This window comes from Methylobacterium nodulans ORS 2060 (genome assembly GCF_000022085.1).
In the GTDB taxonomy this organism is placed as follows: domain Bacteria; phylum Pseudomonadota; class Alphaproteobacteria; order Rhizobiales; family Beijerinckiaceae; genus Methylobacterium; species Methylobacterium nodulans.
In genome coordinates this window covers 2976505-3031351 of the sequence record NC_011894.1, presented here as the reverse complement: position 1 = coordinate 3031351, position 54847 = coordinate 2976505, and the positions used below count along the sequence as shown (strand labels likewise).

Sequence of the window (54847 nt, the reverse complement as noted above, 5' to 3'; positions counted from 1 at the left end):
TGGGCCGCCTGCCGCTGCCGGGCGACCTTTCGGTCGGCCCGATGCACCGGGTCCCGAGCCTCCAATGGAAGACGTGGGTTCGCCTCGCCTTCGTGGAGGCCGGTTCGGACTGGCGCTCGCTCAACAAGCTGCACGTCGAGGGCGGCCATCTCGCCGACTTCGGCATCGCGCCGGAGGCGGGCTGGCATGCCGGGGTGCTGGGCGTGCAGCGGTGGGACGAGACCGCCGGCACCGTGACCGGACGCGGCAGCCCGACGACCGGCACGTTCGCTGTGGCTGATCCCCGGGTGGACGGCTATGAGCGGTCTGTCCAGATGGGCGTGCGCGCCTGGGACGCCGTTGCCGGGACTGTGACCGGCAACATGGCGGTGGGAGCCGGTCCGAATGCGGTGGCCGATCCGCGACTTCAGGGGCCGCCGCGCTTCAACAACGTCTACCGGATCGTGCCGTGGGCCGGCACCTCGCCAGCGGTTGCCGGCCCAGGCGGGCCCGGTGGCGGCCTCGCTGTCGCGGATCCCCGGGCGGATGCCGGGTTCGGCGGCGCGGGGAAATATCGCGTCACGGCCTACGACGAGGCCGCCGGCACGGTGATCGGCGCCTCGACCACGGGGCAGGGCGCGTTCGCACTCGCCGACCCACGTCCGGCCCGCGCGTGGCAGGACCAGATCCTGGGCGTCCTGCCGTTCGACGAGCCGGCTGGTGCGATCACCGCGAAGGCCGAGGCGACGACGGGCCGGTTTTCGGTGGCCGACCCGCGCATGACGTGGGCCGATTCCGCCCACCGCAACAAGCTCAAGGTCGTCGGCTACGACGAGCCGGCCGGTTGCGTCACAGGTGCCGATCGCGTCGGCTCAGGCGCGCTGTGCGTCGCCGATCCCCGGCCCGACTTCGCCCGCGGCGGTCGCGCCGCCTACCAGACCGGCGGCCACTACGGCGTCACGCCATGGGACGCGCCCTCGGGCGCGGTGACCGGCTCGGGCCAGCACGACAACGGCCGCTGGTCGGTGGCGGACCCGCGCCCGGCGGAGGGCGAGACAGCCGCGGCGCTGCCGGCCGCCGATGACCGCCTCGTGGCGGTGATCCGGGCGCTGGACGGGACCTGGCACCGGCCCTTCACCACCTACGAACTCGCCGCGCTCCAGAGCTACGTCGACCCGGAGGACCCGGCGCCGCTGGTGATGGAGGGCATCTCCGACAGCGCATGGCGTGAGCGGATCGGCAACATGGTCCCGCCGGCCTCGGCCGAGGCGATCATGGGGGTGATCGCCAGGACGCTGCTCCTCGCCTGGGCGGGGGAGACCTTCCTGCTCTCGAACGAGCCGATTTGGGTGCGCCCGGTGGCGATCGCGGCGGCGATGGAGCTGCCGCTGCTGGGAGGTGACCCATGACCCGCCCCTTCGTGATCGGCGCGCTGATCAAACACAAGGCACCCCTCAATACATGTGAAGTGTATTCGACAATCAATATTCTACCTAAACATCGCATCAATAGCTTGCGATCTCCTACGAAAAAACTGCTCTTTGTTCATCATAATGATGGTTTTGATGCTTTTTGTATCTATAGTGACATTATGCCGGCTTTGAACAACTCTTCGCCTTGCTGTTATGTAGAACTCTTCGCCGGGATTCTCGGTGATTACTCCAAGGTAATTCTCCAACGCGGTGCGCATATTGTGCAAATGTGCACGGGTTCGGATGCAATCTCCAGACAGATCGTCCAGGAGCCTATCAATTTCGATCTGGTGCAGGCGCGATCTTTCGGCGGCAAGCATCTCAATCGCTTTGCCTATTCTGTCATGAGCAACGCCAAGATCTGCGATAGACTTTCTCATGCTATCAGCTGTACGATGGGTAATTGCACCCGATCCAATGTCAGCCATCGCTTGGTTTGGATCTGCGGACATGTGCGCACTGTGCGCTGCCCTAACCATAGCTTGTCTGGAAAATTCTTCTATATGTTCGATTTCATCGATGACGGCGCTAATCCTATTCATGGACTCGACAATCTCTGTCATTATAGACGCCTGATTGGCAGACATCTGCACTGTAGCGGCGCGGGTCTGAGCCTTAAGCTCAACAATTTGGCTGGAAACACCGTGCCAAGCGATAAATGCTGCGATAAGTGCGACGACCGCACCGATGAGGGTCTGGTATCGATTAAGCCAATACTCGATACATGGCGGGCTGATCTTATCTTTGATCTGATCGGCGTTCAAAAACAATGCGGGGACAGGACAGACCGCAGGCTCAATCGCAGACCAAGTGAAGACGATCAGAATGGAAAACAGGAAAAGCACAAACCACGGTTCCCAGCTGCGCTCCATGACATCCCTCCCGCGCTTTATGTGCAGCGGCCCAACCGATGCGCCAACAACGAACTGATGCCTTCATACAGACTGCGTGCGGAGGCGGCGGCATGACCTCCGCCCGCTTCACGGACCTGTTCGCAGAGGGCGCAAGCCGACCGGCGACGTGCCGCTCGATGCCGTCTTTCCGGACGGCTCAATCCAATCGCTGCTGGTGTGAGGTGGCGATGTCGGCCCCATTTCTCACCCACATCAAGGTCAGTGACCACGCTTTTCTCAAGCGGCTGCCGAAAGATGCTCGGCGTTTCATCAGTCGCAGCGTGTTTGCTTCGGTTGATGTGCTGCGCGTAATCTGTTCTTCATCTACAGCCAACCACAGATCTGCAGGCGCGCAGGCTCCATCAAAGCTGATAAAGAAATGTTCGAATTTTCTCTGCGGCTCTCCTTCTGAGTGTATGAGTGGAATATTCTTCTCAGAGGCAGTAACCCGACCGAAGAACGTAACACCGTTCATGATCAGAATTGCGCATGAGGCTTCGTCGTCGCGACCCATCATGGTCATCCCCCCGGGATGTAGCCACACCGACAACGTTTCCGGTTGCAGGCCGTGCCACGCAATCAGGGGTTTTGATTAACGTAGCCTTACCCGGAGAAGAAACGTCGGCGGAAGCACTTAGCGGCCTCTCCCGCCTCACCCCGCCCTCAGGGCGTCCCGATCCCTCATCCGCAGAAGGACACCGCCCATGACTGAGACTGACAACCGCCTGTGGTGGCCGTCCGACCCATGGACGAGATCAATCCGGATGGCCGGCGTTCGCCCGACGAGTGGCTGTGCCGGCTTGATGACGGCGTGTGGGCGGTCGGCATCAAGGATCCGGGCGAGGATCTGGAGATGTGGCGCGCGAAGGTCATCAAGCCCGGCGACGTGGTGCTCTTCGAAGCCTGCCTGACCACGCCGAGCTTTGATCTGACCGTCGATGAGGATGGCGGCTACAGACCGAGCGAAGCGCCGGGTGGCGCCACCCACTTCTGGATGAATGGCGACAGCGACACCGTCTGCGACAGCCTCGCGATGATGGCCGAGTACATCCGAGAGTGCGAGGACGCTGGCACCTACACCGTCGACGGCATGGCGTGGAGCGACCACCGGTTCCGGTTCGAGATCGGGCCGGACGGTCAGGGTCGGTTTGTGGAGATCGGGGAGGCGGAGCATGCCTGACCACCTCTCCCTCCTTGACCTCATCAGCATCGCTGCCGCGGCCGTCGAGCTGCTGATCGCAACTGTCTGGCGGATGCCGGCGGCGGTGATGGCCGATTGGCTCGACCTCGCTGCCTGGCGCGGCGGGGCAACGGTGGGGGTGTGATCGTGGCTGACGGCTCCACCATCGAATGGCTCGCCATGCCCGGCACCAAGCCGGAGGGCGCCGAGCCAACAACGCTCGCTTACCTCGCCGGTATGATCGACGGGGACGGCTACATCACCATCACCCGATCGTGCCGCGCTGGTCGGCTCTACCACTCGCCGCAGGTTGGCATCGCCGGGACTCGTCCAGAGCCACATCGGCTCGCCGCATCGATCTGGGGCGGCGCGATCAACCGGTATGTGCCGAAGGATCCGAGCCATCGCCCGCAATTCCAGTGGTGCAGAACGGGTGCGGGCGCGGCGACGGTCATTCAGGCGATCTTCCCGTATCTGCTTTTGAAGATCGATCAGGCGATGCTCGCCCTCGAACTCTGGGAGCATCTGGAGTTCGGGCGGTGTGAGGACCCGTTCCCGTGGTTCAGTCCAGATTACGACCCAGTTGCATACCGCGAGGTGCTACGCGCGGAGGCGATCGAACTGAATCAGTCGCGGAACCGCGTCGGCAAGAAGGCCGCCGGCCGCCTCCTCGACGGCCGCACCTGGGATCAGATGCCGGAGGTGCGCCATGTCGGTTGATCCCGCCCGCGCCGCCTACGAGGCGCGCTTTGCCGACATGACGCTCGGGCCGCGCGGTGCCGCGCCCGCGTGGGAGGACCTCGGGCCAGAGGGCCGGGCGGTGTGGCAGCGGGTGGCGGAGGCCGCCCGGCCAGGCCAACTGGCCGTCGCCGAGCACAAGAAGCTCGTCGCGGCGACGGAGGCGGCTTTCGCCGCGCTCAGAACGGAGCACCAGGAGGTGCTGTGCGATCTGGGCGATCGCGTGGACGAGATCGTCCGACTGCGTGAGGCGCTAAAGCCCTTCGTGGAGTACGGCCGCTACGCGCTGGTCGACGGCTTCGAAGGCGAGATCGGCGAAGTCATCGTGGACGGCCTGCGCCGCAGCATCACCATGCAGGATCTGCGCCGAGCAGCCGAGGTCTATGGCGCTGCATCTGTTCAGGAGGGCGGCCGGTGAGCACCTTCGACACCATCCTGCTCGGCCTAATCGCGCTCGCAGTCCTGTTCGCCTTCACGCGCTACGGCTGGCGGGCCGTGCACTGGCTGGGCTGTGGCATCGGCCTGATCGGGCTCGCGCTGGCGAGTCTTGGGCATGACACAGGGGAGGGAGGAAGCGCGTGAGCCGGGCTCAAGTCATCCCTCGGCTGATGTCGAAGGCGGAGGCTGCCGCCTACTGCGGCTTCTCCGTCGCCGTCTTCGAGCGGGAGGTGTCGGTGCGCCCGATGGCCTTCGGCAACAAGCGCCTGGAGCGCTACGACCGGGTCGACCTCGACAATTGGATTGAGACCCGGAAGCGCCCGGCGAAGGCTGGACCCAAGACCATGGCCGAGGCGATCGCGGAGTTCTGATCAGTGATCACGAAAACTCCGATCTCGGGCGTGAAGCGCTACAGGGATCGGCACGGCAAGTGGCGGAACTACCATCGCGCCACCGGCAAGCCGATCAAGGCGCCCTATGGGACGGCCGAGTTCGCGGCCGAGGTAGCCGAGCTCAATGGCCTCGTCTCGAAAAAGGAGCCGCCGCGCAACGGCACGCTCAGAGGCGTGATGGACGAGTACAAGACAACGCCGGCCTTCGCCGACCTCGCGATGGCGACGCGCGCGGGCTACGAACGCTACTTCGAGATCGCCAAGCCGCTCCACGACGTGCCGATCCAGAGCATCGATTCGGCCGGGCTGTCCGTGATCCGCGACAAGGTCGCGATGAAGCGCGGCTGGCGCACGGCGAACTACATGCTCTCCGTTCTGTCGGTGCTCTTCGGCTTTGCGATCGAGCGGAAATACGTGACGCAGAACCCCGCCTTCGTGGTGAAGCGGGCCAAGCGCGACAAAACCAAGCCGAAGGCGAATCGGCCCTGGTCGCTGGAGGAGCGCAAGGCAGTGCTCGCGGAAGCACCGTCTCACCTCAAGGTGCCGCTCGCGCTTGCCATGTTCACCGGCGTGCGCAAGCGCGACGCGCTCACCCTGCGCAAGGATGCGATCCGCGGCGGCGCCATCGCGACCTCGAAGACCGGGGAGGAGATCTTCATCCGCATCCACCCGGAACTCGCCGAGATCCTGGCGGGCGCGCCGCCGCACGCCGCGCCGACGATCGCAGCCACGTCGCGCGGCACGCCCTGGACCGAGACCGGCTTCAATTCGGTCTGGGACAAGTTCAAGGACAAGCTGGAGGCAGAGGGGAGGGTGCGGCCCGGCCTGACCATCCACGGACTGCGCCATACGCTCGGCGGCCATCTCGCGGACGCCGGCTGCGACCTCGACACGATCCGGCGCGTGCTCGGTCAGAAGACCCTCACGATGGCCCAGCTCTACAGCGAGCGGGTCAAGAAGGAGGCCGCGACGAAGGAGGCCATGGAGCGGATGGACCTGCTCGGCCGGAAGGGCATAGACGGGGACGGAAGTGTCTAACCTGCTGTCTAACCGGCCGCTAAGTGCCATCACGCAGCAGGTGAGGCACCAGCTCTAACTTGCTCGGGATGTTCGGTAATAAGAGTGGTGCCCAGGGGCGGAATCGAACCACCGACACTGCGATTTTCAGTCGCATGCTCTACCAACTGAGCTACCTGGGCTCGCCGGGCTGCGCTGCAGCGGCGATGGCGGGGGTATAGTCAGCGAGCGGCCGGCTGTCCAGCCGTCTCGTGCAGGTTCTTCGACGGTTTTGGAGCCGTCGAAGCAAGGGGCCTCAGCCCCGGCGCCGGCTGGGGCGGCGGGGAAGGTCGGGGACGGCGTCGAGCATCTCGATCTGCAGGTCGGCGGAGCCGGTGCGTCCGAAGCTGTCCGCGAAACGCTCCGCGGCGCCACCGCGGATCTCGAACTTCGTCTCCCGCTCGAAGATGCGGATCGCCCCCACCTCGTCGCGCGTGACGCCGCCACGCCGGCACAGCATCGGCAGCAGGCGCCGCGGGTCGGCATTGTCGCGCCGGCCGACATTGAGACGGAACCAGACGCTCGGGCCGAGCGGCGCACGCGGCTTATCGCGGCGCGCCGGGGCGGGACGGCCGGTCGGAAAACCCGGATCGGTCACCTCCTCGGGCGCGGGCAGGCGGGCCCGATAGGCGCGCACCAGAGCGGCCGCGAGATCCTCGGCCGAGCAGCGCGCGAGGAGCGCCTGCGCCATCGCCCGATCCTCCTCGCTCGTTTCGTCCGTGAGGAGCGGATCGGCGAGCAGCCGCTCCTGGTCGAGAGCGCGGATCTCGTCGGCCGGCGGCGGACCGGACCACACCGGCACCACGCCCGCCCGGGCCATCAGCTCCTCGGCCTTGCGACGCCGGGAGGGCGGGACCAGGAGGACGCTGATGCCCTTCTGGCCCGCGCGGCCGGTGCGGCCCGAGCGGTGCTGGAGCACCTCGGCATCGTGCGGCAGCTCGGCATGGATGACGAGGCCGAGCCCCGGGAGGTCGATGCCGCGCGCCGCCACGTCGGTGGCCACGCAGACCCGGGCACGGCCGTCCCGCAGCGCCTGCAGCGCCGCGTTGCGCTCGCCCTGGCCGAGCTCTCCCGAGAGCGCCACCGCCGTGAAGCCGCGCTCGGTGAGCACCGCCTGCAGGTGGCGCACTGCGTTCCGGGTGTTGCAGAACACGATGGCGGTGCGCGCCTCGACCAGCCGCAGGGTGTTGACCACCACGAGCTCGGTCTCGCGTGGCAGGATGCGCAGCGCCCGGTACTCGATATCGGCATGCCCGCGGGTCTCGCCCGCGACCGCGATGCGCAGCGCCTCGCGCTGGTAATGCTCGGCGAGCGCCACGATGCCCTTCGGCAGCGTCGCGGAGAACAGCAGGGTGCGCCGCTCGGCCGGCGTCGCGCCCAGGATGAATTCCAGGTCCTCGCGGAAGCCGAGATCCAGCATCTCGTCGGCCTCGTCGAGAACGGTCGCCCTCATCCGCGACGGATCGAGATTGCGCCGCTCCAGGTGGTCGCGCAGGCGGCCCGGCGTCCCGACGACGATGTGCACGCCCTCACCGAGCAGGCGGCTCTCCCGGCGCGGATCCATGCCGCCGACGCAGGCCGCCACCCGCGCCCCGGCCGCTCCGTAGAGCCAGGACAGCTCGCGATGGACCTGAAGCGCTAGCTCGCGCGTCGGCGCGATCACGAGGGCGAGCGGAGCCCCGGGCGGGGGCAGCGTCTCGCCGCCATCGAGCAGCGTATCCGCCATGGCGAGGCCATATGCCACGGTCTTGCCGGAGCCGGTCTGGGCCGAGACCAGGAGGTCGCGCCCTGCGACGGCGGGTTCGAGCACGGCGGCCTGGACCGGCGTCGGATCGGCATAGCCCCGCGCGTCGAGGGCACGGGCGAGCGGGGCGGGAACGGGAGGAAAAGCCACGAAGAGGATCCCAGGAGGCGACGCGCGGGCAGGAGGCTTCGAAGTTCGGGCGCATGCCCGTTACGGGCCCGACCGCCGAAGGCGGTCCCGACCATCGCGCGCAATCCCACGGGTCATGAGGTGATGGCGGGCTCGTAGCGCGTCCCGGGCCACGGGTCCAGCCCCGGCGGCGGTTGGTTTACTTCCCGTTAACCTTGATCGGCTCTGATCGATCCGAGCCATCGTTCAGGAGACCCGGCGTGTCCGAACCCGCCTTCAAGACCCCGACCAGCACGGCGCGCCAAGCCGGATCGTTGCGGGACTGGCTCGCGACCCTGTCGCGGATCGACGGGGCGGAGGCTGCGGGCGGGGCGGCGCGCCCCCGGGCGGAGCCCCGGCATGCGCCGGAGGCGGCACCGGCCTGGGAGCCCCGGATCGTGCAGACGCCGCCAACCCCGGAACCCGCCCGCGAGCCCGAGGACGACATCGCCGCCCTCATGGCCGAGAACATGGTGCTCAAGGCACGCCTCAAGACCGAAGCCGACCGCTACGACGCGCTGCAGGCGATCGTGGCCGACGAGTTGCGGGCCCTGCGCAGCCATGTCGAGGCGGAGATCCAGCGGGCCGACGAGCTGCAGGCCGAGCGTGATTTGTGGATGGCCCGCGCCGAAGCCCTGGCCCAGCCCCTGTTCCAGAAGCGCTGAGGACGAGGGGCAGGCCCGCCGCATCCCTCGCCGCGACCGTGACCTCCTCAGGCCGCGCCCGAGGACGCCTGTCTCAGCACGGCCCGGATCTTCTCGGCCTGGGCGGCGAGCACCGCACCGTCCGCCATGCTGCGCGCGTGCTGGCGCAGCGGCACGCCTTCGTAGCGGGGCAGGATGTGGACATGCAGGTGGAACACCGTCTGGCCGCCGGCCGGCTCGTTGAACTGCGTGATTACCAGCCCGTCCGCCGAGAAGGCCGTCTTCACGGCCGCGGCGACCTTCTGCACTGCCGTGAAGAGCGGGCCGAGCACGGCCGGGTCCGCATCGAGCAGGCCCCGGCTCGGGACCTTGGGCAGCACGAGCGTATGCCCGTCCGTCTGGGGCATCACGTCCATGAAGGCGATCGTGTGCTCGTCCTCGTAGACCTGGTGCGACGGAATCTCCCCGCGCAGGATCTTGGCGAAGATGTTGTTCGGGTCGTAGGCGGGCGTGGTCATGGGGCCTCCGGGATCGAAGGTCACAGGCCGGCGGCCGAGCGGCGCTCGACGAGACGGGCCAGATAGGCGCTTCCGAGCGGGATGATGCTGTCGTCGAAGTCGTAGGCCGCGTTGTGCAGCGCGGCCCCGGCCTTTCCCCCGAGCCACGCATAGGCGCCCGGCACAGCCAACAGCATGTCGGCGAAATCCTCGCTGCCCATCTTCGGCTCGGGATCCGCATCGACCTTCTCGGGGCCGAACAGCTCCGTCGCGACCTCGAGCGCGGCCGCGGTCTGGACGTCGCTGTTGCGCAGGACCGAGAAGACGTCCTGGATCTCGACCGTGATCTCGGCCCCGAAGGCGGCGGCGATCCCGGCGCAGGTCTCGCGCAGGCGCTGGCTCACCATCGCCCGCACGCCGTCGTCGAAGGTCCGGATGGTGCCGGCAAGCTGCGCCTCCTCCGGGATCACGTTGTAGGCCGCACCGGCCTGAACCCGCGTGATCGACAGTACGGCGGAGTGGATCGGATCGGTGTTGCGGCTCACCACCGCCTGCAGGGCCTGAACGAGCGCGGCCTGGATCACCACCGGGTCGATGCCGCGGTTCGGCTGCGCCGCATGCGCCCCGCGGCCGGTGATGCGGATATCGAAGAAGTCCGCGGCCGCCATGGCGGGGCCGCGCCGAATCGACAGCCGCCCGTGCTGCCCGTTCGGCTGGTTGTGCAGGCCGTAGACCTCGTCGCAGGGAAAACGTTCGAACAGCCGGTCGGCCAGCATGGCGCGGGCGCCGCCGAGGCCCTCCTCGGCGGGCTGGAAGATGAACACCGCCGTGCCGTCGAAGTCCCGCGTCTGGCTCAGGTACCTGGCCGCGCCGAGCAGCATGGTGGTGTGCCCGTCATGTCCGCAGGCATGCATGGTGCCGGGCTTGGTCGAGCGATAGGGGAGGTTCGTCGCCTCCTCGATCGGCAGCGCATCCATGTCCGCCCGCAGGCCGATGCGCCGGGCGCTGGTGCCGCGGCCGGTCAGGATGCCGACGATTCCGGTGCGGCCGATGCCGCGATGCACCTCGATGCCCCAGGCTTCGAGCCGCTGCGCCACGATGGCGCTCGTGCGCGTCTCCTCGAAGCCGATCTCCGGATGGGCATGCAGGTCGCGGCGGATCGCCACGAGTTCGTCGACGTCGGCGGCAATGCGGTCGAGGAGGGACATGCGGCGGGGACCTCGCTGGAACGCCCGGACGGGCGAAGGCGCGCATCCTTTCGCCGCGGATCCCGGCTGTCCAGAGGGACTTGCGCTGCCGACCCCTGCGGCCTCGTCGGCGCTCCATCAGCGCTCCCGCGGCTGCGCGGCGGCTTCGCCGGGCCGGGCCGGCCGGGATTTCTAAATGGAAAAACTGAGGTGCGTGGAAGCCGCCCCGCTCCTCATGCTGAGGTGCTGGCGATCAAAGATCGCACTGGCGATCGCAGATCGCGCAGGCTGCCTCGAAGCATCCCTGACCGGTAATCCCGGCCACCCGGAGCTTGGGACGAGCGGTCCGGGGTGCTTCGAGGGCCGGCTCCGCCGGCCACCTCAGCATGAGGGCTGGGTTGGCTGCCCCCGAAGGGAGCGCTCGGTCAGCCGGTTTCATCCGTCAGGGTCGCCCCAGCCGGAAGCCGTATAAGACGGACCGGGATCCACTGCGTCGGAAGGCTCCGATCATGTGGGAGGAGCCGTCGGCGCGATGTCTCCTCGGCGTGATCCGGCCCGCCCGCGTCAACCGATGATCTTGTCGATCGTGATCGGGATCTCCCGCACCCGCCTGCCGGTGGCGTGGAAGACCGCGTTCGCGACGGCCGCAGCAGTCCCCACGATGCCGATCTCGCCGAGGCCCTTCGCGCCGATCGGGCTCACCTTGTCGTCGTGCTCGTCGACGAAAATGACCTCGATATCGTGGATGTCGGCATTCACCGGCACGTGGTACTCGCCGAAATTGTGGTTCATGAAGCGGCCGAGGTTGTGGTCGAGCATCGACTCCTCCTCGAGAGCGGCGCCGATCCCCATCACCACGCCGCCCATGATCTGGCTGCGCGCGGTCTTGAGGTTGAGGATCTTGCCGGCCGCGACCGCGCTCACCACGCGGGTCACGCGCACCACGCCGAGATCCTCGTCGACCCGCACCTCGGCGAACACCGCCGAATGGGTGTAGGCCGCAAAGCGCAGCTGGGTGAGGAGGCTGGGCTTCGCCGTCTCGGTCGCCTCCACGGTCTCGACGCCGCCCGCCCGCATCGCATCCGCGATCGACACCTTGCGGGAGGGATCGTCGGCGAGGCGGATCTCGCCGTTCACGAAGGTCACGTGGGCGAGGTCGGCATTGGCCAGCGGCGAATCGTCGATGCGGCGCGCCATCCCGAGGAGTTGCTCGGCCACGGCCCGGCAGGCCATCTCGACGGCGGAGCCCGACGAGGCCGCGGTCCAGGATCCGCCCGCGATCGGGGCCTCGGGCAGCGCCGTGTCGCTCAGGCGCGTCTGCACGCGCTCGATCGGGATGCCCAGCGCGTCCGCCCCGATCTGGCTGAGGATCGTGTAGGTACCGGTGCCGAGATCGGCCGTGGAGCAGGCGACTTCGAGGCTGCCATCGATGGAGAGCCGGGCCCGGGCGCTCGACTTCATCATGTAGGCTTCCCAGACGCCGGTCGCCAAACCCCAGCCGATCAGCTCGCGCCCCTCGCGCATGGAGCGGGGCTCCGTGGAGCGCCGGGCCCAGCCGAAGCGGGCGGCGCCCTCCTCGTAGCAGGCGCGCAGCGCCTTCGAGGTGAATTCCTTGTTCTCGCCCTCGTCGCGCTCCGCATAGTTGCGAAGCCGCAGTTCCAGCGGATCGACCCCGGCCGCATAGGCGAGTTCGTCCATCGCCACTTCCAGGGCGAAGACGCCGGTGGCCGCCCCCGGCGCCCGCATGTCGGCCGGCGTGTAGGTGTCGATCTTGGCGAGCTTGTAGTCGAGCTTGACGTTGGGACAGCGATAGAGGAAGCCGGACCAGTTGACGACAGATTCCTGATAATCCTCGAAGGTCGACGTGCCGGCGATCGCTTCGTGCATCAGGGACTGGAGACGGCCATCCTGGTCGGCGCCGAGGGAGACGGTCTGGATCGCCTCGGGCCGGTAGCCATGGGTGAACATCTGGTCGCGGGTCAGGACCACGCGCACCGACCGCTTCAGCTCCAGGGCGGCCACCACCGCCAGGAAGAGCTGGTATTGCGGGCGCAGCCCCGAGCCGAAGGCGCCGCCGATATAGGGCGAGATCACCCGCACGTCCTCGGGCTTCAGGTTGAACACGCTGCAGACGTAGCCCTGCGTGTTGTTCACGCCCTGGATCTTGTCGTGGATGGTGAGCTTGCCGTCGCCCTCCCAGATCACCGTGGAGGCGTGCGGCTCCATCGGGTTGTGGTGCTCGACGGCCTGCTTGTATTCGTGCCGCACCTGGATCGGAGCGCTCGCGAAGGCTCCCTCGGGATCGCCCCGCGGGTCCGGCGGCGGCTTGATGCCGGAGCGCTTCTTCGGCGGCACGTAGGCGGCGGCACGATTGCGGTCGAGGTCGGTATTGGGAACGTCCTCCTCGTAGGTCACCTTCACCAGCGAGGCGCCGTGGCGGGCGAGGTCGAAGCTCTCGGCGACGACGAGCGCCACCGGCTGCCCGCCGAAGGTGATCTCCGGCCCGTGCAGCGCGCGGAAGGGCGAGCCGGGCGGGGCGACCTGGTCGCGGTAATTGTAGTCGAGCCAAGCGGTGCGCGGCCGGTTCTCGTGCGTGAAGACCTGGATCACGCCGGGCACGGCGAGCGCCGCCGCGGTGTCGATCGCGGTGACGCGCCCCCTCGTGATGGCGCTCGATACGACGACGCCGTAGGCGAGGTCGGGCGCCGTGAACTCGGCGGCATATTTCGCCGCGCCCGTCACCTTGGCGGGACCGTCGACCCGATTCCGGGCGGTGCCGACATAGAGGTTGGTGGTGGCCATGCGGCGGGATCCTACTGGATGCGCTTGTCGGTCTGCGATTGCGGCGTGCCGGCAGCGGCCTGGGACAGGCCCCGCACGATGGCGCGCCGCGCGAGCTCGATCTTGAAGGCGTTATGCGCGTAGGGCCTGGCCTCGGCGAGGATCAGGTCCGCCGCCGCCCGGAAGTTTTCGGGGGTCGCGGGCTGGCCCTGCAGGCGCGCCTCCGCCTCGCGGTTGCGCCAGGGCTTGTGCGCGACGCCGCCGAGCGCCAGCCGCGCGGTGCGGATCACCTCGCCGTCCATCTCCAGGGCGGCCGCCACCGAGACGAGCGCGAAGGCGTAGGAGAGCCGGTCGCGCAGCTTCAGGTAGGAGTAGTGGCGGGGGAAGGATTCCGCCGGCAGGTCGACCGACAGCACGATCTCGGCCGGCTCGAGGGTGGTGTCGCGCTCGGGCGCGTCGCCGGGGAGCCGGTGGAACTCGCCGATCGGGATCGCCCGCGCGCCGGCGGGGCCCTCGACCTGCACGATGGCGTCGAGAGCGGCGAGCGCCACGCACATGTCGGAGGGATGCGTGGCGATGCAGTGGTCCGAGGTGCCCAGGATGGCGTGGATGCGGTTGACGCCGGTGATCGCCGGGCAGCCGCTGCCGGGCACCCGTTTGTTGCAGGGCGTGCCCTCGTCGTAGAAATAGTAGCAGCGGGTGCGCTGGAGCAGGTTGCCGCCGGTCGAGGCGGCGTTGCGCAGCTGCGGCGAGGCGCCGGCCAGGATCGCGCTCGCGAGCAGCGGGTAGCGAGCCCCGATCTGCGCGTCGAAGGCCACGGCGCTGTTCGGCACCAGGGCGCCGATGCGCAGGCCACCCTCGTGCTCCGTGATGCCGGAGAGCGGCAGCCGCGTGATGTCGATCAGCCGGTCGGGGCGCTCGACATTGTATTTCATCAGATCGACGAGGTTGGTGCCGCCGGCGATGATCTTGGCGGCCGGGTCGTTCGCGAGCGCCTGCACGGCCTCCGCCACGGTGCCCGCGCGGGTATAGGCGAAGCAGTTCATTCCGCGGCCTCCTGATGGGCGGGTCTGCGGGCGTTGAGCACGTCCTCGATCGCGTCGACGATGTTGGTGTAGGCGCCGCAGCGGCAGAGATTGCCGCTCATGTATTCGCGGATCTCCTCGCGGGTGCGGGCGCGGCCCTCCTCGATCAGGGCGACCGCGGACATGATCTGCCCGGGCGTGCAATAGCCGCACTGGAACGCGTCGCGCTCGACGAAGGCGGCCTGAAGCGGGTGCAGGGTGCCGGACGAGAGCCCCTCGATGGTGGTCACCGCGGCGCCATCCTTCATCACCGCGAGGGCGAGGCAGGAATTCACCCGCTGGCCATCCACGATCACCGTGCAGGCGCCGCACTGGCCCTGGTCGCAGCCCTTCTTGGTGCCGGTGAGATGGAGCTCCTCCCGCAGCAGGTCGAGCAGGCTCGTCCAGGGGGCGACCTGGAGTTGCCGCTGCTCGCCGTTGATCGTCAGGGTGATGGCGATCCTGTCGCCGGCCTCGCTCGGGCCGCTCTCGCTCGGCATGGGTCTTCCTGGTCAATCGGGCCGGGCGGACCCGGCAGCAGACATGCCCCGCCCACCGGGCGCGCACCAGGGGGACGCGGCCCGGCGGGCGGGGCGAACGAGCGCATAACGATTCCAAACTGGTTGCGTTCCGTCCGGAGACAACTCCGGGTGGCGGAGTGCTCCGGGCGCCAGGGCGGCACGCCGCGCCGGGGTTCATGCCCGTCGGACTCTGGGATACCCCTGTGCCGGTTCTCACGGAGGTGCCGCATGCCCGCGCTTGACCCGATCCTCGCCGATATCGACCGCGACCTCGACACGTCGCTGGAGAGGCTGTTCGCCTTCCTGCGCATCCCGTCGATCTCCACCGATCCGGCCTATGCGGCGGAGTGCCGGCGGGCCGCCGAATGGCTGCGCGCGGACCTGTCGGCGATCGGCTTTAACGCCTCGCTGCGCGAGACGGGCGGCCACCCGGTGGTGCTCGCCCATCTGCCGAAACCGGGCGCGCCGCATGTCCTCTTCTACGGCCATTACGACGTGCAGCCGGTCGATCCCCTCGATCTCTGGGAGACGCCGCCCTTCGAGCCGCGCCTCGTCACCCTGCCGGATGGGCGCCGGGCGATCAGCGCGCGGGGCGCCTGCGACGACAAGGGGCAGGTGATGACCTTCATCGAGGCCTGCCGGGCCTGGCAGGCCATGCAGGGCGAGCTGCCGGTCGGCGTCACCATCCTGATCGAGGGCGCCGAGGAGAACGGCTCCAAGCACCTTCCCGAATGGGTCGCGGCGAACCGGGACGAGCTGAAGGCCGACCTCGCCCTGGTGTGCGACACGGGCATGTGGGACAGCGCCACCCCGGCCATCACCACCTCGCTGCGCGGACTTGCCTATTTCGAGGTCTTCGTGCGCTGCGCGGACCGCGACCTGCATTCGGGTCTGTTCGGCGGGGCGGCCGCGAACCCCATCCATGTGCTCTCGCGCATCATCGCGGACCTGCACGACGACCAGGGCCGCGTCACCCTGCCGGGCTTCTACGACGCGGTGCGGGAGCCGCCCGCCGAGGTGCTGGAGCGCTGGCGCGCCCTCAATCTCACGCCGGAGAACTTCCTCGGGCCCATCGGGCTCAGCCGGTCGGCGGGCGAGCGCGACCGCATGCTGATCGAGCAGGTGCAGTCGCGGCCGACCTGCGACGCCAACGGCATCATCGGCGGCTATACGGGGGAGGGCACCAAGACCGTGATCGCCGGGCAGGCGAGCGCCAAGATCTCCTTCCGCCTCGTGGAGGACCAGGACCCGGAGGCGGTCGCGGCGAGCTTCAGCGACTTCGTCCGGGCCCGGGTGCCGGAGGATTGCTCGGTCGAGATCGTGACCCACAAGGGCTCGCGGGCGCTCGCCCTGCCCTTCGACATGCCGGCCCTCGGTGCGGCGCGCCACGCTCTCGAAGCGGAATGGGGCGTGGCGCCGGTGACGATCGGCTCCGGCGGCTCGATCCCGATCGTCGGCGACTTCAAGCGCAGCCTCGGCCTCGACACGCTGCTCATCGGCTTCGGCCTCGACGATGACCGCGTGCATTCCCCGAACGAGAAATACGACCTGCAGAGCTTCCACAAGGGCATGCGAAGCTGGGCGCGGATCCTCGCGGCGCTGGCGGGCTAAGGCGTGACGGTCGTCCCGGATCGCGTCCTCCGGCGACGCGATCCGGGACGCGGCCCGGCCCGTTCCCGGCGAGTGATCCGGGTTCCGGACAGATTGTCCGGAACCCGGATCACCCAATCCCGCGCGGCGATTGGACGAAGCCGAAATCCGCATTGCCGTGCGATTGCGACAGCAATCGCCGAGCAATCAATCGGATTTCGTATGACGCAGCGCCCGCCGGCGACTACCATCAGGAGCCGCCATCGTCATCGGCGGAGCGAGATCGCGTCATGACCGTGAAGCTGCGTCCGCTGGAGCGCGAGGACCTTCTCTTCGTGCACCAGCTCAACAACAACGATAGTATCATGCGCTACTGGTTCGAGGAGGCTTACGAATCCTTCGCAGAACTGGCGCAACTCTACGAGCGCAACATCCATAACCAGACCGAGCGGCGCTTCATCATCGGCTCACCGGAGGCCGAGCGGGCCGGCATGGTGGAGCTCGTCGAGATCAACCACCTGCACCGGCGCTGCGAGTTCCAGATTGCGGTCCATCCGGCCTTTCAGGGCCGCGGATACGCCTCGGAAGCGACGCGCATCGCCATCGACTACGCGTTCAGCGTCCTCAACATCCACAAGCTCTACCTGCATGTGGACAAGGACAACCGCCGGGCCGTTGGCATCTACGAGCGCTGCGGCTTCGTGACCGAGGGCGTCCTCAAGGACGAGTTCTTCGTCAACGGCCGCTACCGGGACGCGGTGCGGATGTGCCTGTTCCAGCCGGCCTACCTGGCGCGGCGCGGCAGCGGCGATGTGGGCGAGCCCGTTCTGAAGACCTGACGGGCTCAATCCGAGGCTTGGTTCGCTTGAGATAGAGCGAGCGCCGTCGCCCCTGCAGAGCCGGTTTCGATTTAGAAGTCCGCCACCTTGCCCCAGGCCGATTCGCCGAAGCGGTCGGGATGATAGGGGCGGGGGTCCACAAGCGGGGCTTCGCCGGTGATGAGGTCGGCGACGAGGTGGCCGGCGCCCGGACCGATGCCGAAGCCGTGGCCGCTGAAGCCCGCCGCCAGGATGAAGCCGGGATGTCCCGACACTTCGCCGATGGCCGGGACCCCGTCGGGTGTCGAGTCGATATAGCCCGCCCAGGATGCCGTGACCGTCGTGGCGCGAAGGGCCGGCAGCAGGGCGAGCGCCCGCCGGTGCGTCTCCGCCACCAGCCGGGGGTCCGGGCGCGGATCGAGAATGCGGTGGCGCTCCATCGGCGTCGGCTGGTCGAGCCGCCAGCGCGCCGCCGTTTCGTGCCCGGCCCGCCAGCCGCCGAGCCCGCCGGGACGCAGCGCGCGCCAGCGCCGTGCGAACATCGGCAGGAACTCGCGCGCGTAGAGGAGCTGCTGCGGGGTCGGATCGACGCTGGCGCGGCCGCTGATCGCGAGGGTGTGCCCGCCCGCCTCGCCGCGGCGCGTGACCGAGATGTCGGCCGTGTGAAGGGCGTCCGGCAGCCCCGTCGCGTGCGGCGACACTGCCAGGATCGAGGAGCGCACGGAGGATTGGGGAAAGCGGATGCCGAGCTGGCGGCAGAAGGAGGAGGCCCAGGCCCCGCCTGCCATCACGACCGTCCGCGTGCGGATCGTTCCCTTCTCGGTGATGACGGCGCTGACGCGACCGCCGCTCGTCTCGATGCCCCGCGCGGCGCACATCTGATGGACGCTGCCCCCGGCCTTCATGATGCCGCGGGCCACGATCGGCACGGCGCGGGAGGGATCGGCGATGCCGTCCGAGGGCGAGAACACCCCGCCCTTCCAGGCCCGCCCCGTCGCGCCACCACGCTCGCAGGCTTCCGCTTCGCCCAGCATGTGGGTCGTCACGCCGACGCTCGCCGCGAAGTCGCGCCACTTCGCCCAGCGGGCGATCTCCGCCGCGTCGTTGCTGAGATAGAGGAGGCCGCAGCGGCGAAAGCCCGGATCCTCGCCGATCTCGCCGGAGAGCCTCTCCCAGAGGTCCAGGCTGCGGGTCGCCATCGGGAGCTCGCGAGCGTCGCGGTTCTGCTGGCGGCACCAGCCCCAGTTCCGGCTCGACTGCTCGGCCCCGACCCGCCCCTTCTCCATGAGCGCCACGCTCACCCCGCGCCGTGCGAGGTAATAGGCGGTGAAGACGCCGACCACGCCGCCTCCGATCACCACCACATCGGTCGCATCGGGCAGGGTGGGCGTCGTTTCGACGTGCAGGAGCGGCGCGGGCATCTCGGTCTCCGGTCAGGCGAGCAGCATTCTAGCCCCCCGCTCGGCGCGAGACGCGCCGCAAATGGGCACCGCACGGCATATCCTTCGGTTGGCCTGAAAGATGCTAGCGCATTGTGCCGAAACTGGGTTCGCTCAGCATTGCCGCTTGGCGCGCGGACCGGTGCAGCATAATGTGCCGTTCACCGCCGAGGCGAGAGATGGCACCCCCGGATCCGGATCGGCCATGAAGCTCGATAAGATCGACATCAAGATTCTCTACGAGTTGCAGAAGAACGGCCGCATCACCAACGTGGAGCTGGCCGAACTCGTCAACCTCTCGCCGAGCCCCTGCCTGATGCGCGTGAAGAAGCTGCAGGCGGCCGGCTACATCTCCGGCTATTCCGCGCAGATCAACGTCGCCAAGCTCGGCCAGACCTTCACCGTCTTCACCGAGATCACCCTGAAGAACCACCGCCAGATCGATTTCGCGCGTTTCCTCGCGGCGATGGAGAAGGAGGAGGCGGCGGTGGAGTGCCACCTCATCTCCGGCGGCTACGACTACCTCGTCAAGTTCGTGACGAGCGGGATCGCCGAGTACCAGACGATGATGGAACGGCTGATCGACATGGACATCGGGATCGACAAGTACTTCAGCTTCGTCGTGCTGAAGACGCCGATCGCCCGCAGCCATATGCCCCTGACGAGCCTGTTCAAGGTCTAGAATCGGTAGGTTGCCGCCGGAAAGCCGCGGGGCGCTTGTCCGACCTGCTGATCCTACGAGGCGGCGCTCACGGAGGCGGGCCACCCCGCCGGCTCCGCGCGGACGAGCCCGTCGAGCCAGCCGGGATCGAGCTTCGGCATCGAGGCATGCAGCAGCCGGGAATAGGCGTGCGTGCCCTCGCAGCCGAAGTCCGCGGGCGCGAGTTCCTCGATCTTCTCGCCCGCATACATGACGGCGATCCTGTCGCAGATCGAGCGGACCATCGAGAGGTCGTGGCTGATGAAGATGTAGGAGAGGCCGAGGGCTTGCTGGAGCTCACCCAACAGCTCCATGATCGCCGCCGCCACGACCGTGTCGAGAGCCGACGTGATCTCGTCGCAGATGAGGAGGTCCGGCTCCGCCGCGAGCGCCCGCGCAAGGTTCACGCGCTGCTTCTGCCCGCCCGAAAGCTCTCCCGGCAGCCGGTGCTTGAGCGCGCGCGGCAGGCGGACCATGTCGAGAAGCTGCTCGATCCGCGCCTCGCACGCGCGCCCGCGATGTCCGTGGTAGAAGGTCAGCGGGCGGCCGAGGATCTCGCCCACGGGCTTTGCGGGGTTGAGCGCGGTGTCTGCGAGCTGGAACACGATCTGAAGCCGGCGCAGGGCGTCGCGCGGGCGGCTGCGGGCGCTTGCGGCGAGTTCCGTGCCGGCAAGGGCGATCCGCCCGGACACGGGCTCGATGATGCCGGCGATGACCCGCGCGAGGGTCGACTTCCCGCAGCCGGATTCCCCGATGATGCCGAGATTGCGGCCCCGCTCCACCGTGAGACTCACCGATCTGAGCGCCGTGACGGCCGGCATCCCGTTCCGGCCGATCGGGCCATATCCCGCCACGAGGTCGGTCACTTCGAGGAGCGGCCGGCTGCCGGGATCGGCCGCGTCCCAGATCCTGGGCCCGGCGGCCGCCGGCTCGACGGCGTCGAGCAGCGCGCGGGTATAGGGATGGGCCGGGTGGGCGAGGATCTGCGCGGTCGCGCCGACCTCCTGCACCGCGCCGCCCTTCAGCACCATGATGCGGTCGGCGATCTGGGCGACGACGGCGAGGTCGTGCGAGACGTAGACGCCCGCCGCGCCGCTGTCCTTCATCACGGATTTGAAGGCGCGCAGCACCTCGATCTGCGTGGTGACGTCGAGGGCGGTCGTCGGCTCGTCGAAGATCACGAGCTTCGGCCGCCCGATCAGCGCCATGGCGGCGGACAGGCGCTGCAGCTGGCCGCCCGAGACCTGGTGCGGGTAGCGCGCGCCGATGGTCTCCGGCTCGGGGAGCGCCAGCGCCCGGAACAGCGCGACGGCGCGGGTGCGGGCCTCGTCGGGCGGCATCAGGTCGTGGATGCGGGCGACCTCGATCACCTGCTCCAGGATCGTCTGGGCGGGATTGAAGGCGGCGGCCGCGCTCTGCGGGATGTAGGCGACCACGGTGCCCCGCAGGGCGGCGCGCGCCGCCTCGGGCAGCGCCGCCATGTCCTTGCCGTCGAGGAGCACGGATCCGCCGCTGATCCGGCAGCCGGCGCGGGTGTAGCCCATCAGGGTCAGCGCGATCGTGGTCTTGCCGGAGCCGCTCTCGCCGATGAGGGCGAGGATCTCGCCGGGCGCGACGTCGAGGTCGACGCCCCGGATGATCTCGACGCTGCGGCCCGCGTCGGTCTTGGCCTCCACGCGCAGGCCGCGGATCTCCACGAGGTTGGCCATCATTCGCTCCGGTCCCGGATCCGGCGGGGAAGGTTGTCGATCAGGAGGTTCACGCTGATGGTGAGGCTCGCGATCGCGAGGGATGGGACGATCACCGCGGGCGCCCCGAAGGGCAGGCCGCCGATATTCTCGCGCACGAGCGCGCCCCAGTCGGCGTTGGGCGGCTGGACGCCGAGCCCGAGGAAGGACAGGCCCGAGAGGAGGAGCACGACGAAGACGAAGCGCAGGCCGAGATCGGCCAGAACCGGGCCGATGATGTTGGGCAGGATCTCGGCGCGGATGATGTAGGCCGTCCCCTCGCCGCGGACGCGGGCGACGGTGACGAAGTCCATGGTGTTGACGTTCACGGCGAGCGCCCGGGCGAAGCGGTAGGCGCCGGGCGTGTAGATCACCGCGAGGGTGAGGATCAGCACCGGGATGGAGGAGCCGACGCCCGCCACCACCACGAGGCCGAAGAGCTTGCTCGGGATCGCGTTCAGGGCGTCGAGGAAGCGGCTCAGCGCGGCGTCGAACCAGCCGCCGGCGACCGCCGCCGTCATGCCGAGGGTGACGCCGGTCAGGCAGGCGAGCGTCACCGCCGCGAGCGAGATGCCGACCGTGTAGCGGGCTCCCATCAGGATGCGGGAGAGCATGTCGCGGCCGAGATAGTCGGTGCCGAGCCAGAACTGGCTCGTCATCGGTCCGAAATAGTCGAGGTCGACGATCTCGCCGACGGGGTGGGGCGTGATGAGCGGCGCCACGATCGCGACGGCGGCCCAGAACAGCACGATGGCGAAGCCGAGGACGCCGACCGGGCTGAAGGCGTAGCCGAAGCGGGGCCCCGGCCGGGCGGAGACGGCCATGATCAGCGCAGCCTCGGGTTGGCCAGGATGGCGAGGATGTCGGCAGTCGTGATCAGCATCAGGTAGCCCAGGCAGAACACCATCGCGCAGGTCTGGATCAGCGGCAGGTCGCGGGTCGTGACCGCGTCCACCATCAGCTTGGCGACCCCCGGATAGTTGAAGATCGTCTCGACGATGATCACGCCGCCGAGCAGGTAGGAGAGCGAGAGCGCGACCGCGTTGACGATGGGACCGAGCGCGTTCGGCAGGGCGTGCCTGAGCACGATGCGGGCCCGGGAGGCGCCCTTCAGGAGCGCCATCTCCGCATAGGGCTTGTCGAGCGCCTCGATCACGGCGGCCCGGGTCATGCGGATCATCTGCGCCGAGATGACGAAGCTCAGCGTGATCACCGGCATGATGAAGACGCGCAGGAGCTGCCAGAGCGACTGCACCTCGTTGGTGAAGGACAGGGCCGGAAGCCATTTGAGGTAGACCGCGAACAGCAGCACCGCGGAGGTCGCCACCATGAATTCCGGCACCGAGATGACGCCGATGGTGAGCGCCGTGACGACCCGGTCGAAGAGGGAGCCCCGCAGCACCGCCGCCGCGATGCCGAGGCCGAGCGCGACCGGCACCGAGAAGACGGCCGTGACGGCCGCGAGCTTCAGCGTGTTGACGAGCCGGCCGCCGATGAGCTGGGCCACCGGCAGGTGGTTGGCGTAGGAGGTCCCGAGATCGCCCGTCGCGAGCCCGCCGATCCAGCGCAGGAAGCGCAGGACGGCCGGCTTATCGAGATGCATGGCCGCGCGCAGGCCCGCCACCGCCTCCGGCGTCGCGGCCTGCCCGAGCAGCACCTCCGCGACGTCGCCCGGCAGAAGCTCGGTCGCGCAGAAGATCGTGAAGGACACCACCAGCAGGGTGACGAGCGCCACGACAATCCGGCCCAGCACGAGGGAGGGGATCTGGCTCTTCATGGGATGGCCTCGGGGTGAGCGCGGCGGGACCTCGTCCCGCCCTGCCGGGAGGGCGGGGGATCAGGCCTCGAACCAGACGTATTCCGCGAAGGCGTAGCCCATCATGCCGCCGAGGGGACTCGGCTGCAGACCCTTCAGCTTCGCCGAGTGGGCGTCGACGTTCGAGATGTAGACCGGGATGGCGGTGCCCGCCTCGTTCGCGATCATCGCCTGCATCTCGCCGTAGATCGCCTTGCGCTTGGTCTCGTCGAGGAGGCCGCGCGCCTCGATCAGCATCCGGTCGAATGTCTCGGACTTGTAGCGGCTCTCGTTCCAGGGGGCTTCCGAGGCGTAGAACAGCGAGAACAGGATGTCGGGCGTCGGCCGCGGATTCACGTTGCCGAAGTGGATCGGGGCCTTCAGCCAGTAGTTCGACCAGTAGCCATCCGAGGGGACGCGCTGGATGTCGAGCTTCAGGCCGATCCCGGCCGCCGCCTGCTGGAGCAGGGTCGCCATGTCGACCGCGGAGTTCGCGGCGTCCGAGGCGATGACCGGGATGGTCTGGCCGAGCACGCCGGCCTTGCCGAGGAGGAACTTCGCTTTGTCGGGGTCGAAGGCGCGCGGCTTCACCTCGGGATTGTGGTAGCGGCTCGAGGGCGGCACCGGCTGGTCGTTGGCGATCTCGGCAAGACCGCGCAGCGCCGATTTCTGAATGAGCGGCCGGTTGAGCAGGTGCTTCATGCCCTCCACGAAGCCGGCCTTGTCGCCGGGCGCCATGTCGAGCCGCATGTTCAAGTCGGTGTAGTTGCCCGAGGTCGTCTTCGAGAGCACGACGCCCGGCTGGCTCTCCACGAGCCGCATCGAGCGCGGGTTGATCGCGGCCGCGAGCTGGATGTCGCCCGAGAGCAGCGCGTTCACGCGCGCCGAATCGTCAGGGATCGCGAAGAACTCGAAGGAATCGAGGTAGGGCCCGCTCGCCTTCCAGTAGTGCTTGTTCTTGAGGCCGACCGAGCGCATGCCGGGCTCGAAGACCTCGCAGGTGAAGGCACCGGTGCCGTTGGCCTTGGCGAAATTCGTGGTGCCGTCCGCCAGGATCATGAAGTGGTGGGTGGCGAGGATGGTCGGCAGGTCGGCATTCGGGTTCGCCAGCGTGATCTCGACGGTGAGGTCGTCCGGCGCCTTGAAGCCGGTCATCTGCTTGGCGAGCGCATTCGCCTTCGAGCCGACGGCCGGATCGAGGTGGCGCTTGAGGGAATAGATGACATCGGCGGAGGTGAGCGCCTTGCCGTTGTGGAAGGTGACGCCCTTGCGCAGCTTCACCGTCCAGACCTTGGCGTCCCTGGTCTCGATGCTCTCGGCCAGCTCCATCTGGACGTTGCCGGCGGCGTCGAGCACGGTGAGGCGGTTGTAGAAGGCGCAGCAGCGCACGTAATCGGTGGAGAGAGACGCCTTGGCCGGATCGAGGGTATCGGCGGTCGAGGAGGACCAGCCGGCGGCCCGCAATGCGCCGCCCGGGCGCGGAGTCGCGGCGAGCGCTGCGGTCGCGCGCCCGAGGATCGCCGTACCGGTCGACGCCGCGACGCCCCCGAGCATGAGCGCGCGCAGGAGTTCGCGGCGGGAGGCACCCCGGCGGATCGCGTCCTCGACCGCGGCATCGTCGAGACGCGTCCAGTTGGTGACGAAGTGATCGGTCATCGACATCCCCTCGGGAGACGGTGGCAGGCGGCAAGCCCGGCGGCGGCCGGGTTCGTGGGTGACGAGCGGGGCCGTCAGGCGACCCGCGCCGCCTCGACGGCATCGGCGAGGCCGGCCATCGAGGTGAAGTGGAAGTCGGGTGTGGTGAACTGCTCCGGCTCGATCGTGCCGCCGTAGCCCTTCTGGGCGTGCCGGCGCTCGATCCAGCAATTGATGATCCCGAGCCGCCGCGAGACGCCGATGTCGTGGTATTGGCTCTGTGCGACGTGCAGGATGTCGCTGCGCCTGCCGCCCTCCGCCTCGATGGAGGCGAGAACCGTCTCGAAGAAGGCCGGGTCCGGTTTCTCGGTGCCGGTATCGTCCGCCGTGAAGCCCGCGTGGAACGGGTTGCCGAGCGCCTCCGAGAAGTGGGTGAAGGCCCAGCGACGGGCATTGGTCATCGCGATCAGGCGCGCGCCCGTCGCGAGCCGCGCCAGCGCCGCGGCGCTGTCGGGAAAGGGCGCCCACCTCTTCGCGGAATCCCGCAGGCGCTCGCCATAGACGTCCTCGACGGGCAGGCCGAGCGCCGGCGCGATCACGCGGTAGACCCGGACGAGGTCGTCGGGGAACAGCGCGGCGTCGGGCGAGTAGCGGGCGGCGCGATAGAGCGACAGCGCCTCCTCGCCGTCGATTGCAGCGCCGGCCTCGGCGGCGATGCCCGCCAGGCAATCCTTGATGCCCCTCTCGAAGTCGATCAGCGTGCCGACGACGTCGAAGGTGAGGTAGCGGTACTCGTTCAAGGTCTTTGCCAAGGTCCTGCTCCCAGATCCGGGGCGGTGATCCCGCCCGGCGGGCCGGGCAGGCGGCGCCGCGCCTGCCGATCCGTGTCCGCTCGCCTCCCGCGTCCGGTTCCCCGTGCTCGCATTCCCCAAATGTCGCAGAGTCGGCTTGCGGGAGACACCGAAGACAGCGGCCTCGCAGCACAAAATTGCGAATTGAATGTGCACCACGAAATCTGCCTACCGGCGCGGCAGAAGGCGTTTCAGGCCATGGCCGCCCGGACGTCCGCATCCTCCAGGGTCTGGTCCAGAATCCTGCGGGTCCGCTCGACGATGGCATCGATCTCGGCCTCGGTGCAGCAGAGCGGGGGCGCGTAGCCGAGGATGCCGTTGCCGAAGGCGCGGATCACGAGCCCGTTGTTCCAGGCGCGGTCGAAGATGCGCCGTGCCGGATCGGCCGCCGCGGGGAGGGGCGCCTTGCGCGCCTTGTCCACCACGAGTTCCAGCGCAGCGAGGAGGCCACGCCCGCGCACATCGCCCACGAGCGGGTGGTCGGCGAGGCTCTGCAGGCCCGCCTGAAGCCGCGTGCCCGCCCGGCGGCCATTCTCCAGGAGACCGTTCTCGTAGAGGCGGAGCACCTCGAGGCCGACCGCGGCGCTCACGGGATGGGCCGAGTAGGTGTAGCCGTGCCCGATTGCGGCCTCCCCCGCGCCGTCCGCGATGGTGTCGTAGATCCGGTTCGACAGGAAGACCGCTCCCATCGGCACGTAGCCGGAGGTGAGGCCCTTGGCGGTCGTCATGAGGTCCGGGACGACCTCGTCCTCGGTGCAGGCGAAGAGCGGTCCGGTGCGGCCGAACCCCGTGATCACCTCGTCGGCAACGAAGAGGATGTCGAGTTCCGCGCAGAGGTCGCGCATCGCCTTCATCCAGCCCCGCGGCGGCACGATGACGCCGCCCGATCCCTGGATCGGCTCGGCATAGAAGGCGGCGACGCGCTCAGGCCCGAGTTCCTCCACCTTCGCGCGCAGCGCGGCGAGCGAGGCGGCGATGATCGCCTCGAGGTCGCTGCCCGCCGGATTGCGGTAGGGGTAGGGCGAGGGGATCTTGTGCTGCCAGGCGAAGGGCAGGCCGAAATTCGCGTGGAAGGCGGGCAGCGCGGTCAGGCCGGCGCCGACCGTCGAGGACCCGTGGTAGCCCTGTTCCAGGGAGATGAACTGGTCCTTCTCCGGTTTGCCCCGGACCGTCTGGTAGTTGCGGATGAGGCGGACGGTGGTGTCCACCGCATCCGAGCCGCCGAGCGTGAAGTAGACGTGGTTGAGGTCGCCCGGCGCGCGCTCCGCGAGCGCAGCGGCGAGCCGGATCGCCGGCTCCGAGCCCAGCCCGAAATAGGCGGTGGCGTAGGGCAATTCGCGCATCTGCCGCGCGGCGGCCTCCACGATGCTGTCGTGCCCGTAGCCCGCATTGACGCACCAGAGGCCGGCGAAGCCGTCGAGAAGCTCCCGGCCGGCGGCGTCGGTGACGGTCGCGCCCTTGGCGGACCGCAGAACCCGCACGCCCGTCCGCTCGTGGCCGCGATAGGAGGCGACCGGATGGACGAGATGGGCGCGATCGAGTTCGATGAGGGAATTGCTGAACATCTGGGGTCTCCGGGTCAGCCGAGAGCCTGGCTGGCGAGGGCGAAGGTGCGGGCGTTGCCCGCGGGTTGCGGATGGGCGCCGCCCCGCTGCATGGCGATGCCGCCGCCGACGGCGACGAGCCCCTGCGCCGCGAGCCAGGGGGCGAGGCCCGCCTCCTCCGGCGTGTCGACGCGCAGGAAGGCGCCGCGGCGTGCGGCCATCACGAAGGCGAGGAGGGCCCGGGCCTCCTCCGGATTCCCCGCGACGACGGGTCCGATCACCTCGCCCCGGCCGAAGGCGCGCAGGGCCGCGAAGCCCCGGATCGCGCCGTCGCGGCGGAGCACCGCGATCCGACCCTCGGCGGCGAGGCGGCCGATCAGCGCCGCCCGGTCCATGCCGCAGGCTTCGCGGTCGAGGGCGGCGAGGTCCGCGACCGGCGGCGCCTCGGACCATGCGACTCCCTCCGCCCGGGCGGCGGCGCCCGGCACGGCTGGCCCCTGGTGCTGGACGATCCGGCCGGTCGCGCGGAATCCCAGCCTCTCGTAGAGGGGCAGGCCGGCCTCGGTGGCGATCAGCCGGCAGGCGCGGCCGTCCGCGGCCGCGAGGGCCGCATCCATCAGCCGGCGGCCGAGGCCATGCCCGCGCATGGCTTCGTCCACGATCACCATGTTGATGGTTGCGGCCTCCCGGCCGAGGGGCGTCGTCATCGCGGTCCCGACCACGCGGCTGCGGTCGAGGAGGACGGTCCCGACGCTGAGGGAGAGAACGAGGGTCCAGTCCTCCCTGCGGTGCGGCCAGCCCGCCGCCCGCGACAAGGCGACGGCCCCGTCCAGATGCTCGGGGGCAAAGCCCCTCAACTCGATCCCACCCGTCTGCATCCTCGATCCCTCGGCGTGTGCCTTGGAAGAACGAGTAGACGCGGCGGGGAAGAAGATGGTCGCGAGGACGGGTGACGGGCAACATCTTCCGCCGTCCCTCAGGGAGGCCGCCGCATCTTATGCCGGGTCTCTCCATCACCGCCGCCCGTGGGCCGCGAACACAACGCCCTGCCGGCGGGGCGCGGCGATACGGAAGAATCTGCTTCCCCCGGCGGCGATTGCGGTGAACCCGCTAGAGCCGTCTTCCTAAGATGCCGGGGCGAGAGGACGCCCCGACCGGGCGCGGCTGCGAGGAAGCACGATGAGCGCGTTTCGGCCCAAATACATCACCTTCGATTGCTACGGCACGTTGACGAACTTCCAGATGGCCGAGGCGGCGCGGAGCATCTACGGCGTCACGCTCGAGGCCCCCCGCATGACGGAGTTCATCAGGAACTTTGCGGCCTACCGGCTCGACGAGATCCTCGGCGACTGGAAGCCGTACGACGAGGTGATCCACAACGCCGTGGAGCGCACCTGCCGCAAGACCGGTGTCACCTTCCGCCCGGAGGACGCGCGCGCCATCTACGAGCGGGTGCCGACCTGGGGGCCGCATCCGGACGTGCCCGCGGGCCTCGCCAAGGTCGCCCGGGAGATCCCGCTGGTGATCCTGTCCAACGCCATGGACGCGCAGATTCCCTCCAACGTCGCCAAGCTCGGCGCGCCCTTCCACGCGGTCTACACGGCGCAGCAGGCCGGGGCCTACAAGCCGCGCTTGCGCGCCTTCGAGTACATGTTCGATAGGCTCGGCTGCGGACCGGAGGACGTGATGCACTGCTCGTCCTCCTTCCGCTACGACCTGATGTCCGCCCACGATCTCGGCATCCGGCACAAGGTCTGGGTGAATCGCGGGCACGAGCCGGCAAACCCCTATTACGGCTATGTCGAGATCAGGGACATCTCCGGCCTGCCCGGCATCGTCGGGCTCTAAAGGCCGCCGGGCGATGCGCTTCACGTCCTACTGGCACGACACCGCACCGCGCTTCTCGGGCGCGGCTGCCGGCCCGGTCGAGGGCCATTACGACGTCGCCGTCATCGGCGGCGGGTTCACCGGGCTCTCGGCCGCGCGTCACCTCGCCCGGGCGGGGGCGAAGGTGGCCGTGCTGGAGGGGGCGCAGGTCGGCGCGGGCGCCTCGGGCCGCAATGGCGGCCATCTCAACAACGGCCTCGCCCACAGCTATCTCGCCGCGAAGGCCGAGCTCGGGCCCGAGCGGGCGAAGGCACTCTATCGGGCGCTCGACGCGGCCGTCGATACGGTCGAGGCGCTCGTAGCCGAGGAGGGCATCGACTGCGCCTTCCGTCGCTCGGGCAAGCTCAAGCTCGCCTCGAAGCCCGGGCATTTCGCGGCGATCGCGCGCAACTTCGAGGCGATCCACGCCGAGGTCGACCCCGAGACGGCGCTGCTTCCGGCAGCGGATCTCGGCGGCGAGATCGGCGCGCCCGGCTTCCACGGCGCCATGCTCTCGAAGAAGAGCGCCATGATGCATATGGGCCGCTTCGTGACCGGGCTGGCGGAGGCGGCCGCGCGGCGCGGCGCGACCATCTACGAGGAGGCGCCGGTGACGGAGCGACGGCGCAGCGGAGGCCGGCACAGGCTCGTGACGCCGCGCGGCAGCCTGACGGCGGGCGAGGTGCTCCTCGCCACGGGCGCCTATACGGGACGGCCGTTCGACTATTTCCGCCGCCGGATCGTGCCGGTCGGCAGCTTCATCATCGCGACCCGGCCGCTGACGGAGGCCGAGGTCGCGGCGACCCTGCCCGGCCACCGCACCTACGCCACCTCGCTCAATATCGGCAACTACTTCCGCCTCGCGCCGGACAACCGCCTGATCTTCGGTGGCCGGGCGCGCTTCTCGGCGACGTCGGACCAGCGCTCGGACGCGAAGAGCGGCGCGATCCTGCGCGCGAGCCTCGCCGCGATCTTCCCGCACCTGAAGGACGTGGAGATCGACTATTGCTGGGGCGGCCTCGTCGACATGACGCGGGACCGCTTCCCGCGCGCGGGCCTGGCCGACGGTGTCCACTTCGCCATGGGCTATTCCGGTCACGGGGCGCAGATGTCGACCCATATGGGGGTGGTGATGGCGGACATCCTGCTCGGCCGGGCCGACCGCAACCCGATGGCGGCCCTCGACTGGCCGGCGATCCCCGGCCACCTCGGCAAGCCCTGGTTCCTGCCGATGGTCGGCATGTACTACAAGCTGCTCGACCGCATCCGCTGAGCAGGGTGGCGGGGCTCCGCCCCGCCGCAGTGGAGGCCGGTTCGGCGCAAGGGAGCGCGTCATACGGCTCCGGAAGTCTGTCCGGGATGCGTGCCGAGGCGGTCGGGTATGCCGGCTCCCGAGGATCAGAGGTCGATGAGCACGCTTTTCGTGCGCCGGTTCGCCAGATAGGCCTCGCGGCCGAGGTCCTTGCCGATGCCCGAGCGCTTGTAGCCGCCGGTCGGCAGGATGTGGTCGCGCGAGCGCCCGTAGCGGTTCACCCAGACCGTGCCGGCCTGGAGCCGCCGCGTGACCCGCAGGGCCCGCGAGAGGTCGCGCGTGAAGAGGCCCGCAGCGAGGCCATAGGTCGGGTGATCGGCGAGCGCCAGCGCCTCCTCCTCGTCCCGGAAGGTCTGCACGGTCAGCACCGGCCCGAAGATCTCTTCGCGCACGGCGGGAGACGCGGCGTCGACCCGGTGCAGGATCGTCGGCGCGTAGAAATAGCCGGGGCGGTCGATCCGCTCGCCCCCCGTCAGGCAGGCGGCGCCGGCCGCGATCGCCGTGGTCACGATCCCCTCGATCCGGGCGATCTGCCGCTCCGAGATGATCGGGGCGTAGGTCGTGGCGGCGTCCCAGGTCGGGCCGGGGCGGATGTCAGCAAGATGCGCGCGGACGGCGTCCGTCAGGGCCTCGGCGATCGCCTCGGCGACGATGAGGCGGGTCCCGGCGACGCAGGCCTGGCCGGCATTGGCGAGGATGCTGTGGGCGACCGCGCGGGCGGCGAGCGCCAGGTCGGCGTCGGCGAAGACGACCTGCGGGCTCTTGCCGCCGAGCTCCAGGGTGACCGGCTTCACGCCGGTGCGCGCCACGTTCGCCATGATCGCGCTGCCGGCCGCGGTGGATCCGGTGAAGCTGACCTTGCCGATGTCGGGATGGCCGGTGAGCGCGGTGCCGGTGGTCGGCCCGTCGCCCAGGACGACGCTGACGAGCCCGGCGGGGACCCCCGCCCGGACGGACAGCTCGGCGAGGTAGAGGGTCGAGAACGGCGTCATCTCGGAGGGCTTGAGCACCACCGCGTTGCCCGCCGCGAGCGCCGGCCCGAGCTTCCAACCCGCCATCGAGAGGGGGAAGTTCCAGGGCGTGATCGCGCCGACGACGCCGTAGGGCTCGCTCATGACGAGGCCGAGGCTGTCCGCCTGCGTGGGAACGAGGTCGTCCGTCTCCTTGTCCGCGAATTCCGCGAAGAAGCGGATCTGCTCCGCGGTCACGGCGATGTCGCCCGCGACGAGCTGGCCCACCGGGCGCGTGGAGGCGACGGCCTCCAGCCGGGCCAGCCTGTCCGCCTCCGCCTCGACGAGGTCCGCCCAGCGCTGCAGAGCCCGGGTGCGCTCCCGAGGGCGCACATCCGCCCAGCCGCTCGTGCGGAGCGCGCGGCCGGCCGCCGCCACCGCCTCGTCCACGACGCCCGCATCCGCCACCGGGCAGGCCGCGAAGGGCGCGCCATCGGACGGGCGATGCAGGGGCAGCTCGCCCCGCGCGGGGACGAGCCTCCCCGCGATGAAGTGCCCGGTCGGCAGGTCGAGACGATCCGGATCGAAGCTCAGGCTCATGAGGCATCCCCGCGGCGCATGGCCGGAGGCTAATCTTCGCCCCGCCGCAGCTTGCTCCGACCGCCTCGCCCGGCGCGACGGATCATTCCGTTTCCGAGCTCCCGGCGGCGCATTCTTCGGCCGCCCGGTGCTGCACCCGGAGAAGGCCGAGGAAGGGCCCGAGCGTCGGGGTCACGCGACGACGACGTAGATCTTGCGGACGGTCTCGATCGTCCGCCAGATGCCGGTGAAGCCGGGCTTCATCACGAAACTGTCGCCGGCGCGGTAGGTCCGCGTCTCGCCGCCATCCTCCGCGATCTCCACGACACCCTGGAGGATGTGGCAGAATTCGAAGGTCTCGCCCTTGATCGAGCGCGTCTCGCCGGGCGTCGCTTCCCAGACGCCGGTGCGCACCGTGCCGCCGCGCGAATCGTCCTGCGCCCAGGTCTTGAAGGCTGGATCCCCGGAGATGAGGCGCTCGGGCGCGGCCTTCGATTCCGTCGGCGTGCCCGTCGGCGCGGGGTCGATGGTCTTCAGGAGAGACATGGAAGAATCCTTCTTCGTGGATCAGTAGCCTCGGGCACGGTCGACGAGGCCGATGGGATCGAGGCCCGCCTCCAGCCGCCGGATATTGGCGATCACCGCCCGGGCGGCGGTCTCGGGCTGCGTGACGCTGGCGACGTGCGGGGTGATGAGCACCTTGGGGTGCGCCCAGAGGGGATGGTCGGCGGGCAGGGGCTCCGGCTCGGTGACGTCGATCACGGCGCCGGCGAGGTGGCCGGAATCGAGGGCGGCGATCAGCGCCGCGGCGTCGAGCTGGGCGCCGCGGCCGGCATGGACGAGGCCCGCGCCCTGGGGGAGAGCCGCGAAGAGGTCCGCGCCGAGGATGCCGCGGGTCTCCGGGGTGAGCGGCAGGAGGCAGACGAGGATGTCGGTCTGGCCGAGGAACCCTTCGAGCGCCTCCGGTCCATGGTGGCAGGCGACGCCGGGGATCGTGCGCGGCGAGCGGCTCCAGCCGGACAGGGGAAAGCCGAAGGGTCGCAGGCGCTCCAGGGCGGCCTGGCCGAGCGCGCCGAGGCCGAGCACGCCGACGCGCCGCTCCGCCGCCGGCCGGACGGGCCGCGCCCGCCAGGTCCGCTCCGCCTTCTGGGCCACGTAGCCGGGCAGCTCGCGATGCAGCACGAGGACGCCGAGAGCCACGTATTCCTGCATCATGCGGACGATGCCCTCCTCGACCATCCGCACGACCTTGAGCCCCGGGGGCAGCGCGTCGAGGCGCAGCTGGTCGACCCCCGCGCCGACGCAGAACAGCGCCTCAAGGCCGGTGAAGCGGGTCATGTCGTCCGGCAGGGTCCAGGCCAGCAGGTAGCGGATCTCAGCCGGATCGACCGCGCCCGCGTCGGTGACGAAGCGCAGCGCCGGCAACTCGCGGGCGAACTCGGCGGCGAAGACCTTGGCGCGGGCCGCGTCCGACGTGAACAGGAAGGCCATGGGCATCGCGATCCCGGAGGGTGGGATCGGGACAGTGGACTTCGGCGGCCGGCAGGATGGACCGAAGCGGCGGAGCGCGGCGGCAGATCGCGCTGTTCTCTCCCGGATCTCAGGCACGGAGCCGCCCGCCGCGACCGGTGCGGCAGGCCGACGCCCCCGAAACCCGGACCGCTTCGGTGGAAAGTTCCGAAACGAGGCCGACATGAGGCGCAGTCTGTTGCGGCGGATGAGTCAGAATGGCTGCGGGCGACAGGCTCGGCCTCATCCCGCTTGCGGAGACATGCCGGGCTTCTGCGGCAGGGCGACCGGTGGCAAGGAACGAGTCCATTCTGCTTGAGACCTTCGCGCTGACGGCGGTCGACATCGCCGAGGTCGATCCCGACGCGTTGCACGCCTTGTCGATCGGCGTTCGCTGGCCGCATCGCGCCGATGACTGGCGCATGCTGATCGCGGCCGGACGGGGCATCGCCGCGCTGGACGAGATCGGCCGCATCGTCGGCACGGCGATGTGGTTTCCCTATTCCGACACCTTCGCGACGGTCGGGATGGTCATCACCTCGCCGCGCCTGCAAGCGCTGGGTGCGGGGCGCTGGCTCATGGAACGGGTCCTCGCCGCGACGGGAGCGCGCGCGCTCGGCCTCAACGCGACGCGAGCGGCCCACCGCCTGTACCGCTCCCTCGGCTTCGTCGACGAGGCAACGGTCTACCAGTGCAACGGCGACGCCGTGATGCCCGACAGCGCTCCGCCTCCTCCGGGCACCCTCGTGCGCGCGGTGGAGTCCGCCGACCTCGACGCCCTGATCATGCTCGACGCACGGGCGTTCGGCACGCAGCGGTCCGACCTGCTGCCGCGCCTCCTCGCGGCGTCGACGGGGACCGTGCTCCTGCGCGGAGGGCTGATCGCGGCCTTCGCGCTCTGCCGCCCCTTCGGGCGCGGCCATGTCATCGGTCCCCTCGTCGCGTCGTGCGATGCGGACGCGATCGCCGTCGCCCGGCCGCACGTCGCCGCGCATGCCGGCCGCTTCCTGCGCCTGGACACGCGGCAGAAGACCGGTCCCTTTGCCGAGTTCCTGATGCGCTCCGGGTTGCCGGTCTGCGACACTGTGACCACGATGTCTCTTGGCCGGCCCTGGCTTGCCCGGGGGACCGGCGGACCGGGAACGATGCCGATCACCTACGCGCTGGCGAGCCAAGCCTTGAGCTGAGCGCGGCCTCCGATCGGTCTCCGCGGGTCGGGCTTAAGGCGGGATCCCGTAAGCCCAATCCACCGGGACGATCCGAAGACAACGCGGGCGTGTCGCTGAGAGGGAGGGTCCCGGCCCTCGTTTCACGCTCCGCGACGGACCGCTCGAACGCACCCTTCGACCGCACCTCTGGCGCGGCCGGGCGGGCTTGCCGTAAGGAGGGCGCCCCGAGGAGCCCTGGCGTTGCGCGAAACCTTTCACATCGAGATCACCGGCCCGGATGGCCTCGTCCAGCGGGCCTCGGTCCGCGTCTCCGGCCTGGAGGCGGTCCGCGAGCGGGCGTTGCGGCTCTTCCGCCGCGCCCGGGTGCCGCAGCGCCTCGGCCCGGCCGCCGAGGCCGTGCGCGTCATCGACGGCGCCGGCCGCGAGGTCTTCGCCTGGAGCATCTGGGACGAGGGCCTGCGGGCCCGCTGAGCGCCCGCAGGCCCGGGCCCCGACGCGGCTCGGGCCTTGCCGTCTCAGGCCTTGCTCTTGGCCCGCTCGATCCCCTCAACGATCAGGCGCTGCGCCTCGGCCTTGTCGCCCCAGCGGACGATCTTCACCCACTTGCCGGGCTCGAGATCCTTGTAGTGCTCGAAGAAGTGCTGGATCTGGTGGAGCGTGATATCCGGCAGATCGGTGTAGTTCTCGACGCGGTCGTAGCGCTTGGTGAGATGGCGCGAGGGCACCGCGACGATCTTCTCGTCCTCGCCGGCATTGTCCTCCATCACGAGGACGCCGACGGGGCGCACGCTCATGATCGCGCCCGGCACGATGGCCCGGGTATTCGCGATCAGCACGTCGCAAGGATCGCCGTCGCCCGACAGCGTGTGGGGAATGAAGCCGTAATTCCCCGGGTAGTGCATCGCCGTGTAGAGGAACCGGTCGACGATCAGCGTGCCCGCATCCTTGTCCATCTCGTACTTGATCGGCTCGCCGCCGACCGGTACTTCGATGACGACATTGACATCTTCGGGCGGATTCTTGCCGATGGCGACGGCGTCGAGACGCATGACCGCACTCCTCGCAATCGGGGCGGCACGCCCCGGGTCGCTCGGTGCTTAGAGACCCGGGCGGATCAACACAAGCGCATTGCGAGAGAACTCGGAGGGGCGTGCGACTCCGATCACGCGAACAGATAGGCCACCTTGGCGAGGCTCGCCCCCGCGACCCGGTCGGTCGCCTGCGCAACGACTTGGCCGCCCATGCGCTCGTAGAAGTCGCGCGCGCGGAGATTGTCGGCGAGGGACCAGACCGCGACCCGGGACACGTCCCGGTCCCGCAGGTCGTTGCGGACGGCCTTGAACAGGCGCGTGCCGTAGCCGAGGCCCTGATAGGCCGGTGCGAGGTAGATCTCGTCGATCTCGCCCTCGGCCTTCAGCGTGCGGTCGCGGCAGCGGCCATAGGAGACGTAGCCGACGACCGCCTCGCCAACCTCCAGCACGACGAGCGGCCGGCCGCGCCCCACCGTCGAGCGCCACCAGATCGGTCCCCGCCGGGCCAGCATGCGGTCGAGGGCGACGCCCGGAATGATGCCCTGGTAAGCCTCCCGCCACGCCGCGTCGAAGACGTCCGACAGCATCGCGGCATCGTCCTGGCGCGCCCGGCGGATGCTGACGACCTGTGTGCTCACGGCTCCCTCCTTCCGCCTCTGATCCGTCTGCGGCCATCCCCCGAGACACCGAGCTCGGCCATTCGCAGGATGCGGTACGGGGCGGAGCAAATGCAATGCCACGCGGCTGAGCCGGCCTGCAACCTGTCCGATCGTTGCCGAACCGACACGCGGCTGCTACATGCCGCCACTGCTTCAGGACAACCGGCGGGTCAAGCGGACTCGCCGCGGCTCCGGACGGCCTGCAGCCCCTCTGGCAACGATTCCGACCGCGTGTTCAACCGCTTCCTTCCGCCTGAGACCCGCTACGCCCGGCGCATGGCGCGCATCGCCCGCTGGGAGAAGCCGATCGCCGGTCGCCGCAACCGGCTGCGCGCCTGGGTGAACATGCTGCTCGTCGATCACGGCGTGCTGCGGCTGGCCTACCTCAACCGGCACCGCATCGGGCGCGGCCTCCTGTGGCGCTCGGCCCAGCCGGCGCCCCACGATCTGGCGTGGTTCAAGCGGCAGGGATTGCGCACCATCATCTCCCTGCGCGGCGGACGCGAGCACGGGTCCTGGCAGCTCCAGCGCGAGGCCTGCGAGCGCGAGGGTCTGCTGCTGCGCGAGTTCGTGGTGCGCTCGCGCGAGGCGCCCGACCGCGCGATGCTGCTCTCCGCCCGCGACTTCTTCGCGGGCGTCGAGTATCCGGCGCTGATCCACTGCAAGTCGGGCGCGGATCGGGCGGGCTTCGCCGCCGCCCTCTACCTCATCCTCCACGAGGGCCGGCCGGTCGCGGAGGCTGCCCGCCAGCTCTCGCCGCGCTACGGGCATTTCCGCTTCGCCAAGACCGGCATCCTCGACGCGTTCTTCGACCGCTACCTCCTGGAGGGCGAGGCGAAGGGCCTGAGCTTCCTCGACTGGGTCGAGCACCACTACGATCCGGAGAGGCTGCAGCGGGATTTCCAGGCGGGGTTCTGGTCGGACATCCTGGTGGACCGCCTCCTCAGGCGCGAGTGAGCGGCTTTGCCGCAGCGTCACCCGCGGGTAGTGAGGAGCACGCCGAGGGCGATCGCCGCGACCGCGAGGGCGCTCGCCACGCTCGGGAACTCGCCGAGCACCGGGATCGCCAGGAGCGTCGCGATGACCGGAACGAGGGCGGTGAAGGCCGGCGTGCGCCGGCCGATCAGGGCGAGCGAGCGGTTGAAGGCGAGGAGCCCGACCACGCTGACCAGCACGCCCTGGTAGATCACCTGCAGCGCGAGTTCCCCCGCGGGCGCGGCCGGGATCCGGGACAGGCCGAGAGCCAGGTAAGGCGGCACGTAGCCGATGAGGGAGGCGACGCAGATCAGCGCCGTGGCCTCGACCGGTCGAAGGGCCGAGCGGCGCATCCGCACGGTGCCGATCGCCCAGAGCAGGGCGGCAGCGAGGAACATGCCGTAGCCGAGGAGTTCCTCCCTCGTCTCGACCGCCCCGGCCAGGGCGAGGGCGCCGACCAGGATGAGCGCGAGACCCGCCAGCGCCGTGCGGCTCGGCCGATCCCTGAGGCAGAGAATTCCGAGCACGGCCGCCATCAGCGGCATGGTGCCGGGCGTGAGGGCGGCCCCATGGCCCGCAGGCGCATACCGCAGGGCGATCGAGATCAGAAGGGCGAAGGGCGCGCCCTGCCCGAGGATGAGCCACACCGCGTCGGCGGCATCACGGCGCGTGAGGCGGCGCAGACGCAGCACCACCGGCAGCAGGATCAGCCCTCCGCACCCGAACCGGATCGCCACGAGATCGGCGGGCCCGAGCACATTGCCGGTCCCGACGGCGCGGCGCGTCACCACGAACCATCCGCCCCAGATGGTGACGGCGAGCAGCGCCCAGCCGATTCCGATCAGGAAGGAGCGGTCGCGTGCGACCGGGGCGAACCCCGTCGAGGGCGGGGAGGACCTCACGGGACGGCGCAGCCCGCCGCGCCGCTCCTGATGCGTGCGCCCCCCGCCATCCCGGCCCTTCCTTCACTTAAGCAATGCAGGGCGCTATCACGGAATCCGACGCCTCAGCAACTCGGGCGGCCGGCCGACCGATCAGTGCCAACCCTGGCCGAACCGTCCCGTCGAGTGCATCAGCGTGTGGCCGCAATCGAGGCAGATGTAGCGGGTCTCGATACCGCCCCCGAAGGCCTCGACGACCGGCGTAGAGGCCACGACCATCAGGCGGGCATGGGGCAGAGCTTCGGAGGGCGACCGCATCTGTCCATGGCACGCCCGGCAGGCCGCGTCGTCCGCACTCATCCATCGCCGCAGAGCAGACCGGGTAGTGTGAGCGCGCTGCGCCATGTCCCTGCCTTAGAGCGCTCCCGCCGACGTGGACCCCGGTTCGGCGCAAGGGAGCGCGTGAAATCAAGACCTGTGAGCCATGATCCGACCCCGTTGGGTCGGGCACGGCTCTGAGCGGCGAACCGCGACCAAGACCCGATCTGACCGGACCGTCATTGGGGCGTCAAGCCCGCAACCTCTGCCCAGATTTCAGCCATTGCGTGCATTTTGTGCAGACGTCCTGGCGGCCGTGACGCCATGCCCAAAGTCGCGTCGCACCCTGCTGCGACATTGGGCAGACCAGCCGTCGCGCTCGCGTCGTCGGTCCTGCGGCCCCCTGCCGCTTCGCCTCGCCGTTCGCGGCTCCGGCCGTGAGGCGGAACCGCGCGGCAGGCAAGCCACCCGATATGTAATAATGTTGCGTTATTTCGGCGCCCCGCTAAGGTGCCTGCTCTCAAGCAGACGGGGAGCTCTATGCGCAGGTGGAGAATCGCAGCGCTCGCGCTCGTGGCGACGCTGGCAGGAATCGGGGCGGCCTCGGCCGATCCGCTCAAGGCGGTGGCCAGCTTCTCGATCCTCGGCGATCTCGTGCATCAGGTCGGCGGCGATCGGGTCGAGGTCGCGGTGCTGGTCGGACCGAACGGCGATGCGCACACCTTCTCGCCTGCGCCGAGCGATGCGCGCAAGCTCGCCGGAGCGCAGCTCGTCGTGATCAACGGTCTCGACTTCGAGGGCTGGATCGAGCGGTTGGTGAAGGCTTCCGGCACCCGGGCACCTTTGGTGGTCGCGTCGAGGGGCGTGACGCCGATTCGCGAGGAGGATGGGCACGGGCATGGCGGGCACGACGCGCACTCGATCGATCCCCATGCCTGGCAGAGCATCGGCAACGCCAAGCGATACGTGGCGGCGATCCGCGAGGGGCTGATCGGCGTCGATCCCGAGGGGCGGAGCGCCTACGAGGCGAACGCGGCCGCCTACCTCGCCAAGCTCGACGCGCTCGAAGGCGAGGTCCGGGCCGCCATCGCGGGAATCCCGGAGGAGCGGCGCCGCGTCATCACCACGCACGACGCCTTCGGCTATTTCGCGAAGACCTATGGGATGCGCTTCATCGCACCCCAGGGCGTGTCGAGCGACACCGAGGCCACGGCCAAGGACGTCGCCCGCATCATCGCTCAGGTGAAGCGCGAGAAGATCCCGGCGGTGTTTCTTGAGAACATCAGCGATCCCCGGCTGATGCTGCAGATCGCGCGGGAGACCGGGGCGAAGGCGGGCGGACGGATCTTCTCCGACGCGCTCTCGGAGCGGGATGGGCCGGCTCCGACCTATATCGACATGATGCGCCACAACATCCGCGAGTTCACCGCTGTGCTGCGCGGATAGCACCACGTTGGCAGGCTCCGGCCCTCTGGCCGGCATCAGCCGGCACGAACCCCGGACCGGTGATCCCATCCACCATAGCCTCGGACCACCGTTCCGGCGTGCTTCGAGGCCCGCTGACGCGGGCACCTCAGCATGAGGGCCGGGGTTGGTGGCCACAGATGGGGAGCGCTCAGTCAGCCGGTTTCATCCCTCAGGGGCGGCCCGGCCTGTTGGTGAACTCATGTCAAACGCGAAGCGCGGCCCTCTCGGGCCGCGCTCCGTTCAGCGTGATGATGGGGGCGGGCGATCACTCGCCCGCGCTCTGGCGCGCCTGCCGCTCGCGGTTGCGGTCGGCCTCGCGCTCGGCCTTGAGCTTCTCGGTAATGTCCTCGCCGGTCTGCTGGTCGACGACCTTCATCGAGAGGCGGATCTTGCCGCGCTCGTCCTGGCCGAGGAACTTCACCTTCACCTTGTCGCCCTCCTTCACCACGTCGGTGACCTTGGCGACGCGCTGGGGCGCGAGCTCCGAGATGTGGACGAGGCCGTCCTTGGCGCCGAAGAAGTTGATGAAGGCGCCGAACTCCATCGTCTTCACGACCGTGCCGTCGTAGATCATGCCCGCTTCCGGCTCCGCCACGATCGAGCGGATCCAGTTGTAGGCCGCCTTGATGGCCTTGGCATCGGACGAGGCGATCTTGATGACGCCGGTATCCTGGATGTCGATCTTGGCGCCGGTCTTCTCCACGATCTCGCGGATGACCTTGCCGCCGGTGCCGATGACCTCGCGGATCTTGTCGGTCGGGATCTGCATGGTCTCGATGCGCGGCGCATGCTCGCCGAGTTCGGGCCGGGCCGCCGTCAGGGCCTTGGCCATCTCGCCGAGGATGTGGGCGCGGCCGTCCTTCGCCTGATCGAGGGCGACCCGCATGATCTCCTCGGTGATGCCGGCGATCTTGATGTCCATCTGGAGCGAGGTGACGCCCTCGGACGTGCCGGCCACCTTGAAGTCCATGTCGCCGAGGTGGTCCTCGTCGCCCAGGATGTCGGAGAGCACCGCGAAGCGCTCGCCTTCCAGGATCAGGCCCATGGCGATGCCCGCCACCGGACGGCGCAACGGCACGCCCGCATCCATCAGCGCCAGCGACGAGCCGCAGACGGTCGCCATGGAGGAGGAGCCGTTCGACTCGGTGATCTCCGACACGACGCGGATCGTGTAGGGGAACTCGTGCGCCGCCGGCAGGAGCGGATGCACTGCGCGCCAGGCCAGCTTGCCGTGGCCGATCTCGCGCCGGCCCGGCGAGCCCATGCGGCCCGTCTCGCCCACCGAATAGGGCGGGAAGTTGTAGTGGAGGAGGAACGTCTCCTTGTAGGTGCCCTCCAGCGCGTCGATGAACTGCTCGTCGTCGCCGGTGCCGAGCGTCGCCACCACCAGCGCCTGCGTCTCGCCGCGGGTGAACAGGGCCGAGCCGTGGGCGCGCGGCAGCACGCCGACTTCGGAGAGGATCGGGCGCACCGTGCGCACGTCGCGGCCGTCGATGCGCGAGCCGGTGTCGAGGATGTTCCAGCGCACAACCTTGGCCTGGACCTCCTTGAAGGCGGCCTTGACCGTCTCGGGCTCGAACTTGGCCTCGCCCTCCTCGGGGGCGAGCGCCGCCATCACCTTCGCCTTGACGGCGTCGACGGCGGCGTAGCGCTCCTGCTTGACCGTCTTCTTGTAGGCCTCGCGGAGATCCGCCTCGCCGATCTCCAGCACCGCCTTCTCGACCTCGGACAGGTCGGTCGGCTGGAAGTCGCGCGGCTCCTTGGCGGCCTTCTCGGCGAGCCGGATGATCGCCTCGATGACCGGCTGGAAGTGCTTGTGGCCGAACATCACGGCCCCGAGCATCACGTCCTCGGGCAGCTCCTTGGCCTCGGACTCGACCATCAGCACGGCGGCCTCGGTGCCCGCCACCACGAGGTCGAGGCTCGAGCCCTCCATCTCCTGGATGGTGGGGTTGAGCTTGTACTGGTTGCCGACATAGCCGACCCGGGCGGCGCCGATCGGGCCCATGAAGGGCACGCCCGAGAGGGTGAGCGCGGCCGAGGCCGCCACCATCGAGACGATGTCGGGGTCGTTCTCAAGATCGTGCGAGAGCACGGTGACGACGACCTGGGTGTCGTTGCGCCAGCCCTCGACGAAGAGGGGACGGATCGGGCGGTCGATCAGGCGGGAGACCAGGGTCTCCTTCTCGGAGGGACGGCCCTCGCGCTTGAAGTAGCCGCCCGGGATGCGGCCGGCGGCGTAGGCCCGCTCCTGGTAGTTCACCGTGAGCGGCAGGAAGTCGATGCCGGGCTTGGGCTCCTTGAGCGACACCACGGTGGCGAGCACGGTGGTCTCCCCGTAGCTCGCGACCACGGCCCCGTCGGCCTGCCGGGCGACCTTGCCGGTCTCCAGCACCAGCTTGCGTCCGCCCCAGAGCAATTCTTCGCGTTGTACGTCGAACATGTCATCATGCCTTCATGCGGTCGTCCGGGAGAGGCGGCGCCAGCGCAAGACGGCGAGAGGCTCTGCGGCCCCGTGAGCGGCTTTGATTGCAAAGCCGCAAGGCCCGAGCCCCTGGCGATCCTGCCCTGGCGGTGACGCCCGCAGGGTCCCGGAGGGTGAGCGGCCGGACCCATTCCGACCCACTCGGGGAACGCTGGCCGCCTCGGAGGCCGCCGCGCCGCGCCCGGGGCCCGCGCGCGGACCGCCAAGCGAAAACGCGGCCCGGACAAGCCGGGCCGCGTGCGCCGCCTTAGCGGCGGATGCCGAGGCGCTCGATGAGCGCGCGGTAGCGCGCCTCGTCCTTGCGCTTCAGGTAGTCGAGGAGCGACCGGCGCTGCGAGACCAGTTTGAGCAGGCCGCGGCGCGAGTGGTTGTCCTTCGTGTGGGTCTTGAAGTGCCCGGTCAGGTTGGCGATCCGCTCGGTGAGGATCGCGATCTGCACCTCGGGCGAGCCGGTATCGGCGCCGCCGCGGGCATATTCCTTGATGAGCGCGGTCTTGCGCTCCGCCGTGATCGACATCGCGTGTCCTTCTGGTCAGGGTTGGGATCGGATGCGGCCCTGTCGGCCGCTCCCGCCTCGGAAGCGGCCGGGCCGGGATGTCGTCCAGCGCGGTCGCCCAAAGCGAAAAGCCCCGCCATGCGCCGGCAGGGTTGCCTTCCCTATACACGATCGCGCCGCCGACGCCACTCCCTGATCGGCGCCGGGCGGATGCGCGTGGTTTCGCCATGCCGCACACCGTCGCGCCAAGCTCGACCGGGCGCGCCTTCGTCCGTTCTACCCGTGAACCCACGGGTTCTCTCCTTGCGCCGGCTCGCCTCATCCGACATCCGGTCGATGGCTTTGCCATACGGGATGGCTTTGCCATGTGGATGTCGGCTTCGTTCACGCCGGCGCGGAGCAGAGTTCCGCGCCGCGCAGGCGCGATAAAACGGTCTGCGAACGATCCGTTCGCAGACCGGATCAGTAGGTGGCGCGCCCGCCCGAGAGGTCGAACACCGCCCCGGTGCTGAAGGAGGCTTCCTCGCTCGCCAGCCAGCAGATCAGCGCCGCGATCTCCTCGATGCTGCCGAAGCGGCCGAGCGGGATCTTCGACAGCATGAACTCGATATGCTGCTGCGTCATCTGGTCGAAGATGGCGGTGCGCACCGCCGCCGGGGTCACGCAGTTCACCCGGATCCCGGTCTGCGCCAGTTCCTTGCCGAGCGACTTGGTCAGCCCGATCACCCCCGCCTTCGAGGCGCTGTAGGCCGAGGCGTTCGGGTTGCCCTCCTTGCCGGCAATCGAAGCCACGTTGACGATCCGCCCGTAGCCGCCCGCCTCCATGGCCGGCACCGCCGCCCGGTTGCAGTAGAACAGCCCGTTCAGGTTGACCTCGATCACCCGCTGCCAGGCCTCGACCGGATAGTCCCGCACCGTGGCGTTGGGGCCGGTGATGCCGGCGCTGCACACCAGCACGTCGAGCCCGCCCAAAGCCGCCACGCTCGCCTGCATGGCCGCCGCCACCCGGGCCGGATCCGCAACGTCGAGGGCCTGCGTGTCGGCGGCCCCGCTCGCGGCCTTGGCTTGGCTGAGCGCCTCCGCGCTCAGGTCCCACAGGCTGACCGCGGCGCCCTCCGCGGCCAGCCGCGCCGCGACGCACAGCCCGATGCCGGAGGCGCCCCCGGTGACGATGGCCTTCCGGCCCTGGAAACGGTTGGCATAGGGCATCGGCTCAGTCCTCCCGGCGGCGCCAGGCCACCACCGCCTGGCGCTGCTCGCCGAGCTTTTCGATGCCCAGCCGCATCACGTCGCCGGGCTTCAGGAACACCGGCTGCGGCTTGATGCCCATGCCGACCCCCGGCGGCGTGCCGGTGGTGATGAGATCGCCCGGCAGCAGCGTCATGAAGCGGCTGACATAGGCCACGATCTCGGCGCAGCTGAAGATCATGGTGCGGGTGTTGCCGGTCTGCATGCGGCGGCCGTTGAGGTCGAGCCAGAGGTCGAGGGCCTGCGGGTCGCCCACCTCGTCGGCGGTGACCAGCCAGGGCCCGACCGGCCCGAAGGTGTCGCAGCCCTTGCCCTTGTCCCAGGTGCCGCCGCGCTCGATCTGGTATTCGCGCTCGCTGACGTCGTTGACCACGCAATAGCCGGCGACGTAGTCCAGCGCCTCGGCCCGTTCGACATAGGCCGCGCGCCGGCCGATCACGATGCCGAGTTCCACCTCCCAGTCGCTCTTCACGGAATCGCGCGGCAGCATCACCGGGTCGTGGGGCCCGCTGAGGGCGCTGATCGCCTTGGTGAAGACCACCGGCTCGGCGGGGATCGGCAGGTTGGATTCGGCGGCGTGGTCGGCGTAGTTGAGCCCGATGGCGATGAACTTGCCGATCCCCGCCAGCGGCACGCCGAGGCGCGGCGCGCCCTCGACGAGCGGGAGCGAGCCCGGATCGAGCTTGGCCAGCGCGGCGAGTGCGGCCGGCGCCAGCGTGTCGGGGCCGATCTCGGCGACATGGCCCGACAGGTCGCGGATGCCGCCGTCAGCGTCGAGCAGGCCGGGCCGTTCCTGGCCCGCAGGGCCGTAGCGCAACAGCTTCATGGGATGATATTCCTGGCTGAAGGGAGGGGGCGCATGCGGCGCGGAGATCACGCGCTGCGGTGCGGCCGCAGGCCGCGTCAGCGGGCCGCGTCGAGAGCTGATCCGAAAGGATGGATCCGACGGGATGGGATGTGCGCGGCGGGCGCCCTGGCTGCCATAATCTCGGTTTCCTTCCCACCCTGGCGGATAGTCTACAATCCCATATGTTGGGATTGTATTTCTTTATTTGGGATCATAGGCGGATGCCGCCGAAGGCGTCAATCGCTCCGCCGGATCAGCAATTGGCCAGGACCGGCGCATCGGTGGCGCGCTCAGGCATCAGACGCTGGTGCAGGATTTCGGCATCCCGGAGGCGGTGGCGGCAGGGTGATCGCAGGCCCCGGGTGATCTCGCGCCGCCTACAATTCCAGTTCCACCGTCACCGGCACATGGTCGGACGGCTTCTCCCAGGCCCGCGCATGCCGCGCGACCGTCACCGAGCGCACCGTGCCGGCGAGGTCCGGCGTGACCCAGATATGGTCGAGGCGCCGGCCCTTGTCGGCGGCGGCCCAGTCGGGGGAGCGGTAGCTCCACCACGTGTAGATTTTTTCCGGCTCCGGCCGCAGGTGGCGCATGGTGTCGATCCAGCCTGCCTCGCCACGCAGCGTCTCGAGCCGCTCCGTCTCGACCGGCGTGTGGCTCACCACATCGAGGAGCTGCTTGTGCGACCAGACGTCATGCTCGAGCGGTGCCACGTTGAGGTCGCCGACCAGGATCGCCGGGCTGGTCGAGCGCCGGCCGCCCCAGGCGCGCAGCTCGTCCATGAAGGCGAGCTTGTGGGCGAACTTGTCGTTGAGGGCGGCATCCGGCACGTCGCCGCCCGCCGGGACGTAGAAGTCGTGCAGCACGATGCCCGCCGCCGCGCCCGCCTCCGGCCCCAGCACCGCCGAGATGTGGCGGGCATCCTGGCGCTCGCAGAAGCTCATCACCTCCTGCGAGCGGAGCGGAAGGCGCGAGAGGATCGCCACGCCATTATAGCCTTTCTGGCCGGCGAAGACGATGTGCGGATAGCCGAAGCCCTGCAGCTCCTTCAGGGGAAAGCGGTCGTTCGGGCACTTCGTCTCCTGCAGGCACAGCACGTCGGGCCGCACCTCGTCGAGGAAACGGCGCACGAGGTCGATGCGCAGGCGGACGGAGTTGATGTTCCAGGTCGAGACGGTGAGGCGCACCGGAGGGATCTTCTTAAGTGGGAGGATGAGCGTCAGCGCGGCTGCTGCTGGCGCATGCGCTGCTCCAGCTCCTTGTCCTCGGCCCGGCCGTAATTGATGACGAACATCATGCCGTCGATGGGCCGGCCGCGCTGCAGGTTCGATAGCAGGACCGTGGTCTGGTAGCCCTGCGGGTCGGTGATGCGCCACTGGCTGAGCGACTTCATCGCCTCGTCGAAGAGCAGGACGATGCGCGAGGTGCCGCCGAGCGTCGAGCGGTCCTCCAGGCTGATGCGCACGCCGCCCGGATCGGCCGAGACATCCGTCACGGTCAGGTCGCGGGCGAGGTCGATCCGGTCGCGCAGCAGGAATTTCAGCGGCGTCTGCGAGATGAAGTAGAGATCCTGGGTGGCGAGCTTGCGGTCGCGCACCGCCACCGAGGTGCCGTCGGCCACGACTTCGAGGGGCGAGGGCTGGTCGTAGTCGAAGCGCAGCCGCCCGGGCTTGGCGAGGTACAGCTTGCCGCCGATCTTGCGCCCGTCCGCGCCGATCTGGACGAAGTTGCCCGTGAGCGTCGAGACGCCGTTGAAATAGGCATTGGCGCGTTCGATCACCGCGGTCGGATTGCCGGCATCGACTGCGACCGGGGTCGTCACCGCCGCGACCTGCTGCGGCGGGGCGGCCGCCGCCGCGGACGCCGGCTCGGCCGCTTCCGCGGGCGGCTTGGCGTTGCCGAGGGTGGCCGGACGGCGCGGAGGGAGCGGCGCCCGGGTCAGGGTCGCGGGCGCCCCGGGCTCCGCCGATTGGGCGGGCTCGGGATCCTTGCGGCCGAACAGGCTGTCGAGGAAGGACGTCACCTGCGCCTGGGCGGGCGCCCCGCCGGCGAGGCAGAGTGCCGCCGCGAGGACGGGGAGCGGGCCGGAGCGGGGACGGCCGGTCATCGGCAGGGGTTCTCCGTGAGGGCGGATGGCGGCGCGGGGCACGCGGGGCGCGGCGGATGCCGCGCCGTTAGAGACGGCCCCTGTGGCGAATATGCGACGCCGGATGCGCATCCTCACGGCTCATCGGCGGTGGCTTGGGCGGAGGATTGCGCCTCGACCAGGATCTCGCGCTTGCCGGCATGGTTGGCGGGCCCGACGATGCCCTCGCGCTCCATCCGCTCCATCAGCGAGGCCGCCCGGTTGTAGCCGATCTGCAGCCGCCGCTGGATGTAGCTCGTCGACGCCTTCTTGTCCCGCAGCACCACCGCCACCGCCTGGTCGTAGAGGTCGGCCGTCGGGTCCGCGAAGGAGCCCTGGTCGAACACCGGCGCTTCCGCGGCCACCTCGGCCTCCTCCTCGTCGGCCGTGACCGCGTCGAGATAGGCGGGCCGGCCCTGGCGCTTGAGATGGGCCACCACCGCCTCGACCTCGTCGTCCGACACGAACGGGCCATGCACCCGGGTGGTGCGCCCGCCGCCGGCCATGAACAGCATGTCGCCCTGCCCCAGCAGCTGCTCGGCCCCCATCTCCCCCAGGATGGTGCGCGAGTCGATCTTGCTGGTCACCTGGAACGAGATCCGGGTCGGGAAATTCGCCTTGATCGTCCCGGTGATCACGTCCACCGACGGACGTTGCGTCGCCATGATCAGGTGGATGCCCGCGGCGCGGGCCATCTGCGCCAGGCGCTGGATCGCCCCCTCGATGTCCTTGCCGGCCACCATCATCAGGTCGGCCATCTCGTCGACGATCACCACGATGTAAGGCAGCGCCCCGAGGTCCATCACCTCGTCCTCGTACACCGCCTCGCCGGTCTCCCGGTCGAAGCCCGTCTGCACGGTGCGGGTGATCACCTCGCCCCGCTCGCGCGCCTCCGCCACCCGGGCGTTGAACCCGTCGATGTTGCGCACGCCGAGGCGAGCCATCTTCTTGTAGCGTTCCTCCATCTCGCGCACGGCCCATTTCAGGGCGATCACCGCCTTCTTGGGGTCGGTGACCACCGGCGAGAGCAGGTGCGGGATGCCGTCGTAGACGGACAGCTCCAGCATCTTGGGATCGACCATGATCAGGCGGCACTCCTCGGGCTTCATGCGGTAGAGCAGCGAGAGGATCATGGTGTTGATGGCCACCGACTTGCCCGAGCCGGTGGTGCCGGCGACGAGCAGGTGGGGCATGCGGGCGAGGTCGGCGATGATGGCCTCGCCGCCGATGTTCTTGCCCAGGCAGAGGGCGAGCTTCTGCTTGGTTTCGGCGAAGGCCGGCGAGGCGAGGAGTTCGCGCAGGAAGACGGTCTCGCGCTTGATGTTGGGCAGTTCGATGCCGATGGCGTTGCGGCCCTGGACCACGGCGACGCGGGCGGAGACGGCGGACATCGAGCGGGCGATGTCGTCGGCGAGCGAGATCACGCGCGAGGACTTGGTGCCCGGGGCCGGCTCCATCTCGTACAGGGTGACGACGGGTCCGGGCCGCACGGCCAGGATCTCCCCCCGCACCCCGAAATCGTGGATGACCTGCTGGAGCTGCACCGCGTTGGCCTGGAGCAGGTCCGCGTCGAGGCTGCTGCCGTCCGAGGCGCGGGCCTCGGTCAGGAGCTCGAGCGGCGGCAGCTCATAGGGCGCTGCGGGCGGGCGCATCAGCGGACGGGGCAGGGGAGGCGGCAGCGGCACCAGCGCCAGGATGTCCTCCTCGTCCTCCGGATCATCCACATCGAGGCCGAGATCGAGATCGAGCCCGGCATTGCCGATGACGACCGCGTGCGCCTCGGCCGGCGCCGGTGCGGGCAGCGGCTCGGGATCCGGCATAGGCTCGGGATCCGGCATAGGCTCGGGAGCCGGCGCAGGAGCCGGCGCGACGGCCTCCACGGGCCGCAGCGGCTCGGCGGCCGGAGCGGCGGTGGTGAACGGGGCCTGCTGCGCGATGTCCTGACCGGCGGCGATCGGCTCCACCGGACCGGCGGGCACCAGCGAGAGGGCGATCGGCGCCAGCGGCAGATCGGCCGGATCGGCCGGCGGCACGGGATCCGCGCCGGGCGCGGCGGCGCCGGCCGGTTCGGGTGCAGGCGGCGTCTGCGTCGGCGCCGGTGCCGAGGCAGGCTCCGGCTCCGGCTCCACGGCGACGGGCTCGGGCGCCGACGCGGGCGCAGCGGCCTCGTTCGCCACGATGGGCGCCGCGGCTTCCAGGACGGGCGGCTCGGCGGCAGGGGCCGGCTCGATCTCGGGAGCCGCGACGGGGGGCGGCGCGACCGGACGGTTGTCCTGCGCGTCGGCCACCGCGAGGGGTTGCGTCCAGTCGTGACGCAGCAGCGCGTCGAGCGTGTAGGCCGGACGCTTCGGCAGGGCGCGCAGGTAGGAGATGTCGACGGGCGCCGTGATCGGCTCGGCCGATCCGGTCTCCTCTGCCGGCACCTCCCCCGGTGTCTCGTCGGCTGGCGGCGCATCCGCCTCCGGCGCGGCAGGGACGGCGCCGGACACGGTCTCGGTCGACGGCGCGGCAGGCGCTTCGTCCGGGGCGGGTGCGTTCACCGCCTCCGTGTCCGCGGGCTGCGACGTCTCGGGCTCCGCGGGAGAAGCGGGCGCCGTCTCGGGCGGTGCGGCGGAGGTCTCGTCCGGGCCGGGGGGGCAAGCCTCTCCGGGCGTCTCGGCTTCCGGTGCACCGGCTTCGGGCACCGGCGGCACGGGGGCGGCCTCGTCGGGTGCGTGGCGCAGGAGATGGTCCGGCGTGCGGGTGAAGCGCACGCCGGGCGGCAGGATGTAGGGCTGGCGCCAGCGCGGCAGGGGCGGAAGGGCGGCGGCTTCCGCGGCGAGGCGCTCGGCCTCGGCCGCCGCCTCGGCCGCGGCGCGCTCGGCTTCGGCCTTCTCCTCGGCGGCGCGACGCTCCGCCTCACGGGCCCGCGCCTCCTCCTCGCGCTTGCGGCGGCGCGCCTGGAGGACATGGTCGGGCGTGCGGGTGAAGCGCAGGTCGGTCGCGGCGGCCGAGCGCTCCGGGCGCGGCGCGGGGGCGGGCCGACGCATCTCTTCGGTCCGTCGCGCCTCCTCCGTCTGCCGCCGCGCTCGCGTCAGCACCGTGCGGGCCGGGCCGGCCGGCGGGATCGCGAGCCACGCATCCTCCATGTCCGGGCCGGGGCCGGCCGGGCGCGGCGGCTCGGGCAGGCGGGGCGCCGGCACGGGCGGCGCCATGGCGGCCGCAGGCGGCGCGGAGGCGGGCGGCGCGGCCTGGACCGGGGCCGGCGGCATCTCCGGCACGAGCGGCATCGCGGGCGCCGGCGGCTCGGGCATCCAGGCGGGCTCCGGCGGCACCGGCGCGGCGCGCACGAGATCCGGCGTCCAGGCCGGCGGAGCCGGATGTGGCGCGGGATCGGCCATCCAGCTCGGCGTCGCGCGCCGGTCGAGTCCCGCTGGCCGCGGCGGCGGCAGGGCCAGGGGCTGCGTCCGGGACGGCCCCCAGTGCCGGGCGAGGATCGCCCGAAGTCGCATCAGGGTCTCGGCGAGCGCAGCGAGCGAAAGCCCGCGGCGCGCAGCCTGTGGGGTGACGCTGCGCATCCCCTGCGGATGATGCGCGGAAGAGTCGAGGTAAGGGGGCCGTCCCGATGATCTCATGACGCTGGCTGGTTGGAGGCGGGCTCAGCCGCCTGCGGCCTGTGCTCCCCGCCAGTTAGGCGGAGTATCGTTAACACCCGATTAGGCACCCGGGCGGGGATCCGTCCCCAGCGGCCGGGGTGCCAAGCCCGGCCCCCGCGCGTTAAGCAGGGTCGATCCTCACCGGAGGCCGCCGCGGATGTTCCGATCCCTCTACCAGCACGGTTTCGCCCGGGTCGCGGCCTGCGTCGGGCAGAGCCACATCGCCGAGCCTGCCGCCAACGTGGCCGAGGTGCTGGCGCTGGCACGCCGCTGCCACGACCAGGGCGTGGCGGTAGCGGTGTTCCCGGAACTCTGCCTCTCGGCCTATGCGATCGAGGACCTGCTCCTGCAGGAGACGCTCCTCGACGGTGTCGAGGCCGCGGTGGCGACGCTCGCGGAGGGCACGCGCGACCTTCTGCCTCTCCTGGTGGTCGGGGCGCCGCTGCGGCACGGGCACCGGGTCTACAACACGGCGGTGATGCTCCACCGCGGGCGCGTGCTCGGGGTCGTGCCGAAGAGCTACCTGCCGAACTACCGGGAATTCTACGAGAAGCGCCACTTCGCGCCGGGTGCCGGCATCACCGGCGAGACGATCCGGCTCGCCGGCGCCGCAATCCCGTTCGGGACCGACCTGCTGTTCGCGGCCGAGGATCTCCCGGGGCTCGTGATCGGGGTCGATGTCTGCGAGGACATGTGGATCCCCGTCCCGCCGGGCGCCCTCGCGGCGCTCGCCGGCGCCACGGTGCTGGTCAACCTGTCGGGGAGCCCGATCACCATCGGGCGGGCGGAGAGCCGCAAGCTGCTGTGCCAGTCGAGCTCGGTCCGCTGCCTCTCGGCCTACATCTACGCGGCGGCGGGGCCGGGCGAATCGACCACCGACCTCGCCTGGGACGGCCAGACGGCGATCTACGAGGATGGAACCCTTCTGGCGGAGAGCGAGCGGTTCCCGGACGGGCCGCAGGTCACGGTGGCGGATATCGATCTCGACCGCCTGCGCCAGGAGCGCGCCCAGATGGGCAGCTTCGACGACAATGCCCGCGCGGTGCTGGGCGAGCGTCCCTGGCGGCGCATCGCCTTCACTGTCGCGCCGCCGAGGCACGATCTCGGCCTCGCCCGCACGGTCGAGCGCTTCCCCTTCGTGCCGGCCGACCCCGCGCGCCTCGCGCAGGATTGCTACGAGGGCTACAACATCCAGGTGGCGGGCCTCGCTCAGCGGCTGCGGGCGATCCGGACCAGCAAGGTCGTGATCGGCATCTCGGGCGGGCTCGATTCGACGCATGCCCTCATCGTGGCCGCCAAGGCCTTCGACCGGCTGGGGCTGCCGCGCACCAACATCCTCACCTACACGATGCCGGGCTTCGCGACCTCCGCCGAGACGAAGGGCAATGCCCACCGGCTGATGGCATCGCTCGGCACCACCGCGACGGAGCTCGACATCCGCCCCGCCGCCCGCCAGATGCTGACCGACATGGGCCACCCGTTCGGGCGCGGGGAGCCCGTCTACGACGTGACCTTCGAGAACGTGCAGGCGGGCCTGCGCACCGATTTCCTGTTCCGCCTCGCCAACCAGAACGACGCCATCGTGGTCGGCACCGGCGACCTCTCGGAGCTGGCGCTCGGCTGGTGCACCTACGGCGTCGGCGATCAGATGTCCCACTACGCGGTCAATGCCGGGGTGCCAAAGACGCTGATCCAGCATCTGATCCGCTGGGTCGTCTCCTCCGGCCAGTTCGACGCGGCGGTGAACCGCACCCTGGAGGCGATCCTCGCCACCGAGATCTCGCCGGAACTCGTGCCGGTGGAGGAGGGCGGGCAGATCCAGAGCACCGAGGCTAGAATCGGCCCCTACGCCCTGCAGGATTTCAACCTCTTCTACACGCTGCGCTTCGGCTACCGGCCCTCGAAGATCGCCTTCCTGGCCTGCCACGCCTGGGAGGATGCGTCGCGCGGCCCCTGGCCGCCGGGTTTCCCCGACGAGCGCCGGGGCGCCTACGCGCTGCCTGAGATCCGCGCCTGGCTGAAGGTTTTTCTCCGGCGCTTCTTCGGCTTCAGCCAGTTCAAGCGCTCGGCCCTGCCGAACGGCCCGAAGGTCGCGGCCGGCGGCGCGCTCTCCCCCCGGGGCGACTGGCGGGCGCCCTCCGACGGCAATGCGGCGGCGTGGCTGGCGGAACTGGAGCGGAACGTGCCGGAGGCGTGACCGACACCGTTCCCGCGCGCCTCCCGCGCCTCACATGGCAGCGTTCAAACTTCGTCCTCCGGCGATGGTTTGGCCGGGGCGAAAAGGTCATCGGGCGGATCGATCGTCACCTCGCGCGCGGCGATGTCCACCTTCGGCACGAAGGCACGGGTGAAGGGGAGCAGCGCCGCGGCGCCGCCGCCGGTAGGCTCGATCTCCAGGAGATCGCCGCCGCCGTAATTCGGCACGGCCCGGATCGTGCCGAGCCGCGTGCCCGCCGCATCGACGACGGCAAGGCCGATGAGGTCGGCGGAGAAGAACTCGTCCTCGTCCTCCGGCGCGCCGAGGCACTCGCGGCGGACATAAAGGGCGAGGCGGTTGAGGGCCTCGGCCGCGTCGCGGCCCGAGACCCCGGAGACGCGCGCGATCAGCATATCGGGCGCGCCGGAGGCCGGGCGCAGCGCCGTCAGCGCGATGGCGCGCCCGTTCGCCCCCGTGAGCGGGCCGTAAGAGCCGATCGCCATCGGATCGGCCGTGTAGGATTTGAGCCGCACCTCGCCCTGGAGGCCGTGGGCGCGGCCGAACTCGCCGAGCAGCACGAAGGCCGGATCCCCGGCGAGGTCGGGAGCCGCCGCGGACGCGCCCGCGGGGCGCGGCGCGCCGGCCGGGTCCCGCTGCACGCCGGAGGATCCCGGCGGAGCGGAGCGGGGCGACCGGCGCGCCATGGCGGGTTACGCCGCGGCGTCCTCGCCGGCGCCGGCCTTCTCGGCGCGGGCGGCGGCACGCTCCTTGGCCTTGGCGCCGGGCTCGGCCTTCTTCGGGTTGTTGCGGGCCGGGCGCTTGGCGAGGCCGGCGGCGTCGAGGAAGCGCAGGACGCGGTCGGTCGGCTGCGCGCCCTTGGCGAGCCACGCCTGGATCTTCTCGGCTTCGAGCGAGACGCGGGCCGGATCGTCCTTCGGCTTCATCGGGTCGTAGACGCCGACCTTGTCGATGAAGCGGCCGTCGCGCGGGGAGCGCGAATCGGCGACGACGATGCGGTAATAGGGGCGCTTCTTGGCGCCGCCGCGGGTCAGGCGGATCTTGAGGGACATCGAACTCTCCTAATGGTCGTCTTGGGAATGGTTGCTTGGGAAGCGTGCAGGAAACAGCGAGCAGCGAAGCGTCGCTTGCGGCCAATCGGCGGAAGTCGTCTCTTCGCTGATCGCTACTCCCTGCGCGCCGGGGTCATTTCTTCTTGCCCAACGGCAGTCCGCCGAGGCCCGGAAGGCCCGGCATCTTGCCGCCCCCGAGGCCGGGAAGGCCCGGGGGCTTGCCCGGCGCGCCGGGCGGCATCGGGGGAAGGGAGGTGCCGGGCGGCAGCGCCTTCTGCATCTCGGCGAGCATCTCGGGCGTGGGCTGGGGCATGCCGCCCATCATCTTGCCCAGGTTGCCGAGACCTCCGCCGCCCCCGCCGAGCCCGAACATGTTGCCGAGCGCCTGGCCGAGGCCGCGCTTGCCCGAGCCCATGACCTTCATCATGTCGGCCATGGTGCGGTGCATCTTGAGGAGCTTGTTGATCTCCGCCACGTCGACGCCCGAGCCCTTGGCGATGCGCTTCTTGCGCGAGGCCTTCAGGATGTCGGGGTTGCGGCGCTCCTCGGGCGTCATCGACGAGATGATCGCGCGCTGGCGCTTGAACATCTTCTCGTCGAGGTTGGCGCCCTCGACCTGCTTCTTGATCTGGCCCATGCCGGGCAGCATGCCCATCAGGCCGCCGATCCCGCCCATCTTCTCCATCTGGGCGAGCTGCATGGACAGGTCTTCGAGGTCGAACTTGCCCTTGCGCATCTTCTCGGCGACGCGCAGGGCCTGTTCCTGGTCGATGGTCTCGGCCGCCTTCTCGACGAGCGAGACGATGTCGCCCATGCCGAGGATGCGGTTGGCGACGCGGGCGGGATGGAATTCCTCCAGCGCATCGACCTTCTCGCCGGTGCCGACGAGCTTGATCGGCTTGCCGGTGACCGCCCGCATCGACAGGGCCGCGCCGCCGCGGGCATCGCCGTCCATGCGGGTCAGCACGATGCCGGTGACGCCGAGCCGCTGGTCGAAGGCGCGGGCGGTGTTGACGGCGTCCTGGCCGGTGAGGGCATCGGCGACGAGGAGCACCTCGTGCGGGTTCGTGGCCGCCTTCACGTCGGCGGCCTCCTGCATCAGCCCCTCGTCGATGGTGATGCGGCCCGCCGTGTCGAGCATGACGACGTCGAAGCCGCCGAGCCGGGCGGCCTCC

At 70.0% G+C, this 54847-nt stretch carries 52 protein-coding genes and 1 tRNA gene (2 of these 53 running past the window's edge); 20 read left to right on the top strand and 33 right to left on the bottom strand.

Annotation, left to right across the window (positions count from 1 at the left end; all coding sequences use genetic code 11):
* Nucleotides 1–1388 carry the 3' portion of a DNA cytosine methyltransferase gene (locus MNOD_RS49000; protein ID WP_015929563.1) on the top strand. It extends 691 nt beyond the left edge of the window, so 1388 of the gene's 2079 nt are visible here — the last part of the coding sequence; the start codon falls outside the window, past its left edge; its stop codon occupies nucleotides 1386–1388.
* Complete coding sequence (locus tag MNOD_RS46480) at nucleotides 1385–2419, top strand: hypothetical protein (protein ID WP_015929562.1); 1035 nt, start codon at nucleotides 1385–1387, stop codon at nucleotides 2417–2419. The genes MNOD_RS49000 and MNOD_RS46480 overlap by 4 nt, the downstream gene beginning before the upstream one ends.
* An 82-nt stretch (nucleotides 2420–2501) precedes the next feature.
* Here MNOD_RS46480 and MNOD_RS46475 read toward each other — a convergent pair whose 3' ends face one another.
* A complete protein-coding gene (locus MNOD_RS46475; protein WP_157091458.1) occupies nucleotides 2502–2858 on the bottom strand; it encodes a hypothetical protein in 357 nt (118 codons plus the stop codon).
* A 231-nt stretch (nucleotides 2859–3089) separates the two neighbouring features.
* Between MNOD_RS46475 and MNOD_RS13980 the strand changes: the two genes are divergently transcribed.
* Genes MNOD_RS13980 through MNOD_RS13960 form a run of 7 tightly spaced genes read left to right on the top strand, consistent with a single transcriptional unit; the run spans nucleotide 3090 to nucleotide 6130 of the window.
* On the top strand, nucleotides 3090–3524 hold the full coding sequence (locus tag MNOD_RS13980; RefSeq protein ID WP_015929561.1) for a hypothetical protein: 435 nt from the start codon (nucleotides 3090–3092) through the stop codon (nucleotides 3522–3524).
* A complete protein-coding gene (locus MNOD_RS48020; protein ID WP_015929560.1) occupies nucleotides 3517–3669 on the top strand; it encodes a hypothetical protein in 153 nt (50 codons plus the stop codon). The genes MNOD_RS13980 and MNOD_RS48020 overlap by 8 nt, the downstream gene beginning before the upstream one ends.
* Nucleotides 3666–4244, top strand: coding sequence for a hypothetical protein (locus MNOD_RS13975; RefSeq protein WP_015929559.1), 579 nt, complete (start codon nucleotides 3666–3668; stop codon nucleotides 4242–4244). The genes MNOD_RS48020 and MNOD_RS13975 overlap by 4 nt, the downstream gene beginning before the upstream one ends.
* Nucleotides 4234–4680: a hypothetical protein gene (locus MNOD_RS13970; RefSeq protein ID WP_015929558.1), complete on the top strand. Its 447-nt coding sequence runs from the start codon at nucleotides 4234–4236 to the stop codon at nucleotides 4678–4680. Before MNOD_RS13975 ends, MNOD_RS13970 begins: the two co-directional genes overlap by 11 nt.
* Nucleotides 4677–4844, top strand: coding sequence for a hypothetical protein (locus MNOD_RS48015; RefSeq protein WP_015929557.1), 168 nt, complete (start codon nucleotides 4677–4679; stop codon nucleotides 4842–4844). Before MNOD_RS13970 ends, MNOD_RS48015 begins: the two co-directional genes overlap by 4 nt.
* Nucleotides 4841–5071: a hypothetical protein gene (locus tag MNOD_RS13965; protein ID WP_015929556.1), complete on the top strand. Its 231-nt coding sequence runs from the start codon at nucleotides 4841–4843 to the stop codon at nucleotides 5069–5071. Before MNOD_RS48015 ends, MNOD_RS13965 begins: the two co-directional genes overlap by 4 nt.
* A 3-nt stretch (nucleotides 5072–5074) precedes the next feature.
* Nucleotides 5075–6130, top strand: a complete 1056-nt coding sequence (locus MNOD_RS13960; RefSeq protein ID WP_015929555.1) for a tyrosine-type recombinase/integrase — start codon at nucleotides 5075–5077, stop codon at nucleotides 6128–6130.
* A gap of 85 nt (nucleotides 6131–6215) precedes the next feature.
* Here the strand turns inward: MNOD_RS13960 and MNOD_RS13955 are convergent.
* Together MNOD_RS13955 and MNOD_RS13950 are read right to left on the bottom strand one after the other, a co-directional pair.
* A tRNA-Phe gene (locus MNOD_RS13955) sits at nucleotides 6216–6291 on the bottom strand.
* A 113-nt stretch (nucleotides 6292–6404) separates the two neighbouring features.
* Nucleotides 6405–8042, bottom strand: a complete 1638-nt coding sequence (locus MNOD_RS13950) for a DEAD/DEAH box helicase (RefSeq protein ID WP_015929554.1) — start codon at nucleotides 8040–8042, stop codon at nucleotides 6405–6407.
* Nucleotides 8043–8281: 239 nt separating this feature from the next.
* On the opposite strand from MNOD_RS13950, the gene MNOD_RS13945 reads away from it, so the two are divergent.
* Nucleotides 8282–8725: a hypothetical protein gene (locus MNOD_RS13945; RefSeq protein ID WP_015929553.1), complete on the top strand. Its 444-nt coding sequence runs from the start codon at nucleotides 8282–8284 to the stop codon at nucleotides 8723–8725.
* Between the two features lie 47 nt (nucleotides 8726–8772).
* Here the strand turns inward: MNOD_RS13945 and MNOD_RS13940 are convergent, their stop codons facing one another.
* From MNOD_RS13940 to MNOD_RS13920, 5 genes are all read right to left on the bottom strand, one after another.
* Nucleotides 8773–9222, bottom strand: coding sequence for an HIT family protein (locus MNOD_RS13940; protein ID WP_015929552.1), 450 nt, complete (start codon nucleotides 9220–9222; stop codon nucleotides 8773–8775).
* Between the two features lie 20 nt (nucleotides 9223–9242).
* Nucleotides 9243–10409, bottom strand: coding sequence for a M20 aminoacylase family protein (locus MNOD_RS13935; protein WP_015929551.1), 1167 nt, complete (start codon nucleotides 10407–10409; stop codon nucleotides 9243–9245).
* A gap of 543 nt (nucleotides 10410–10952) precedes the next feature.
* Nucleotides 10953–13190 (bottom strand): xanthine dehydrogenase family protein molybdopterin-binding subunit, encoded by a 2238-nt coding sequence (locus tag MNOD_RS13930; RefSeq protein WP_015929550.1) that lies wholly within the window; start codon nucleotides 13188–13190, stop codon nucleotides 10953–10955.
* Nucleotides 13191–13201: 11 nt separating this feature from the next.
* Nucleotides 13202–14215 (bottom strand): FAD binding domain-containing protein, encoded by a 1014-nt coding sequence (locus MNOD_RS13925; protein WP_015929549.1) that lies wholly within the window; start codon nucleotides 14213–14215, stop codon nucleotides 13202–13204.
* The gene (locus MNOD_RS13920) at nucleotides 14212–14733 is read right to left on the bottom strand and encodes a (2Fe-2S)-binding protein (protein ID WP_015929548.1); all 522 of its coding nucleotides are present in this window, start codon (nucleotides 14731–14733) and stop codon (nucleotides 14212–14214) included. Before MNOD_RS13920 ends, MNOD_RS13925 begins: the two co-directional genes overlap by 4 nt.
* A gap of 249 nt (nucleotides 14734–14982) precedes the next feature.
* Between MNOD_RS13920 and MNOD_RS13915 the strand changes: the two genes are divergently transcribed.
* Both MNOD_RS13915 and speG read left to right on the top strand, forming a co-directional pair.
* Complete coding sequence (locus MNOD_RS13915) at nucleotides 14983–16365, top strand: dipeptidase (protein WP_015929547.1); 1383 nt, start codon at nucleotides 14983–14985, stop codon at nucleotides 16363–16365.
* A gap of 269 nt (nucleotides 16366–16634) precedes the next feature.
* Nucleotides 16635–17183 carry a spermidine N1-acetyltransferase gene (speG, locus tag MNOD_RS13910; protein ID WP_015929546.1) on the top strand — a complete coding sequence of 183 codons (549 nt, stop codon included), beginning with the start codon at nucleotides 16635–16637 and terminating at the stop codon, nucleotides 17181–17183.
* 71 nt (nucleotides 17184–17254) lie between these two features.
* On the opposite strand, the gene MNOD_RS13905 is transcribed toward speG, so the two are convergent.
* The gene (locus MNOD_RS13905; RefSeq protein ID WP_015929545.1) at nucleotides 17255–18583 is read right to left on the bottom strand and encodes an NAD(P)/FAD-dependent oxidoreductase; all 1329 of its coding nucleotides are present in this window, start codon (nucleotides 18581–18583) and stop codon (nucleotides 17255–17257) included.
* Between the two features lie 223 nt (nucleotides 18584–18806).
* On the opposite strand from MNOD_RS13905, the gene MNOD_RS13900 reads away from it, so the two are divergent.
* A complete protein-coding gene (locus MNOD_RS13900; protein ID WP_015929544.1) occupies nucleotides 18807–19283 on the top strand; it encodes an Lrp/AsnC family transcriptional regulator in 477 nt (158 codons plus the stop codon).
* 53 nt (nucleotides 19284–19336) lie between these two features.
* On the opposite strand, the gene MNOD_RS13895 is transcribed toward MNOD_RS13900, so the two are convergent.
* The 7 genes from MNOD_RS13895 to MNOD_RS13865 form a co-directional block, all read right to left on the bottom strand.
* Nucleotides 19337–21010 (bottom strand): ABC transporter ATP-binding protein, encoded by a 1674-nt coding sequence (locus MNOD_RS13895; RefSeq protein ID WP_015929543.1) that lies wholly within the window; start codon nucleotides 21008–21010, stop codon nucleotides 19337–19339.
* Complete coding sequence (locus MNOD_RS13890) at nucleotides 21010–21852, bottom strand: ABC transporter permease (RefSeq protein ID WP_015929542.1); 843 nt, start codon at nucleotides 21850–21852, stop codon at nucleotides 21010–21012. The genes MNOD_RS13895 and MNOD_RS13890 overlap by 1 nt, the downstream gene beginning before the upstream one ends.
* Before the next feature lie 2 nt (nucleotides 21853–21854).
* A complete protein-coding gene (locus MNOD_RS13885; RefSeq protein ID WP_015929541.1) occupies nucleotides 21855–22805 on the bottom strand; it encodes an ABC transporter permease in 951 nt (316 codons plus the stop codon).
* A 60-nt stretch (nucleotides 22806–22865) separates the two neighbouring features.
* On the bottom strand, nucleotides 22866–24479 hold the full coding sequence (locus MNOD_RS13880; RefSeq protein ID WP_015929540.1) for an ABC transporter substrate-binding protein: 1614 nt from the start codon (nucleotides 24477–24479) through the stop codon (nucleotides 22866–22868).
* A 74-nt stretch (nucleotides 24480–24553) separates the two neighbouring features.
* Entirely contained in the window at nucleotides 24554–25270 is a 717-nt protein-coding gene (locus MNOD_RS13875; RefSeq protein WP_015929539.1) for an HAD-IA family hydrolase, read from the bottom strand.
* 230 nt (nucleotides 25271–25500) lie between these two features.
* The gene (locus MNOD_RS13870; RefSeq protein ID WP_015929538.1) at nucleotides 25501–26874 is read right to left on the bottom strand and encodes an aspartate aminotransferase family protein; all 1374 of its coding nucleotides are present in this window, start codon (nucleotides 26872–26874) and stop codon (nucleotides 25501–25503) included.
* A gap of 14 nt (nucleotides 26875–26888) precedes the next feature.
* Nucleotides 26889–27731 carry a GNAT family N-acetyltransferase gene (locus tag MNOD_RS13865; protein ID WP_015929537.1) on the bottom strand — a complete coding sequence of 281 codons (843 nt, stop codon included), beginning with the start codon at nucleotides 27729–27731 and terminating at the stop codon, nucleotides 26889–26891.
* Between the two features lie 301 nt (nucleotides 27732–28032).
* Here MNOD_RS13865 and MNOD_RS13860 point away from each other — a divergent pair, with 301 nt between their 5' ends.
* Together MNOD_RS13860 and MNOD_RS13855 are read left to right on the top strand one after the other, a co-directional pair.
* Nucleotides 28033–28701 carry a haloacid dehalogenase type II gene (locus tag MNOD_RS13860; RefSeq protein WP_015929536.1) on the top strand — a complete coding sequence of 223 codons (669 nt, stop codon included), beginning with the start codon at nucleotides 28033–28035 and terminating at the stop codon, nucleotides 28699–28701.
* A gap of 13 nt (nucleotides 28702–28714) precedes the next feature.
* A complete protein-coding gene (locus MNOD_RS13855) occupies nucleotides 28715–29992 on the top strand; it encodes an NAD(P)/FAD-dependent oxidoreductase (RefSeq protein WP_015929535.1) in 1278 nt (425 codons plus the stop codon).
* Nucleotides 29993–30117: 125 nt separating this feature from the next.
* Here MNOD_RS13855 and MNOD_RS13850 read toward each other — a convergent pair whose 3' ends face one another.
* From MNOD_RS13850 to MNOD_RS13840, 3 genes are all read right to left on the bottom strand, one after another.
* Complete coding sequence (locus MNOD_RS13850; protein ID WP_015929534.1) at nucleotides 30118–31581, bottom strand: aldehyde dehydrogenase family protein; 1464 nt, start codon at nucleotides 31579–31581, stop codon at nucleotides 30118–30120.
* 171 nt (nucleotides 31582–31752) lie between these two features.
* The gene (locus MNOD_RS13845) at nucleotides 31753–32106 is read right to left on the bottom strand and encodes a cupin domain-containing protein (RefSeq protein ID WP_015929533.1); all 354 of its coding nucleotides are present in this window, start codon (nucleotides 32104–32106) and stop codon (nucleotides 31753–31755) included.
* A gap of 21 nt (nucleotides 32107–32127) precedes the next feature.
* Complete coding sequence (locus MNOD_RS13840; protein WP_043748681.1) at nucleotides 32128–33051, bottom strand: 2-hydroxyacid dehydrogenase; 924 nt, start codon at nucleotides 33049–33051, stop codon at nucleotides 32128–32130.
* Between the two features lie 308 nt (nucleotides 33052–33359).
* On the opposite strand from MNOD_RS13840, the gene MNOD_RS13835 reads away from it, so the two are divergent.
* The gene (locus tag MNOD_RS13835) at nucleotides 33360–34256 is read left to right on the top strand and encodes a GNAT family N-acetyltransferase (protein ID WP_043748678.1); all 897 of its coding nucleotides are present in this window, start codon (nucleotides 33360–33362) and stop codon (nucleotides 34254–34256) included.
* 222 nt (nucleotides 34257–34478) lie between these two features.
* Nucleotides 34479–34709 carry a hypothetical protein gene (locus MNOD_RS13830; protein WP_015929530.1) on the top strand — a complete coding sequence of 77 codons (231 nt, stop codon included), beginning with the start codon at nucleotides 34479–34481 and terminating at the stop codon, nucleotides 34707–34709.
* 44 nt (nucleotides 34710–34753) lie between these two features.
* On the opposite strand, the gene ppa is transcribed toward MNOD_RS13830, so the two are convergent.
* Both ppa and MNOD_RS13820 read right to left on the bottom strand, forming a co-directional pair.
* Entirely contained in the window at nucleotides 34754–35287 is a 534-nt protein-coding gene (gene ppa / locus MNOD_RS13825) for an inorganic diphosphatase (RefSeq protein ID WP_015929529.1), read from the bottom strand.
* A 113-nt stretch (nucleotides 35288–35400) separates the two neighbouring features.
* The gene (locus tag MNOD_RS13820) at nucleotides 35401–35907 is read right to left on the bottom strand and encodes a GNAT family N-acetyltransferase (RefSeq protein WP_015929528.1); all 507 of its coding nucleotides are present in this window, start codon (nucleotides 35905–35907) and stop codon (nucleotides 35401–35403) included.
* A 252-nt stretch (nucleotides 35908–36159) separates the two neighbouring features.
* On the opposite strand from MNOD_RS13820, the gene MNOD_RS13815 reads away from it, so the two are divergent.
* A complete protein-coding gene (locus tag MNOD_RS13815) occupies nucleotides 36160–36885 on the top strand; it encodes a tyrosine-protein phosphatase (RefSeq protein ID WP_015929527.1) in 726 nt (241 codons plus the stop codon).
* 17 nt (nucleotides 36886–36902) lie between these two features.
* Here MNOD_RS13815 and MNOD_RS13810 read toward each other — a convergent pair whose 3' ends face one another.
* Nucleotides 36903–37805 (bottom strand): DMT family transporter, encoded by a 903-nt coding sequence (locus tag MNOD_RS13810; protein WP_015929526.1) that lies wholly within the window; start codon nucleotides 37803–37805, stop codon nucleotides 36903–36905.
* Nucleotides 37806–37937: 132 nt separating this feature from the next.
* The gene (locus MNOD_RS13805; protein ID WP_244424725.1) at nucleotides 37938–38102 is read right to left on the bottom strand and encodes a hypothetical protein; all 165 of its coding nucleotides are present in this window, start codon (nucleotides 38100–38102) and stop codon (nucleotides 37938–37940) included.
* A gap of 540 nt (nucleotides 38103–38642) precedes the next feature.
* On the opposite strand from MNOD_RS13805, the gene MNOD_RS13800 reads away from it, so the two are divergent.
* Nucleotides 38643–39548 carry a metal ABC transporter substrate-binding protein gene (locus MNOD_RS13800; RefSeq protein WP_015929524.1) on the top strand — a complete coding sequence of 302 codons (906 nt, stop codon included), beginning with the start codon at nucleotides 38643–38645 and terminating at the stop codon, nucleotides 39546–39548.
* A 286-nt stretch (nucleotides 39549–39834) separates the two neighbouring features.
* Here the strand turns inward: MNOD_RS13800 and pnp are convergent, their stop codons facing one another.
* The 7 genes from pnp to MNOD_RS13765 form a co-directional block, all read right to left on the bottom strand.
* A complete protein-coding gene (gene pnp / locus MNOD_RS13795; protein WP_015929523.1) occupies nucleotides 39835–42012 on the bottom strand; it encodes a polyribonucleotide nucleotidyltransferase in 2178 nt (725 codons plus the stop codon).
* Nucleotides 42013–42301: 289 nt separating this feature from the next.
* Nucleotides 42302–42571 carry a 30S ribosomal protein S15 gene (gene rpsO / locus MNOD_RS13790; protein WP_015929522.1) on the bottom strand — a complete coding sequence of 90 codons (270 nt, stop codon included), beginning with the start codon at nucleotides 42569–42571 and terminating at the stop codon, nucleotides 42302–42304.
* Nucleotides 42572–43012: 441 nt separating this feature from the next.
* Entirely contained in the window at nucleotides 43013–43759 is a 747-nt protein-coding gene (locus tag MNOD_RS13785; protein ID WP_015929521.1) for an SDR family NAD(P)-dependent oxidoreductase, read from the bottom strand.
* 4 nt (nucleotides 43760–43763) lie between these two features.
* Nucleotides 43764–44624 carry a 2,4-didehydro-3-deoxy-L-rhamnonate hydrolase gene (locus MNOD_RS13780; RefSeq protein WP_015929520.1) on the bottom strand — a complete coding sequence of 287 codons (861 nt, stop codon included), beginning with the start codon at nucleotides 44622–44624 and terminating at the stop codon, nucleotides 43764–43766.
* Nucleotides 44625–45022: 398 nt separating this feature from the next.
* Entirely contained in the window at nucleotides 45023–45832 is an 810-nt protein-coding gene (xth, locus tag MNOD_RS13775) for an exodeoxyribonuclease III (protein ID WP_015929519.1), read from the bottom strand.
* 32 nt (nucleotides 45833–45864) lie between these two features.
* On the bottom strand, nucleotides 45865–46752 hold the full coding sequence (locus MNOD_RS13770; protein ID WP_043748672.1) for an outer-membrane lipoprotein carrier protein LolA: 888 nt from the start codon (nucleotides 46750–46752) through the stop codon (nucleotides 45865–45867).
* Nucleotides 46753–46865: 113 nt separating this feature from the next.
* Nucleotides 46866–50327 (bottom strand): DNA translocase FtsK, encoded by a 3462-nt coding sequence (locus MNOD_RS13765; RefSeq protein WP_015929517.1) that lies wholly within the window; start codon nucleotides 50325–50327, stop codon nucleotides 46866–46868.
* A 235-nt stretch (nucleotides 50328–50562) separates the two neighbouring features.
* Between MNOD_RS13765 and MNOD_RS13760 the strand changes: the two genes are divergently transcribed.
* On the top strand, nucleotides 50563–52602 hold the full coding sequence (locus MNOD_RS13760) for an NAD(+) synthase (RefSeq protein ID WP_015929516.1): 2040 nt from the start codon (nucleotides 50563–50565) through the stop codon (nucleotides 52600–52602).
* A 44-nt stretch (nucleotides 52603–52646) separates the two neighbouring features.
* Here MNOD_RS13760 and rimM read toward each other — a convergent pair whose 3' ends face one another.
* From rimM to ffh, 3 genes are all read right to left on the bottom strand, one after another.
* Nucleotides 52647–53306, bottom strand: coding sequence for a ribosome maturation factor RimM (gene rimM / locus MNOD_RS13755; RefSeq protein WP_083786410.1), 660 nt, complete (start codon nucleotides 53304–53306; stop codon nucleotides 52647–52649).
* A 6-nt stretch (nucleotides 53307–53312) separates the two neighbouring features.
* Nucleotides 53313–53672, bottom strand: coding sequence for a 30S ribosomal protein S16 (rpsP, locus tag MNOD_RS13750; RefSeq protein ID WP_015929514.1), 360 nt, complete (start codon nucleotides 53670–53672; stop codon nucleotides 53313–53315).
* Between the two features lie 133 nt (nucleotides 53673–53805).
* Nucleotides 53806–54847 carry the 3' portion of a signal recognition particle protein gene (gene ffh / locus MNOD_RS13745; protein WP_015929513.1) on the bottom strand. Its footprint extends 527 nt past the window's final position, so 1042 of the gene's 1569 nt are visible here — the last part of the coding sequence; its start codon lies beyond the right edge, outside the window; it ends in the stop codon at nucleotides 53806–53808.

What these genes read in the sequence shown, in the direction of transcription:
- MNOD_RS13760 (WP_015929516.1), top strand. Translation starts at nt 50,563, where the DNA reads ATGTTCCGATCCCTCTACCAGCACGGTTTCGCCCGGGTCGCGGCCTGC.
- MNOD_RS46480 (WP_015929562.1), top strand. Translation starts at nt 1,385, where the DNA reads ATGACCCGCCCCTTCGTGATCGGCGCGCTGATCAAACACAAGGCACCC.
- MNOD_RS13800 (WP_015929524.1), top strand. Translation starts at nt 38,643, where the DNA reads ATGCGCAGGTGGAGAATCGCAGCGCTCGCGCTCGTGGCGACGCTGGCA.
- MNOD_RS13805 (WP_244424725.1), bottom strand. Translation starts at nt 38,102, where the DNA reads ATGCGGTCGCCCTCCGAAGCTCTGCCCCATGCCCGCCTGATGGTCGTG.
- MNOD_RS13850 (WP_015929534.1), bottom strand. Translation starts at nt 31,581, where the DNA reads ATGAGCCTGAGCTTCGATCCGGATCGTCTCGACCTGCCGACCGGGCAC.
- MNOD_RS13915 (WP_015929547.1), top strand. Translation starts at nt 14,983, where the DNA reads ATGCCCGCGCTTGACCCGATCCTCGCCGATATCGACCGCGACCTCGAC.
- MNOD_RS13770 (WP_043748672.1), bottom strand. Translation starts at nt 46,752, where the DNA reads ATGACCGGCCGTCCCCGCTCCGGCCCGCTCCCCGTCCTCGCGGCGGCA.
- MNOD_RS13935 (WP_015929551.1), bottom strand. Translation starts at nt 10,409, where the DNA reads ATGTCCCTCCTCGACCGCATTGCCGCCGACGTCGACGAACTCGTGGCG.
- MNOD_RS13880 (WP_015929540.1), bottom strand. Translation starts at nt 24,479, where the DNA reads ATGACCGATCACTTCGTCACCAACTGGACGCGTCTCGACGATGCCGCG.
- pnp (WP_015929523.1), bottom strand. Translation starts at nt 42,012, where the DNA reads ATGTTCGACGTACAACGCGAAGAATTGCTCTGGGGCGGACGCAAGCTG.
- MNOD_RS13780 (WP_015929520.1), bottom strand. Translation starts at nt 44,624, where the DNA reads ATGAAGCTGTTGCGCTACGGCCCTGCGGGCCAGGAACGGCCCGGCCTG.
- MNOD_RS13870 (WP_015929538.1), bottom strand. Translation starts at nt 26,874, where the DNA reads ATGTTCAGCAATTCCCTCATCGAACTCGATCGCGCCCATCTCGTCCAT.
- MNOD_RS13905 (WP_015929545.1), bottom strand. Translation starts at nt 18,583, where the DNA reads ATGCCCGCGCCGCTCCTGCACGTCGAAACGACGCCCACCCTGCCCGAT.
- MNOD_RS13765 (WP_015929517.1), bottom strand. Translation starts at nt 50,327, where the DNA reads ATGCGCAGCGTCACCCCACAGGCTGCGCGCCGCGGGCTTTCGCTCGCT.
- MNOD_RS13980 (WP_015929561.1), top strand. Translation starts at nt 3,090, where the DNA reads ATGGACGAGATCAATCCGGATGGCCGGCGTTCGCCCGACGAGTGGCTG.
- rpsP (WP_015929514.1), bottom strand. Translation starts at nt 53,672, where the DNA reads ATGTCCCTCAAGATCCGCCTGACCCGCGGCGGCGCCAAGAAGCGCCCC.
- MNOD_RS13930 (WP_015929550.1), bottom strand. Translation starts at nt 13,190, where the DNA reads ATGGCCACCACCAACCTCTATGTCGGCACCGCCCGGAATCGGGTCGAC.
- MNOD_RS13885 (WP_015929541.1), bottom strand. Translation starts at nt 22,805, where the DNA reads ATGAAGAGCCAGATCCCCTCCCTCGTGCTGGGCCGGATTGTCGTGGCG.
- MNOD_RS13855 (WP_015929535.1), top strand. Translation starts at nt 28,715, where the DNA reads ATGCGCTTCACGTCCTACTGGCACGACACCGCACCGCGCTTCTCGGGC.
- MNOD_RS13920 (WP_015929548.1), bottom strand. Translation starts at nt 14,733, where the DNA reads ATGCCGAGCGAGAGCGGCCCGAGCGAGGCCGGCGACAGGATCGCCATC.
- MNOD_RS13895 (WP_015929543.1), bottom strand. Translation starts at nt 21,010, where the DNA reads ATGGCCAACCTCGTGGAGATCCGCGGCCTGCGCGTGGAGGCCAAGACC.
- MNOD_RS48020 (WP_015929560.1), top strand. Translation starts at nt 3,517, where the DNA reads ATGCCTGACCACCTCTCCCTCCTTGACCTCATCAGCATCGCTGCCGCG.
- MNOD_RS13925 (WP_015929549.1), bottom strand. Translation starts at nt 14,215, where the DNA reads ATGAACTGCTTCGCCTATACCCGCGCGGGCACCGTGGCGGAGGCCGTG.
- ppa (WP_015929529.1), bottom strand. Translation starts at nt 35,287, where the DNA reads ATGCGTCTCGACGCCGTCGCCATCGGCAAGAATCCGCCCGAAGATGTC.
- MNOD_RS13940 (WP_015929552.1), bottom strand. Translation starts at nt 9,222, where the DNA reads ATGACCACGCCCGCCTACGACCCGAACAACATCTTCGCCAAGATCCTG.
- rpsO (WP_015929522.1), bottom strand. Translation starts at nt 42,571, where the DNA reads ATGTCGATCACGGCGGAGCGCAAGACCGCGCTCATCAAGGAATATGCC.
- MNOD_RS13845 (WP_015929533.1), bottom strand. Translation starts at nt 32,106, where the DNA reads ATGTCTCTCCTGAAGACCATCGACCCCGCGCCGACGGGCACGCCGACG.
- MNOD_RS13890 (WP_015929542.1), bottom strand. Translation starts at nt 21,852, where the DNA reads ATGGCCGTCTCCGCCCGGCCGGGGCCCCGCTTCGGCTACGCCTTCAGC.
- MNOD_RS46475 (WP_157091458.1), bottom strand. Translation starts at nt 2,858, where the DNA reads ATGGGTCGCGACGACGAAGCCTCATGCGCAATTCTGATCATGAACGGT.
- MNOD_RS13785 (WP_015929521.1), bottom strand. Translation starts at nt 43,759, where the DNA reads ATGCCCTATGCCAACCGTTTCCAGGGCCGGAAGGCCATCGTCACCGGG.
- rimM (WP_083786410.1), bottom strand. Translation starts at nt 53,306, where the DNA reads ATGGCGCGCCGGTCGCCCCGCTCCGCTCCGCCGGGATCCTCCGGCGTG.
- MNOD_RS13970 (WP_015929558.1), top strand. Translation starts at nt 4,234, where the DNA reads ATGTCGGTTGATCCCGCCCGCGCCGCCTACGAGGCGCGCTTTGCCGAC.
- speG (WP_015929546.1), top strand. Translation starts at nt 16,635, where the DNA reads ATGACCGTGAAGCTGCGTCCGCTGGAGCGCGAGGACCTTCTCTTCGTG.
- MNOD_RS13900 (WP_015929544.1), top strand. Translation starts at nt 18,807, where the DNA reads ATGAAGCTCGATAAGATCGACATCAAGATTCTCTACGAGTTGCAGAAG.
- MNOD_RS13860 (WP_015929536.1), top strand. Translation starts at nt 28,033, where the DNA reads ATGAGCGCGTTTCGGCCCAAATACATCACCTTCGATTGCTACGGCACG.
- MNOD_RS13865 (WP_015929537.1), bottom strand. Translation starts at nt 27,731, where the DNA reads ATGCAGACGGGTGGGATCGAGTTGAGGGGCTTTGCCCCCGAGCATCTG.
- MNOD_RS13840 (WP_043748681.1), bottom strand. Translation starts at nt 33,051, where the DNA reads ATGGCCTTCCTGTTCACGTCGGACGCGGCCCGCGCCAAGGTCTTCGCC.